41 protein-coding genes are annotated in these 55,383 nt (G+C 73.7%); 20 read left to right on the top strand and 21 right to left on the bottom strand.

Annotated features, from left to right (window positions below; all coding sequences use genetic code 11):
- On the bottom strand, positions 1-1,084 hold a 1,084-nt coding region (locus ACN6LD_RS29855; protein ID WP_445044822.1), incomplete at its 3' end, for a hypothetical protein.
- A 280-nt stretch (positions 1,085-1,364) separates the two neighbouring features.
- Between ACN6LD_RS29855 and ACN6LD_RS29850 the strand changes: the two genes are divergently transcribed.
- From ACN6LD_RS29850 to ACN6LD_RS29840, 3 genes are all read left to right on the top strand, one after another.
- Positions 1,365-1,937 carry a TetR/AcrR family transcriptional regulator gene (locus tag ACN6LD_RS29850; protein ID WP_057583881.1) on the top strand — a complete coding sequence of 191 codons (573 nt, stop codon included), beginning with the start codon at positions 1,365-1,367 and terminating at the stop codon, positions 1,935-1,937.
- A gap of 246 nt (positions 1,938-2,183) precedes the next feature.
- Positions 2,184-3,362 carry an acyl-CoA dehydrogenase family protein gene (locus tag ACN6LD_RS29845; RefSeq protein ID WP_319196841.1) on the top strand — a complete coding sequence of 393 codons (1,179 nt, stop codon included), beginning with the start codon at positions 2,184-2,186 and terminating at the stop codon, positions 3,360-3,362.
- Positions 3,363-3,364: 2 nt separating this feature from the next.
- A complete protein-coding gene (locus tag ACN6LD_RS29840; RefSeq protein ID WP_319196843.1) occupies positions 3,365-4,123 on the top strand; it encodes an SDR family NAD(P)-dependent oxidoreductase in 759 nt (252 codons plus the stop codon).
- A gap of 33 nt (positions 4,124-4,156) precedes the next feature.
- On the opposite strand, the gene ACN6LD_RS29835 is transcribed toward ACN6LD_RS29840, so the two are convergent.
- Entirely contained in the window at positions 4,157-4,942 is a 786-nt protein-coding gene (locus tag ACN6LD_RS29835) for a GntR family transcriptional regulator (RefSeq protein WP_319196839.1), read from the bottom strand.
- Positions 4,943-5,350: 408 nt separating this feature from the next.
- Between ACN6LD_RS29835 and ACN6LD_RS29830 the strand changes: the two genes are divergently transcribed.
- From ACN6LD_RS29830 to ACN6LD_RS29815, 4 genes are all read left to right on the top strand, one after another.
- Positions 5,351-6,370, top strand: a complete 1,020-nt coding sequence (locus ACN6LD_RS29830) for a sugar ABC transporter substrate-binding protein (protein WP_319196837.1) — start codon at positions 5,351-5,353, stop codon at positions 6,368-6,370.
- Positions 6,370-7,446, top strand: coding sequence for an ABC transporter permease (locus ACN6LD_RS29825; protein ID WP_319196835.1), 1,077 nt, complete (start codon positions 6,370-6,372; stop codon positions 7,444-7,446). The genes ACN6LD_RS29830 and ACN6LD_RS29825 overlap by 1 nt, the downstream gene beginning before the upstream one ends.
- 8 nt (positions 7,447-7,454) lie before the next feature.
- Entirely contained in the window at positions 7,455-8,372 is a 918-nt protein-coding gene (locus ACN6LD_RS29820; protein ID WP_319196833.1) for an ATP-binding cassette domain-containing protein, read from the top strand.
- A 150-nt stretch (positions 8,373-8,522) separates the two neighbouring features.
- Positions 8,523-9,773, top strand: coding sequence for a serine hydrolase domain-containing protein (locus tag ACN6LD_RS29815; protein WP_319196831.1), 1,251 nt, complete (start codon positions 8,523-8,525; stop codon positions 9,771-9,773).
- Between the two features lie 167 nt (positions 9,774-9,940).
- Here the strand turns inward: ACN6LD_RS29815 and ACN6LD_RS29810 are convergent, their stop codons facing one another.
- The 3 genes from ACN6LD_RS29810 to ACN6LD_RS29800 form a co-directional block, all read right to left on the bottom strand.
- Positions 9,941-10,945 (bottom strand): Gfo/Idh/MocA family protein, encoded by a 1,005-nt coding sequence (locus ACN6LD_RS29810; protein WP_319196829.1) that lies wholly within the window; start codon positions 10,943-10,945, stop codon positions 9,941-9,943.
- A 126-nt stretch (positions 10,946-11,071) separates the two neighbouring features.
- Positions 11,072-11,848, bottom strand: coding sequence for an SDR family oxidoreductase (locus ACN6LD_RS29805; protein WP_319195832.1), 777 nt, complete (start codon positions 11,846-11,848; stop codon positions 11,072-11,074).
- A 14-nt stretch (positions 11,849-11,862) separates the two neighbouring features.
- Positions 11,863-13,032 carry a phytanoyl-CoA dioxygenase family protein gene (locus ACN6LD_RS29800; protein ID WP_445044821.1) on the bottom strand — a complete coding sequence of 390 codons (1,170 nt, stop codon included), beginning with the start codon at positions 13,030-13,032 and terminating at the stop codon, positions 11,863-11,865.
- A 117-nt stretch (positions 13,033-13,149) separates the two neighbouring features.
- Here ACN6LD_RS29800 and ACN6LD_RS29795 point away from each other — a divergent pair, with 117 nt between their 5' ends.
- Positions 13,150-14,184 carry a LacI family DNA-binding transcriptional regulator gene (locus ACN6LD_RS29795; protein WP_445044820.1) on the top strand — a complete coding sequence of 345 codons (1,035 nt, stop codon included), beginning with the start codon at positions 13,150-13,152 and terminating at the stop codon, positions 14,182-14,184.
- An 80-nt stretch (positions 14,185-14,264) separates the two neighbouring features.
- Here ACN6LD_RS29795 and ACN6LD_RS29790 read toward each other — a convergent pair whose 3' ends face one another.
- The gene (locus ACN6LD_RS29790; RefSeq protein ID WP_057582433.1) at positions 14,265-14,933 is read right to left on the bottom strand and encodes a hypothetical protein; all 669 of its coding nucleotides are present in this window, start codon (positions 14,931-14,933) and stop codon (positions 14,265-14,267) included.
- Between the two features lie 150 nt (positions 14,934-15,083).
- Positions 15,084-16,241: a Gfo/Idh/MocA family protein gene (locus ACN6LD_RS29785; RefSeq protein ID WP_319195838.1), complete on the bottom strand. Its 1,158-nt coding sequence runs from the start codon at positions 16,239-16,241 to the stop codon at positions 15,084-15,086.
- Positions 16,242-16,405: 164 nt separating this feature from the next.
- Between ACN6LD_RS29785 and ACN6LD_RS29780 the strand changes: the two genes are divergently transcribed.
- Positions 16,406-17,449, top strand: coding sequence for a LacI family DNA-binding transcriptional regulator (locus ACN6LD_RS29780; RefSeq protein WP_445044819.1), 1,044 nt, complete (start codon positions 16,406-16,408; stop codon positions 17,447-17,449).
- Here the strand turns inward: ACN6LD_RS29780 and ACN6LD_RS29775 are convergent.
- Positions 17,439-17,783, bottom strand: coding sequence for a cupin domain-containing protein (locus ACN6LD_RS29775; RefSeq protein WP_445044818.1), 345 nt, complete (start codon positions 17,781-17,783; stop codon positions 17,439-17,441). The two genes, ACN6LD_RS29780 and ACN6LD_RS29775, sit on opposite strands and share 11 nt — an antisense overlap.
- A gap of 155 nt (positions 17,784-17,938) precedes the next feature.
- On the opposite strand from ACN6LD_RS29775, the gene ACN6LD_RS29770 reads away from it, so the two are divergent.
- Entirely contained in the window at positions 17,939-18,727 is a 789-nt protein-coding gene (locus ACN6LD_RS29770; RefSeq protein WP_319195843.1) for an alpha/beta fold hydrolase, read from the top strand.
- Positions 18,728-18,848: 121 nt separating this feature from the next.
- On the opposite strand, the gene ACN6LD_RS29765 is transcribed toward ACN6LD_RS29770, so the two are convergent.
- The 7 genes from ACN6LD_RS29765 to ACN6LD_RS29735 all read right to left on the bottom strand — a co-directional run bounded on the left by ACN6LD_RS29765 (position 18,849) and on the right by ACN6LD_RS29735 (position 35,186).
- Positions 18,849-19,793 (bottom strand): alpha/beta hydrolase, encoded by a 945-nt coding sequence (locus tag ACN6LD_RS29765; protein ID WP_319195844.1) that lies wholly within the window; start codon positions 19,791-19,793, stop codon positions 18,849-18,851.
- A gap of 133 nt (positions 19,794-19,926) precedes the next feature.
- On the bottom strand, positions 19,927-21,021 hold the full coding sequence (locus tag ACN6LD_RS29760; RefSeq protein ID WP_319195846.1) for a class I SAM-dependent methyltransferase: 1,095 nt from the start codon (positions 21,019-21,021) through the stop codon (positions 19,927-19,929).
- On the bottom strand, positions 21,018-22,232 hold the full coding sequence (locus tag ACN6LD_RS29755) for a glycosyltransferase (RefSeq protein ID WP_319195847.1): 1,215 nt from the start codon (positions 22,230-22,232) through the stop codon (positions 21,018-21,020). Before ACN6LD_RS29755 ends, ACN6LD_RS29760 begins: the two co-directional genes overlap by 4 nt.
- A complete protein-coding gene (locus tag ACN6LD_RS29750) occupies positions 22,229-23,044 on the bottom strand; it encodes an alpha/beta fold hydrolase (protein ID WP_445044817.1) in 816 nt (271 codons plus the stop codon). The genes ACN6LD_RS29755 and ACN6LD_RS29750 overlap by 4 nt, the downstream gene beginning before the upstream one ends.
- Before the next feature lie 3 nt (positions 23,045-23,047).
- Positions 23,048-23,377, bottom strand: coding sequence for an acyl carrier protein (locus ACN6LD_RS29745; RefSeq protein WP_445044816.1), 330 nt, complete (start codon positions 23,375-23,377; stop codon positions 23,048-23,050).
- On the bottom strand, positions 23,374-27,939 hold the full coding sequence (locus ACN6LD_RS29740) for a beta-ketoacyl synthase N-terminal-like domain-containing protein (RefSeq protein ID WP_445044823.1): 4,566 nt from the start codon (positions 27,937-27,939) through the stop codon (positions 23,374-23,376). Before ACN6LD_RS29740 ends, ACN6LD_RS29745 begins: the two co-directional genes overlap by 4 nt.
- A 143-nt stretch (positions 27,940-28,082) precedes the next feature.
- Positions 28,083-35,186, bottom strand: coding sequence for an SDR family oxidoreductase (locus ACN6LD_RS29735; protein ID WP_445044815.1), 7,104 nt, complete (start codon positions 35,184-35,186; stop codon positions 28,083-28,085).
- 417 nt (positions 35,187-35,603) lie between these two features.
- Between ACN6LD_RS29735 and ACN6LD_RS29730 the strand changes: the two genes are divergently transcribed.
- Together ACN6LD_RS29730 and ACN6LD_RS29725 are read left to right on the top strand one after the other, a co-directional pair.
- The gene (locus tag ACN6LD_RS29730; RefSeq protein WP_319194769.1) at positions 35,604-35,726 is read left to right on the top strand and encodes a hypothetical protein; all 123 of its coding nucleotides are present in this window, start codon (positions 35,604-35,606) and stop codon (positions 35,724-35,726) included.
- A 287-nt stretch (positions 35,727-36,013) separates the two neighbouring features.
- On the top strand, positions 36,014-37,210 hold the full coding sequence (locus ACN6LD_RS29725; protein ID WP_319194771.1) for a serine hydrolase domain-containing protein: 1,197 nt from the start codon (positions 36,014-36,016) through the stop codon (positions 37,208-37,210).
- 145 nt (positions 37,211-37,355) lie between these two features.
- Here ACN6LD_RS29725 and ACN6LD_RS29720 read toward each other — a convergent pair whose 3' ends face one another.
- Positions 37,356-38,006 (bottom strand): TetR/AcrR family transcriptional regulator, encoded by a 651-nt coding sequence (locus ACN6LD_RS29720; RefSeq protein WP_319194773.1) that lies wholly within the window; start codon positions 38,004-38,006, stop codon positions 37,356-37,358.
- A gap of 58 nt (positions 38,007-38,064) precedes the next feature.
- Here ACN6LD_RS29720 and ACN6LD_RS29715 point away from each other — a divergent pair, with 58 nt between their 5' ends.
- Both ACN6LD_RS29715 and ACN6LD_RS29710 read left to right on the top strand, forming a co-directional pair.
- The gene (locus ACN6LD_RS29715) at positions 38,065-38,751 is read left to right on the top strand and encodes a class II aldolase/adducin family protein (protein ID WP_445044814.1); all 687 of its coding nucleotides are present in this window, start codon (positions 38,065-38,067) and stop codon (positions 38,749-38,751) included.
- Positions 38,748-39,677 (top strand): carbohydrate kinase family protein, encoded by a 930-nt coding sequence (locus ACN6LD_RS29710; protein ID WP_445044813.1) that lies wholly within the window; start codon positions 38,748-38,750, stop codon positions 39,675-39,677. Before ACN6LD_RS29715 ends, ACN6LD_RS29710 begins: the two co-directional genes overlap by 4 nt.
- A 223-nt stretch (positions 39,678-39,900) precedes the next feature.
- Here the strand turns inward: ACN6LD_RS29710 and ACN6LD_RS29705 are convergent, their stop codons facing one another.
- A complete protein-coding gene (locus tag ACN6LD_RS29705) occupies positions 39,901-42,519 on the bottom strand; it encodes a CHAT domain-containing protein (RefSeq protein WP_445044812.1) in 2,619 nt (872 codons plus the stop codon).
- Positions 42,520-42,679: 160 nt separating this feature from the next.
- Here ACN6LD_RS29705 and ACN6LD_RS29700 point away from each other — a divergent pair, with 160 nt between their 5' ends.
- The 3 genes from ACN6LD_RS29700 to ACN6LD_RS29690 are packed head-to-tail and all read left to right on the top strand — an operon-like array spanning position 42,680 to position 45,277.
- Positions 42,680-44,101 carry a S8/S53 family peptidase gene (locus ACN6LD_RS29700; RefSeq protein ID WP_319197652.1) on the top strand — a complete coding sequence of 474 codons (1,422 nt, stop codon included), beginning with the start codon at positions 42,680-42,682 and terminating at the stop codon, positions 44,099-44,101.
- Positions 44,102-44,108: 7 nt separating this feature from the next.
- A complete protein-coding gene (locus ACN6LD_RS29695) occupies positions 44,109-44,747 on the top strand; it encodes an RNA polymerase sigma factor (protein WP_445044811.1) in 639 nt (212 codons plus the stop codon).
- Positions 44,748-44,752: 5 nt separating this feature from the next.
- Entirely contained in the window at positions 44,753-45,277 is a 525-nt protein-coding gene (locus ACN6LD_RS29690; protein WP_319197656.1) for a hypothetical protein, read from the top strand.
- A 112-nt stretch (positions 45,278-45,389) separates the two neighbouring features.
- Here the strand turns inward: ACN6LD_RS29690 and ACN6LD_RS29685 are convergent, their stop codons facing one another.
- Complete coding sequence (locus tag ACN6LD_RS29685; RefSeq protein WP_319193289.1) at positions 45,390-46,190, bottom strand: N-formylglutamate amidohydrolase; 801 nt, start codon at positions 46,188-46,190, stop codon at positions 45,390-45,392.
- Positions 46,191-46,276: 86 nt separating this feature from the next.
- On the opposite strand from ACN6LD_RS29685, the gene ACN6LD_RS29680 reads away from it, so the two are divergent.
- A complete protein-coding gene (locus ACN6LD_RS29680) occupies positions 46,277-46,618 on the top strand; it encodes a DUF5713 family protein (protein WP_319193291.1) in 342 nt (113 codons plus the stop codon).
- 94 nt (positions 46,619-46,712) lie between these two features.
- On the opposite strand, the gene ACN6LD_RS29675 is transcribed toward ACN6LD_RS29680, so the two are convergent.
- A complete protein-coding gene (locus tag ACN6LD_RS29675) occupies positions 46,713-48,932 on the bottom strand; it encodes an NADP-dependent isocitrate dehydrogenase (RefSeq protein ID WP_445044810.1) in 2,220 nt (739 codons plus the stop codon).
- 208 nt (positions 48,933-49,140) lie between these two features.
- Here ACN6LD_RS29675 and ACN6LD_RS29670 point away from each other — a divergent pair, with 208 nt between their 5' ends.
- The gene (locus ACN6LD_RS29670) at positions 49,141-50,688 is read left to right on the top strand and encodes a M1 family metallopeptidase (protein ID WP_445044809.1); all 1,548 of its coding nucleotides are present in this window, start codon (positions 49,141-49,143) and stop codon (positions 50,686-50,688) included.
- Between the two features lie 15 nt (positions 50,689-50,703).
- Here the strand turns inward: ACN6LD_RS29670 and ACN6LD_RS29665 are convergent, their stop codons facing one another.
- Both ACN6LD_RS29665 and ACN6LD_RS29660 read right to left on the bottom strand, forming a co-directional pair.
- Positions 50,704-51,801, bottom strand: coding sequence for a mechanosensitive ion channel family protein (locus tag ACN6LD_RS29665; protein ID WP_319193297.1), 1,098 nt, complete (start codon positions 51,799-51,801; stop codon positions 50,704-50,706).
- Between the two features lie 357 nt (positions 51,802-52,158).
- A complete protein-coding gene (locus ACN6LD_RS29660) occupies positions 52,159-53,124 on the bottom strand; it encodes a lysylphosphatidylglycerol synthase transmembrane domain-containing protein (RefSeq protein ID WP_319193298.1) in 966 nt (321 codons plus the stop codon).
- A 243-nt stretch (positions 53,125-53,367) separates the two neighbouring features.
- Between ACN6LD_RS29660 and ACN6LD_RS29655 the strand changes: the two genes are divergently transcribed.
- Positions 53,368-55,248 (top strand): ABC transporter ATP-binding protein, encoded by a 1,881-nt coding sequence (locus tag ACN6LD_RS29655; protein ID WP_319193321.1) that lies wholly within the window; start codon positions 53,368-53,370, stop codon positions 55,246-55,248.
- The last annotated feature ends 135 nt before the right edge of the window (positions 55,249-55,383 follow it).

Genomic DNA, 55,383 nt, shown 5'->3' with positions numbered 1-55,383 from the left:
CCGCCGGGGCGGGCGCCGCCGGCGGCGGGACGTGGGGTGCGCGGACGGCCGGCGGAGGGACAGGACGCGGCGGGCCGGCCGCCACGGTATGCGGGCCCGGACGCGAGGGCGGGGGCATCGGCGCCGGCCCCGTGGTCCGCACGGGGGCGGCGGGAGCGGGCTTCGGGTGCAGCTTCGCGGCGACCACGGCGAACGCTTCGGCGGGCGCACCGGGTGAGTTCCAGTCGTCGACCGGGAATCCGGTCAGTCCGTCCCGTGGAGCGCACAGCAGGCCGCCGTGCAGGACGCTCAGCCGGGCCGGGCCCGGCTTCCATCCGGCGGCGTCGAGGAGGAGACCGGCGAGTTCGGCGGCGCCGACGCCGTCGACGAGCACGGCGGCGACGAGCGCCGTCAGGGCCGGGTCGTCCGCCGGGGCGTCCTGGTCGATGCAGTTCCGCAAGGTGGTGGCGTAGGCGAGTTCACCGGCGTGCCGCTGGGCCACCGCCAGATCGAAGCAGGAGGAACTGTCGTTCAGGGCGTCGGCGGCGTCCGCGAACAGTTCGAGTGCCCTGTCCCGTTCGCCGAGCAGCCAGACCATCCGTCCCGCGATCTGCAGGCAGTCGGCGGCGTTGAAGCTGTCCGCGACCCTGCGGAGGCGGCCGACGCACTGGAGGATCTTGGCCGTGTCCCTGACCTTCAGCGCGTAGTTGTAGCTGTTCCGGATGCTCAGCAGGTCGCGGTCCAGCTGGTCGCGGGTCTCGCCGTCGAGGTCGTCGGTGTAGACGACGAAGTCAGGTTCGGCGATGTGCAGCGGGAGGCCGCGGACCCGTTCTTCCAGCGCCTCCAGGGCGAACAGGGCGGAGGGCGGGAGCACCGCCTCGACGGGGGGACGGGGCGGGGGCGGCGCCTGGGGCTCGGGCTGATGGACTACACCTGAGGATGAACCGTCCGGATTCCCGCCGGTCGAGGCGGGCCCGAGCGAGCGGCGTTCGACCAGCTCGATGGCTTCCGCCTCCAGGATGATCTCCGCGTCCGCGGTGCGGATGACGAGGCAGTCCTCGTCGATCTCGGCGAGCGTTCCTTCAAAGCATTCCCCCGCATGCATGCGCACCCGGACGCTACTCCCGGGCGACACGCGCGATTTGATCGGCCCAAGGCGCACATTCCGACTGTACCCCCGCCCTCGGCATTCGGGTGAGGGGTCGTCAGGCTCTTGCTGCACCGACCGTGAAGTGGCGATGCAGAGGCGGTATGCGACCGTTTCGATACCGCTTCTGTCTGTTTCCGGCGGCGCCGGGGCGACGCCGTGCTGTTCGGCGACCAGCGAGGAGACCCGGCGGCCGGACCCTGACCCGGGAGTAAGCAGGGAGGCTACGCTGGGGATCATGCCGTCCTCCCGCCGCACCGCCAGACAGGCCGACCTGCTGGAACGACTCGTCGCACTGGTGACGGCTGAAGGGTTCGCCCATCTCACGCTCGACGACCTCGCCGAGCGGCTGCGCTGCTCCAAGACGACGCTGTACCAGCTCGCCCGCAGCAAGCAGGGGCTGGTCGTCGAAGCGGTCAAGCACTACTTCCGCGGGGCGACCGAGGCCGTCGAGAAGCGGGTGGCGCTGACCGCCGACCCCTCGGACCGCGTACGGGCCTACCTGACCGCCGTGGCCGAGCAGCTGCGCCCGCTCTCCCGCCGCTTCCTCGACGACGTCGCCGACTTCCCGCCGGCCCGCGAGGTGTACGAGGCCAACACGCGGATGGCCGCCGAGCGGGTGCGCCGGCTGATCGCGGAGGGCGTCTCGGACGGCGCGTTCCGCGAGGTGCACACCGCGTTCGTCGGCGAGGTCGCCGCCGCCACCATGCGGCAGATCCAGCAGGGCGAGCTGCAGGCGCGCACCGGACTGACCGACGCGGAGGCCTACGAGCAGCTCGCCTCGCTGATCGTGCACGCCGTCTCCTCCTGACCCGCGCGTCAGGACCCGCCGCCCGGGCCTGCGCGCCAGGACCCGCCAGGACCTTCCGCCCGGACCCTCCCGCCCCGTCCCCGCCCCGTCCTGACCGTTCCCCGACGGGGCATCCGACATCACACGAGCGGGTCTTCGGCCTGGCTGTGGCCCGCCTCCATGCCGTACTGTGAATGATACGTTCGTACGCACGCCAGTATCATTCGCAGTACTCCGCACTTTCCGCACTCCTCCGTGGAGGTCACCATGCCTGCCACCCGCGCCCTGCCGACCGAGGAAGCCGTCGAGCTCATCCAGCTCACCCGCACCCTCGCCGCCAAGGAACTCGCACCCCGGGTCGCCGACGCGGAGGCGGACGGGGCGTTCCCCCGGGACGTCTTCCGCACCCTCGGCCGCAGCGGCCTGCTCGGGCTGCCCTTCGCCGAGGAGGACGGCGGGGCGGACCAGCCGTACGGCGTCTACCTCCAGGTCCTCGAGGAGGTCGCCGCGGTCTGGTCGAGCGTCGCCGTGGGCATCTCCGTGCACGCCCTGTCCTGTTTCCCGCTGTCCCGTTTCGGCACCGCGGAGCAGCGGCGCAGGTGGCTGCCGGACATGCTGGCCGGTGAGCTGCTCGGCGCGTACTGCCTGTCCGAGCCGCACGCCGGCTCCGACCCGGCGGCCATGCTCACCCGTGCGGTCCGCGACGGCGACACCTATGTGCTGAACGGCGCCAAGGCCTGGACCACACACGGCGGCTACGCCGACTTCTACACGGTCATGGCCCGCACCTCGGACGACCGCACGCACGGCATCTCCTGCTTCCTCGTCCCGGCCGACGCCCCCGGGCTCAGCGCCGACCCGCCGGAGCGCAAGATGGGTCTGACCGGCTCGGCGACCGCGACCATGCGGTTCGAGGACGTCCGGGTGCCCGTCGAACGCCGGATCGGGGAGGAGGGGCAGGGGCTGAAGATCGCGCTCGCCTCCCTGGACTGCGGCCGCCTGGGCATCGCCGCCGTCGCCACCGGTCTCGCCCAGGGCGCCCTCGACCACGCGGTGCGCTACGCCCGCGAACGGGAGACCTTCGGCAAGCCGATCATCGAGCACCAGGGCCTGGCGTTCGTGCTCGCCGACATGGGCGCGGCCATCGAGTCGGCGCGGGCCACCGCGCTGGCCGCCGCCCGGCTGAAGGACCTCGGCCTGCCCTTCACACGGGAGGCGTCCATCGCCAAACTCGTGGCCACGGACAACGCCATGAAGGTGACCACGGATGCCGTGCAGGTCCTCGGGGGGTACGGATACACCCGTGACTTCCCGGTGGAGCGCTTCATGCGCGAGGCCAAGGTCATGCAGATCTTCGAAGGAACCAACCAGATCCAGCGCATGATCATCTCCCGTGCGCTGGACCGCGACGAGGGCGGTGTGCTCACCGTCCTCGGCAAGGAGTGATGATGCAGCTCGAGAACACCGCCGCCCTCGTCACCGGCGGTGCGTCCGGCCTCGGCGCGGCCACCGCGCAGGCCCTCGCCGGGCGCGGCGCGCGGGTCTTCGCCCTCGACCTCAAGGACGGCGTCGACCAGGCGCCCGAGGTCGACGGCGTCACCTATGTGGCCGCCGACGTCACCGACCCCGAGCAGGTCAGGGCCGCCGTGGCGACCGCGGCCGGCTCCGGCGTGCCGCTGCGCACGGTCGTCAACTGCGCCGGCATCGGCCCGTCGGCGCGCATCCTCGGCAAGAAGGGCGTCCACGACCTCGGCCTGTACGCCAAGGTGATCCAGATCAACCTGATCGGCACGTTCAACGTGCTCGCGCTCGCCTCGGAGGCCATCGCCGAGACGGAGGCCGACGAGGACGGCCAGCGGGGCGTGATCGTCAACACCGCTTCGATCGCCGCGTACGACGGTCAGATCGGGCAGGCCGCGTACGCGTCCTCCAAGGGCGGGGTCGTCGGGCTGACCCTGCCGGCCGCCCGCGACCTGGCCCAGTACGGCATCCGGGTGTGCACCATCGCCCCGGGCATCGTGGAGACGCCGATGCTGGCGACGGTGTCGGAGGAGTTCCGCGCCTCGCTCGCGGCCGGCGTGCCGTTCCCGCGCCGGCTGGCCCGCCCCGAGGAGTACGCCCGGCTGGCGCTGACGATCGTCGACCACGACTACCTCAACGGCGAGACCATCAGGATGGACGGCGCCCTGCGCATGGCGCCCCGCTGAGCCCGCCGGGCCCTCGGTGTGCCGGGCGGGCCCTCACGGCCTGACCAGGAGCTGGAAGTCGAACGCGTACCGGGACGCACGGTAGATGTGCGTCCCGTACTCGACCGCCCGGCCGGTGTCGTCGTACGCGGTGCGCCGCATGGTCAGCAGGGCCGCCCCCTCCGCTTCGGCGAGGAGGGCGGCCTCCCCGGCGGTGGCGGAACGGGCGCCCACCGTCTGGCGGGCGCTGTGCAGGGTGACGCCCGCGGTGCGCAGCAGCCGGTACAGGCCCGTCGACTCCAGGCGCTCGGTGGCGAAGTCCGGCAGCGCCGGGGCCAGGTAGTTGCACAGGAACGCCACCGGCTGTCCGTGCGTGGCGCGCAGCCGCTCCAGCAGCGTGACCTCGCTGCCCTCCGCGACGGCCAGCGCGGCGGCGACGTCCGCGGTGGCCGGCACCCGCTCGTTGCGCACGACGCGTGTCGTGGGTCCCTGCCCGGCCGCCGCCAGGTCGTCGTACAGGCTGCTGAGCTCCAGCGGCCGTTTCACCTGGCTGTGCACCACCTGCGTGCCGACGCCGCGCCGGCGCACCAGCAGCCCCTTGTCGACGAGCGACTGGATGGCCTGGCGGACCGTGGGGCGGGACAGCCCGAGCCGGGTCGACAGGTCGATCTCGTTGCCCAGCAGATCGCCCGGGGCGAGCGCCCCCCGCTCGATCGCCTTCTCCAGCTGCTGGGCGAGCTGGTAGTAGAGCGGCACCGGGCTGGTGCGGTCCAGTGCGAAGGGCAACGCCTCGAGCGCCGAGCCCGGCGTGGCGCGGGTCCGGGCACCGGTCTTCGCCATCGGGGCACCCCTTCGGGTCGTCGGTGCGGCGCGTCCGTCGCCGGGGAACCTGTGCGCCTCCGTCAAGATCAGGTCCGGTTGCCGGGCTGATCGCGCCGTATGGGAGGCTCCTCACGGCGATCGGGACCTGGCTCTGCCCAGGTGTAGGTCCCGGGAGCGCACGCTGTCAAGACTTTGTTCTTACATTCGGACCTGCTCGTGAAATGATGTCATAACAAAGTATTGACAGCGGGCTCGCCAGGGAATTGAATCCGGTCCCAGCAGTGCACAGGCCGGGTCCGGGACACCTGAACAGTCGCGGACCCGGCCCCCTGGCCCCAATCTGAGTAGAAACGGGCCCCGGATTCCTCCGATCGCCTCCACCCGATTCCCGTCGTATTCTCCGTCGCACAGTGAGGTGCAGGAAAGATGGACAGCTCTTCTCCGTCCCGCTCACGCAGCATCGCTCCGGTCGTGGCCATGGCCGCGGCGGTGGCCCTGACCCTCGCAGGCTGCTCCAGCAGCTCCGGCGGGAAGAAGTCCGAGGAGAGCGCGGACGGCGCTTCCGCGGGCAAGGCGAGCACCCCGCAGATGACGGTGGCGCTGGTGACCCACCAGTCGCCCGGCGACACCTTCTGGGACATCGTCCGCAAGGGCGCCGAGGCCGCCGCCGCCAAGGACAACGTCAAGCTGATCTACTCGGCCGACCCCAACGCCGGCAACCAGGCCAACCTGATCCAGAACGCGATCGACCAGAAGGTCGACGGCATCGCGGTCACCCTGGCCAAGCCGGACGCGCTCAAGGACGTCATAGCCAAGGCGAAGACCGCGAAGATACCCGTGGTCGGCCTCAACTCCGGTGTCAGCGAGTGGAAGAACCTCGGCCTGATGGAGTTCTTCGGCCAGGACGAGACCGTGGCCGGCGAGGCCCTCGGCAACCGGCTCAACACCGAGGGCGCCAAGAAGGCCGTCTGTGTCATCCAGGAGCAGGGCAACATCGGCCTCACCCAGCGCTGCGACGGCGTGAAGAAGACCTTCAAGGGCACCACCGAGGTCCTCAACGTCAACGGCACCGACATGCCGTCCGTCAAGTCGACGATCACCGCCAAGCTGAGCCAGGACAAGGCCATCGACTACGTGGTCACCCTCGGCGCCCCGTTCGCGCTGACGTCCGTGCAGTCGGTGGCCGACGCCGGCAGCAAGGCCAAGATCGCCACGTTCGACCTCAACAAGGACCTGACCGGCGCCATCAGCAAGGGCACGATCCAGTTCGCCGTCGACCAGCAGCCCTACCTCCAGGGCTACCTGGCGATCGACTCGCTGTGGCTCTACAAGAACAACGGCAACTACATGGGCGGCGGTGAGCAGCCGGTGCTGACCGGCCCGGCCTTCGTCGACAAGTCCAACGTCGAGGCGGTCGCCGCGTACGCCGCCAAGGGCACCCGGTGATGAGCGGGACCCGTCATGCCGAGCCGGCGGTGACCACACCGCCGGCCTCCGGCCCGCAGCAGAGCGACGGCCGGACCGCCACGCGCCCGCTGGCGCTGCGGCTGCTGGCGCGCCCCGAGGTGGGGGTGTTCCTGGGCGCCGTCGCCGTGTACGTGTTCTTCCTGATCACGGCCCCGCCGGTGCGCGAGGGCAGCGCGATGGCGAACATCCTCTACCAGTCGTCGACCATCGGGATCATGGCGTTGCCGGTGGCGCTGCTGATGATCGGCGGCGAGTTCGACCTGTCGTCCGGCGTCGCGGTGATCACCTCGGCGCTCACCGCGAGCATGCTCAGCTACCAGCTCACCATGAACGTGTGGGTCGGTGTGGTGGTGGCGCTGATGGTGTCGCTGGGCATCGGCTTCCTCAACGGCTGGATGGTGGTGAAGACCGGTCTGCCGAGCTTCCTCATCACCCTCGGCACCTTCCTCATCCTGCAGGGCGTGAACCTGGCGGTGACCAAGCTGGTCACCACCAACGTGGCGACCGACGACATCAGTGACATGGACGGCTTCGGCCAGGCCAAGAAGGTCTTCGCGTCGTCGTTCCACATCGGCGACGTCCAGGTGAAGATCACCATCGTGTACTGGCTGGTGTTCGCGGCGCTGGCGACCTGGGTGCTGCTGCGCACCCGGTACGGCAACTGGATCTTCGCGGTGGGCGGCAACAAGGAGTCGGCGCGGGCGGTCGGCGTGCCGGTGACGTTCACGAAGATCTCGCTGTTCATGCTGGTCGGCTTCGGCGCCTGGTTCGTGGGGATGCATCAGCTGTTCACGTTCAACACCGTGCAGTCGGGTGAGGGCGTGGGCCAGGAGCTGATCTACATCTCCGCGGCCGTGATCGGCGGCTGTCTGCTGACCGGCGGCGCCGGCAGCGCGATCGGCCCGGTCTTCGGCGCGTTCATGTTCGGCATGGTGCAGCAGGGCATCGTCTACGCGGGCTGGAATCCCGACTGGTTCAAGGCCTTCCTCGGCGTGATGCTCCTCGGCGCCGTCCTGATCAATCTGTGGGTCAGCCGCACGGCGACCCGGAGGTGACCCACCCCATGACATCCACCGAGAAGAGCGGTACCCACGGGGCCGTCATCGCGGACACCGTCCCCGAGCCCGGGGACGGCCCGATCGTCGAACTGCGAGGCGCGGGCAAGTCCTACGGCAACATCCGTGCCCTGCACGGCGTGAGCCTCGCCGTCCACCCCGGGCGGGTGACCTGCGTGCTCGGCGACAACGGCGCCGGCAAGTCCACCCTCATCAAGATCGTCTCCGGGCTGCACCAGCACACCGAGGGCGAGTTCCTCGTCGACGGCCGGCCGGTGCGCTTCACCACGCCCCGCGAAGCCCTCGACAAGGGCATCGCCACCGTCTACCAGGACCTCGCCACCGTCCCGCTGATGCCGGTCTGGCGCAACTTCTTCCTCGGCTCCGAGATGACGAAGGGCCCCTGGCCCGTGCGCCGTCTCGACATCGAGGCGATGAAGAAGACCGCCGACCGCGAACTGCGCAACATGGGCATCGTCCTGGACGACATGGAACAGCCCATCGGCACGCTCTCCGGCGGTCAGCGCCAGTGCGTCGCCATCGCCCGCGCCGTCTACTTCGGCGCACGGGTGCTGATCCTGGACGAGCCCACCGCCGCCCTCGGCGTCAAGCAGTCCGGTGTGGTCCTGAAGTACATCGCCGCCGCCCGCGACCGCGGCCTCGGCGTCATCTTCATCACCCACAACCCGCACCACGCCTACATGGTCGGCGACCACTTCAGCGTCCTGCGCCTGGGCACCATGGAGCTCACCGCCTCCCGCGACCAGGTCAGCCTCGAAGAACTCACCAACCACATGGCCGGCGGCACCGAACTCGCCGCCCTCAAGCACGAGTTGGCCCAAGTGCGCGGCGTCGACGTCGACGAGCTGCCGGAGGCGAAGGACCTCACCGCACCCGTGGCGGCCTCGGACGAGGGCAAGTCCTGAGACGCCTGTAGCACCGGACGGGAGCGTCCGCCGCCGACAGGCGGCGACGCTCCCGCGCTCGTATGGTGGGGGAGATGGGCCGCATGCGGCCCGTGCCCCATGGTGCGGCTGTGGCCTGCGGCGCAACCCCCCACACGCGGGAGCGAGCCCATGACACACCCGTATCCACGTCTGCGCAGGGGCGCCGTCGTCGTCGCCGCGGTGGGAGCGCTGCTGGCGCCCGCCGTCGGCGTCACCGCCGCCGCGCCCGACCATGCGTCCGCCGTCTCCACGACCTCACCGCCCGCGCCCGACCCGTCCGGTGGCGACGACGTCGTCGAACTCACCCCCGCGGTACGGCAGCAGGTCGACGACGCCGTCCGGCGGGTCATGGAACAGGCGGACGTCCCGGGCGTGAGCGTCGGCATCTGGACGCCGGACAAAGGCCGTTACGTGAAGTCCTTCGGCGTCGCGGACAAGAGCACCGGCAGGCAGATGGACCCCGGCCTCTCCATGCGCATCGGCAGCGAGACCAAGACGTTCACGGTCACCGGCCTCCTCCAGCTCGTCGACCGGGGCAGAGTCGGCCTGGACGACACGATCGGCGAGTACGTCGACGGCGTGCCGAACGGGGACCGGATCACCCTGCGCCAGCTGGCCGGCATGCGCAGCGGACTGTTCAACTACTCGCAGGACGAAGCCTTCTTCAAGGCGTTCACCGCCGACCCGCGCAAGCCTTTCACACCGCAGCAGCTGCTCGACTACGCGTTCAAGCACCCCGTGCTGTTCCCGCCGGGCGAGAAGTTCTTCTACAGCAACACCAACCTGATCCTGCTCGGCCTGGTCGTCGAGAAGGCGAGCGGGCAGGCCCTGGACGACTACGTCCAGGAGCACATCCTGGACCCGGCCGGCCTCGACAACACCCTCTTCCCCACCGGGAACGAGTTCCCGACGCCGCACGCGCAGGGCTACACGAACCAGACCGCGTCCGGCGAGGTCGAGGACTCGGCGGACTGGAACCCCTCCTGGGCCTGGGCGGCCGGCGCGATGATCTCCCGCTTGGACGACCTGCGGGTCTGGGCGCGCACCGTGGCCACCGGCGTGCTGCCCGACGGCGAACGGATGGTCAGCGCGGCCACCCAGAAGCAGCGGCTGATCACCCCGCCCACCCCGATCCCCGGCGCGGGATACGGCCTCGGCATCTTCGACGTGCAGGGATGGATCGGCCACAACGGCTCCCTGCCGGGCTACGAGTCGCTGACCGTCTATCTGCCGTCGGCGCAGGCCACCCTGGTCGTCGTGCTGAACACCGACATCGACTACAAGAACCAGGAACCCAGCACCCTGTTCGGCGACGCGATCACGAGGATCGTCTCACCGGACCACGTCTTCAACCTCCCTGCGCAACCGGCGGCGCGGTGAGGACGTTCCACCGGAGCGGGTGAACCCCCGGGATCCGGTGGAGGAGCGGCCTGCGACCCCGACCGGGTCGCGATCCGCTACGGCCGGTGAACCCGCAGAGGGCGGCCGGGGCCGGGGGCGTGTCCGCCCCGGCCCCGGCCGCCCTCGCCCGGCTGCTCAGCCGGGTGTCAGGAACCCCGTACCTCCGCGATCGTCACCGGCCGGTGCTCGTGCAGGGACAGCGTGCAGGCCTCGGCGATCCAGCCCGCCTCCAGCGCGTCCTCGATCGTGCAGGGCGAGGGGCGGGTTCCGGCCACGACCTCGGTGAACGCGGTGAGTTCGGCGCGGTACGCGGCGGTGAAGCGGTCCATGAAGAAGTCGTGCGGGGCGCCGGACGGGAAGGTGACCCCGGGCTCCACGGAGCGCAGCGGCAGCTTGTCCTCCAGACCCACGGCGATCGAGTCGGTGAAGCCGTGGATCTCCATCCGCACGTCGTAACCACGGGCGTTGTGGCGGGAGTTGGACACCACCGCGATCGTGCCGTCGTCGAGGGTGAGGATCGCGCCGGTGGTGTCGGCGTCGCCCGCCGCCTTGATGTAGTCGGCCCCCCGGTTGCCGCCGACCGCGTACACCTCGCTCACCTCGCGGCCCGTGACCCAGCGGATGATGTCGAAGTCGTGCACGGAACAGTCCCGGAAGATGCCGCCGGAGCCGGCCACGTACGCGGCGGGCGGCGGCGCCGGGTCCAGCGTGGTCGAGCGGACCGTGTGCAGCGTGCCCAGCTCACCGGCCCGCACGGCGGCCCGCGCGGCCACGAATCCCGCGTCGAAGCGGCGGTTGTAGCCGATCTGGATCGGCACCGGGCTGCCCTGGACGGCCTTGAGCACCTCGACGCCCTCGGCCATCGTCCGGGCGACGGGCTTCTCGCAGAAGACCGGGACGCCCGCCTCGACGGCGGCCAGGATCAGGCCCGGGTGGGCGTCGGTCGCCGCGGCGATCACGACGCCGTCCACCCCGGCGGCCAGCACCGCCTCGGGGGAGTCCGCGACCTCGGCGCCGAACCGCTCGGCGGCGGTCTTGGCGGCCTCGGCGAACGGATCGGCCACGACGAGCGACTCGACGGCGTCGAGTCCGGAGAGGGTCTCGGCGTGGAAGGCGCCGATGCGGCCGAGGCCGAGGATTCCGATGCGCATGGGGGTGCAGCTCCTTGAGGGGTCTTGCGGGGAGGGGGAGGGGGAGGCGGAGAGGATGAAGGGAAGGACGGGGGACGGGAGCGGAGGGGAACGGAGAGGGCTGCCGGGACGGTGGCGGGGTGGACGCTAGTCGAGTCCGCCGAGGACGTTCTGGTCCCAGTCGATCACCGAACCGGTGACCACGCCCGACCGGTCCGACAGCAGGAGGACGACGAAGTCCGCGATCTCGTCGGGCCGGCCCAGCCTGCCCATCGGCAACCGTGCGGCCGCCTGCTCACGCCAGTCGTCGCCGGCGCCGTGGAAGGCCCGCTGCGTGGCGTCCTCGCCTTCGGTCGCCGTCCAGCCGATGTTGAGGCCGTTGATCCGGATCCGGTCGAAGCGGTGGGCGTGCGCGGCGTTGCGGGTGAGGCCCATGAGCCCGGCCTTGGCGGCGACGTACGGCGCGAGGAAGGACTGTCCGCCGTGGGCCGAGGAGGTGATGACGTTGACGATCGTGCCGGGTGCCTCCCGGGACAGCATGTCCGCGACCGCCGCCTGCATGGCGAAGAACGGCGCCCGCAGATTGATGGCGATGTGCTGGTCGAACAGCTCGGGGGAGGTGTCCAGCAGCGTGCCCCGGGCGGTCAGCCCCGCCGAGTTCACCAGGCAGTCGACCCGGCCGTAGGCCGCCACCGTCTCGGCCACCGACGCCCGTGCCTGTTCGGCGTCCGCCAGGTCGGCCTGGACGAACACGGCCTTGCCGCCCGCGGCGGCCAGTTCCGCGACCAGCGCCTCGCCCGGCTCCCGCCGCCGTCCGGTGACGGCCACGAGGGCGCCCTCACCGACCGCGGCCCGCGCCACGGCCGCGCCCACGCCCTGGCTGCCGCCGTTGACGAGGACGACCTTGTCGTCGAGAAGTCCCATGGAGGGGGTTCCTTTCAGCTGATGCGCCGCGCGGCGCCGGCCCGCAGCGCGTCCCGGAGCGTCTCGGGGGTCCACTCCTCGTACAGCGCCTGCCGTACGAGGTCCGCCTGCGTGGGCGGGGCCAGTCCGTCGACCGGCGGGTCGGCGTCGAGGTTCGTGGGGAAGGCACAGCCCTCGGCGCTCGCGGCGACGACGCGCTCCAGCCACTCGTCGCCGACACCTTGCGACCTGCGGCTGAGCAGCACGGGGAAGACCGCGTTCACCACCGCCTCCCGGTCCACCGTCTCCATGGCGCGCCCGAAGGCCGAGGACACCTGGAGCAGGTTGGCGGTGCGGCGCACCCCGGTCGTGCGGTTGGCGCCGGCGGCGTGGAAGACGGCCGGATTGAAGAACGCGGCGTCGCCCTTGGCCAGCGGCAGCTGTACGTGCCGCTCGGCGAAATAGGCCTGGAACTCCGGCCGCCGCCAGGCGAGATAGCCGGGCTCATAGGTCTGGGAGTACGGCAGATACAGCGTGGGACCGGACTCCACCGGCATGTCGCAGTGGGCGACCGCGCCCTGGAGCGTGAGCACGGGGGAGAGGCGGTGGACGTGCGCGGGGTAGGCGGCGGCCGCCCGGTCGGAGAGGAACCCGAGGTGGTAGTCGCGGTGCGGGCTCTGGGCCGCGCCGCCCGGGTTGACCACGTTGACCTGCGAGGTCACCTGGTATCCGGGGCCGAGCCAGGCGCGGGCGACCAGGGCGAGCACGTCGCTCGCGTAGTAGTCGGCGAATGCTTCCGGGTCGTGGCGGGCGGCCTTCTCCAGGGCGTTCCAGACGCGGTCGTTGGCGCCGGGCTTCGCGAAGTGGTCACCGGCGGTCGCCCCCGAGGCGTGCTGCGCGTCGATGAGCGCGTCGAAGACGGCCGTCAGCCGGTCGACGACCGTCGCGTCGGGGAAGGCGCCGCGCAGCACGACCACGCCAGGGCCTTCGGAGAACGCCCGCACCAGCTCGGCGCGCACCCCACGACCGCCGTCACCGGCCGCCCGCAGGCGGGCGCTGTCGTAGACGAGGACGTTCGCCTCGACGGCCGCGGCGTGCGGGAAGTCGGCGAGGTCGGTGGTGCGCTCGACGAGCGATCGGAACACGTCCAGGTCGCAGTCCTGCTCGGTCAGCCAGGCAGGACCCTGCGCGGAGGTGAAGGACATCGGCGTCCCTTCGATGACAACGGCGGCTCAGCCCTGCCATTCTTGTCATGACAAACCCGTCGAACAACCAGCAGGCAGCCGTCAAAAACCCCTCAAGCCGACGTCGAGGAGCCTTCCGTGGGTCACCCTTTCCCCCTCCGCGAGATCGCACGTCAGGCCGGTCTGAGCGAGGCGACCGTCGACCGGGTGCTCAACGGCAGGGGCGGGGTGCGGGAGTCCACCGCGCAGGAGGTGCGCCGGGCCGTCGCCGACCTCGACCGCCAGCGCACCCAGGTCAGGCTCGTCGGCCGTACCTTCATGATCGACATCGTGATGCAGGCGCCGGAACGGTTCACCACCGCCGTGCGCTCCGCCCTGGAGGCCGAGCTGCCGTCGCTGCACCCGGCGGTGCTGCGCTCGCGCTTCCACTTCCGGGAGACCGGACCGGCCGGGGAGCTGGTGGCGACCCTGGACCGGATAGCCAGGCGGGGCTCGCAGGGGGTGATCCTCAAGGCGCCGGACGTCCCCGAGGTCACCGCGGCCGTCGGCCGGCTGGTGGCCGCCGGCATCCCGGTCGTCACGCTGGTCACGGACCTGCCCGCCAGCGCCCGGCTCGCCTATGTCGGCATCGACGACCGCGCGGCCGGCGCGACCGCCGCCTATCTCGTGGGCCAGTGGCTGGGCGACCGGCCCGGCAACGTCCTCACCAGCCTGAGCAGCGGCTTCTTCCGCAACGAGGAGGAGCGTGAGATGGGCTTCCGCGGCGTGATGCGGGCCCGGCACCCCGAGCGGGCGCTCGTGGAGATCGTCGGCGGGCAGGGATTGGACGCCACCCAGTACGACCTGGTGCGCGCCGCACTGGAACGGGACCCGCAGATCCGCGCGGTCTACTCGATCGGCGGCGGCAACATCGCCGCCCTGCGCGCCTTCGCCGACCTCGGACGGACGTGCGCGGTGTTCGTCGCCCACGACCTCGACCAGGACAACACGCGGCTGCTGCGCGAGCACCGGCTGTCCGCCGTCCTCCACCACGATCTGCGCCACGACGTGCGCGAGGCCTGCCACACCGTGATGCGGGCGCACGGCGCGCTGCCGCCGGCCGGCCCTCTGCTGCCGTCGGCGATCCAGGTCGTCACCCCGTACAACATGCCGCCCCGGGCGGCGGCCGGCTGACGCGGGCCGCCGCCCGGGGGCGTGCGCTTCCTTCGGCCGCCCGGGTGTCCTGCCGGGTGCCGCGGACCCCTTCTCGGGCCTCAGGCCCGCAGTGCGGGGGCGGCGGGCGCCGGGGTGACGCGGGCCGCGCCGCGGTATGTCGAGATCCCCACGGCCAGCAGCCAGTAGCTGAGGAGGAAGCCCATCAGCGCGGTCGTGGCCCAGCCGTTCGCCGCGTAGAAGAACGCGGGGTCGTTGCCGAAGAACAGCGACGGCACGAACACGAGGTTGACGCCGGCCAGGACGTGGGCGGAGCGGCCGGTCCAGCGCGGCAGCAGCCCGGTGCGGACGACGGCCTGGCCGAACGCGGTCAGGAACAGCGCCAGCATGAGGCGGGAGATCGACCCGTACAGGATGTAGGTGCCGCTGACGTCGATCGTCGGGTCGATCGGGTGGTCGACGGCGATGACCGCGCCGGCCTCCAGCCCCATCGAGACCAGGGTGACCGTGGCGTACACGAGCCCGGTCGCGAAGGCGATCGAGCCGATCCACTCGTGGTCGGGGGAGACGCGCCGGACCAGTTCCCGCAACGCGGTCACGAAGACGACGAGACAGGCCAGCGCGACGATCCCGACCAGCAGCCGGGACAGGACGTTGACGTCCGGCGGCGGACCCGAGTAGAGGAAGTACAGCGGCACCTGGACGATGAGGGCGACGGCGGCGACGACGGCGGCGAGGCCGGTCAGGCGCCGGGCGGTGGCTTCGGACATGGGGTCCCCCGAGTTCTCGGCGTGGCGGATGCGGCGCCGGCCTCTCGGCTCCTGCGGGGCTCGTTCGGGCCGGCCCCTGAAGACTGCCGCTTCCGGCGGCCCCGGTCGCGGGGCCTGGGCGCCGGATCGGGGGTGGTCCTGGCGCCACCCCTACGGGTGCACGTCAACCCAGGAACGGCTCTCCGCGGAGCGCGACATCGCCTCCAGCACGGTCGCGCTGTGCACCGCGTCCGCGAGCGTCGCCCCGTGCGGTGCGCCCTCGGCGACCGAGCGCAGGAAGCGGTGGGCCTCCACGACCTTGAGGTCGTCGTAGCCCATCGCGTTCGCGGCGCCCGGCTGGAAGGCGCCGAACTCGCCGTCGCCCGGGCCCACGTACACGGTGCTGACCGGCTGGTCCTGGTACGCCCTGCCGCGGCTGACGCCCAGCTCGTTCATCCTCCGGAAGTCCCAGAACACCGCGCCCTCGGTGCCGTGCACCTCGAAGCCGTAGTCGTTCTGCGCGCCGACCGAGACCCGGCAGGCCTCCAGCACGCCCCGCGCGCCGGAGGCGAAGCGCAGCAGGCAGTTGACGTAGTCCTCGTTCTCGACCGGTCCGAGTTCGCCGCCGGCCGCGAGGCTGTGGCCCGCCGTCGCTCCCGTCGGGCGGGCCCGCTCCGGGACGAAGACCGCGGTGTCGGCCGCCAGCGACGTGATGTCGCCGAGCAGGAAGCGGGCCAGGTCCACGCCGTGCGAGGCCAGGTCGCCGAGCACCCCGCTGCCGCCGCGCTCCCGTTCGTACCGCCAGGTCAGCGCGCCGTCAGGGTGGGCCGCGTAGTCGCTGAGGAGACGGATGCGGACATGGGTGACGGCGCCCAGCTCACCGGCCGCGATCAGCGCACGGGCCGTCTCGACGGCGGGCGCGTTGCGGTAGTTGAAGCCGACGGCGCCCTGGACCCCGTTCCGGGCCACCGCGTCCGCCACGGCGACGGCGTCCTCGCGGGTGAGGCCCACCGGCTTCTCGATCCAGATGTGCTTGCCGGCCTCGGCCATCGCGACGCCGATCTCGCGGTGCAGGAAGTTCGGCGCGGTGATGCTGACGGCGTGGACGCGCGGGTCGGCGGCCACCTCACGCCAGTTGCGGGTGGTGGCGGTGAAGCCGAACTGCGCGGCGGCCTCCTCCGCCCGGCCGGGGACCTCCTCGGCGACGACCACCAGCTCCGGACGCAGGGCGAGCTGCGGGTAGTGGTGCCGGACGCGGGCGTACGCCTGGGTGTGCACCCGCCCCATCCAGCCGAACCCGACGACGGCGACACCGAGCGCGTCCACCATGACGGCCCCTCTCAGCCTTCAGCCGGCCCCTGATGGACCGGTCCATGTCTTGTCCAAGTCACCCTGAAGGCGGCCCTCCGGGGTGTCAAGGCTTGCGAGGCCCTCAGGCGGCGAGGACGCTGACCCCTTTGACAGCCGCCCGGCGACATGGAACGGTCCATGTCATGAGACCGCCGACCATCCGTGACGTCGCCGACCGCGCGGGCGTGTCCAAATCCCTGGTCTCCCTCGTGCTGCGCGGGACCGGGCAGGTGCGCGCGGAGAAGCGGGAGGCCGTCCTGCGCGCCGCCGGCGAACTGGGCTACCGGCCGAACACGGCCGCGCGCAGCCTCAGCGAGCAGCGCACCCTCCCCGGCCCCCCGGCACGTCCCGACGGGGGGACCCCCATGGTCGGCGTCCTCCTGCACGACCTGCGCAACCCCTGGTACGTGGACCTCCTCGACGGTCTCAACTCCCTGCTGCACGCGCACGGTCTGCACATGCTCCTCGCCGACGCCCGTCTCAACCGGCGCGTCGGCCAGGACCCGGCCGGCCCGTTCCTGGACCTCGGGGCGGACGGGCTGGTGATCGTCGGGACGCTGCCCGACCCGGCGGCGCTCGGCGCGGTGGCGGAGCGGATCCCGGTCGTCGTCGCGGGCGCCCGGGAACCCGTCCCGCCGGGGATCGACGTGGTCGCGGGCGACGACGAACAGGGCGCGCGCCTGGTCACCGAGCACCTGCTGGCGCTCGGCCACCGCCGCATCGCCCACATCGCCGGGTACGGCGCGGTCGGCGAGCTGCGGCGGCGCAGCTTCGAGGCGGTGATGCGGGAGCACGGCGTGGAGCGGCCCGCCGTCGAGGCCAGTGACATGACCGAGGAGGGCGGCCACCGGGCCGCCGTCCGGCTGCTGGGCCGCTCCGACCGGCCGACGGCCGTGTTCGCCGTGAACGACATGGCCGGTGTGGGCGCGCTGTCGGCCGCCGAGGAGCTGGGCCTCGGCGTTCCCGGGGACCTCTCCGTGGTCGGCTACGACAACACCAGCATCTCCCGGCTGCGGCACCTGTGGCTGACCACCGTAGACAACGCCGGGCACGAGGTCGGCCGCAGGGCCGCCCGCTGCCTCCTGGACCGGTTCGCGGGGGGCGGGGGAGCGGGGCGGGTGCAGCTCGCCGCTCCGCTGCTGGAGATCCGGGGGACTACGGCGCCGCCGGTCCCGCTCACCGGTTGATCGCGTAGACCTTGCGCAGCGTCTCGTGGACCGTCCAGGTCGTGCGGTCGCCCTCGCGCAGCACCGCCATGTCCCCGGGGCCCACCGTCAGCGTCGGCCCGCCCTCGACCTCGATCGTCGCCGAACCGCTGATCACGACGAACAGCTCGTCCGCCTCCGTGTCGGTGACCACGCCCGGGGTGATCTGCCAGATCCCCCGGATCTGCCGGCCGTCGTCGGACTCCCACACCACCGTGCCGGTGACCTCGGGGGAGCCGGAGACGATCTGCGCAGGGTCGAGCGGGTCGGGTTCGAGCGCGGCGTCGGGAACGTGGAGAGCGAAGCTGTGGGTCATGCGGCAATCTTGCCGAGGCGAGCCGTTCCCGCGGGCTGGACAACGTGTGTGGCGTGCGCCCCGGCGGTGCGGCAGATCGTCGGGGGCCGCGACGCGTTCCGGGCGGGTCCCGCGTCGCGGGTGCGGTCTCGCGGGGTCGGGGGCAGGCTCGGGGTATGGGCGAACGGTGGCAGATCCGCCGGGCGGGCGCGGCGAACGCCCCGCACCGGGTGCTGATGATTCCGGGCGGACTGTGCACGACGGAGTTCTACGCGGACGTGATGGCCGAGCCCGTGGTGGCGGGGCTCGGGACGGTCGCGGTGACCCAGCCCGGCTTCGGCCCCACCGAGGCGCCGTCGGACGTCTCCATGGAGCACTACGCCCGGCTGATGGCGGACTTCGCCGCCGACGCCGGCTGCGACACCGTCGTCGGCCACAGCCTGGGCGCGAACGTGGCGCTGGAGATGGCCGCGCTCGGGTTGTTCCACGGTCCGCTGGTACTGCTGTCCCCGACCTTCTCGCGCGGCGACGAGGCACGCTTCCTGACCGTCCTGAACACCCTGGGCCGGGTGCCCGTGCTGGGCGGCGCGGCCTGGACCGCCATGATCCGGCTGCTGCCCCGGGCGCTGAAACGCGAACTGCCGCCGCACCGCGCCGAGGCGCTGGCGGCGGCCATGGGCGGCAGCGATCCGGCGGCCTGCCGCCGGATCGTGCGCGCCTACTACGCGTACCTCGACCGGTGGCCGTCCCTGGTCCCGCGGCTGTGCGAGGCCGGGGTCCCCGCCTGGGTGGTGCGCGGGGACCGGGACGGGATCGGGCTGACGGACGGCGAACGGCGGGGCCTCGAGGCCTGCCCGCGGGTCCGCACGGTCGCGGTGGCGGACGCGGGACACCTCGCCCTCGTCGAGCAGCCGGCCGCCGTCGCCGCGGTGGTCGCGGAGGCGGCCACGGCGACGGTGCGCTGAGAGGCCGGCCCCAGGACCGGGACTTTCACGGTCTCCGTCTCCGTCTCCGTCGCGGTCTGGGTCTCCGTCGCCGACGACGCGCGGCGCGCGGCGGGCGCGGCCCCGCGTGTCCCCGGGTCGCTCAGGCGGCGGGCGACGTGGCCTGTCGTACGCGGCGGGCGATCAGCGCGTAGGAGGCGCGGGTCCTCTCCTCGTTCGCCTCGTCGCCGTCGTAGCCGTGGTCGACGCCCGGCACGTCGTGGTGTTCCACGAGCGCGCCGGCCGCCGCCAGGCGCTCCGCGTACCGCACGCCCTCGGCCCGCAGCAGGTCGTGAGCCGCCGTGATCACCAGGGCAGGGGCGATGCCCGCGAGGTCGGCGGTGTCGGACGGGTGGGCGGGCGAGACCAGCCGGTCGGCGCGCAGGGCCGGGTCCGGGACGTACGACGAGTCGAAGACGTCCGCCATCCAGGGCCGCAGCAGCGGCCGGGCGATCGCGGCCCGCTTGTCCCGGGCGCCGGTGACGAGGTCCAGCGGGGGGTAGTGCAGCACCTGGAGCGCGATCGAGGGGCCGCCGTCCTCCAGGGCCTGACGGGCGACGGCCGCCGCGAGGCCGCCGCCGGCGCTCTGCCCGCCCACCGTGAGTCGCGTGCCGTCCCACCCGTGTGCGGCGCCGTGTTCCGCCACCCAGCGCACGACCTCGTGGGCCTGCCGGGGCGGCCCGGGGAAGGGGAACTGCGGCGCCACCGCGTACTTCACGTTGACCACGAACACCCCCGCCTCGGCGGCGAGCAGACGGCACAGGGGGTCGTCGATCTCCGGCATCGACATGACGTACCCGCCGCCGTGGAAGTTGACGTGCACGGGCGGATCCGGAGTTCCCTCCGGGGGTGCGTACACGGTGACCGGCGCCGGTGCGACCGAGGTCGGCACAGTCAACTCCCGTGTGTCGCGGGGGTATTCCGGCAGGCGGGTGAGCCGGTCGGCCGTCGAGCCGGGTCCGCTCGCGCGGCGGCCCGCGAGCGCGGTGAGGCGCTGCATCGTGCGCGCGGCGAGGGCGGCCACCGACGGCCTGGCGAGGAGGGACATGCTGATCCGTTCGTCGTGCCGTGTCGCGCCGTCATCAGGAATCCTGTTGATGGACGGGGTGAAGCTAACATGTCGCGACCCGCCCGAACAGCCCTGTTCCCACCGGCTGCCGCCGGCCCGCCGGGCCGGACGGTCAGTCCCGGCGGGCCACCAGCCGGTAGGCGTTGGACACGCCGAGCCGGTGCGCCAGCGGCCGCACCGCGAACCGGTCCAGCAAGGTGGCGACGACCAGCGCCGGGATGCCGGCGACCAGCAGCGTCCCGCGCAGCGTGCGGCGCAGCGCGCCCGGCGGCCGGGGCAGCCAGGGCGCGTCGTCGCGCGGCGCGGCGTGGTCCAGCGCGAGCCAGACGCCGGCCAGCAGGTCGACCGGGTCGTGCGGCTCCGCGTGCTGCTCCGCCACCACCGTGAAGCCCAGGCTCGTGAGCCGCTCCCGGAGATTGGCCACCGGCACGAGGTTCAGGTGCTGCGGCTGGAGCCAGGGCAGCCACCAGCGGCCCAGCAGCCGCGCGTAGCGGCTCTCGGGGTCCGGCACCTCGATCAGCAGGTGCCCGCCGGGCCGGACCGTCTCCCGGGCGGCGCGCAGTTCACGGTCGGGATCGGTGCTGTGCTCCAGGTAGTGGAACATGCTCACCACGTCGTAACGGGCGGTGAGTTCGGACGCGAGGCGCGGGAAGTCGCCCCGGTAGCCGTGCTCCACCCGACCCTCCCGCTCGGCGAGTTCGACGCCGTCGGTGAAGTCGAGCCCGTCGAACACCGTGCCGGGCAGCACGTCCCGGGCGGCGGCGCAGAAGTGACCGTGCCCGGTGCCGACGTCCAGCCAGGTCTTCGGCGCGGGGTCGTGCGGGAGCATCGACTCGGCCCGTCCCCGGTACATCTTCGTCCGGCCGCCGAAGGTGTCGCCGAGCTTCTTCTCGCCCAGTCCGTCGTAGAAGTCCCGGTAGTAGAACTCCAGTCCCTGTGCGCTGAGCCGGGGGTTCTGGAAGGTGTGTCCGCAGCGCTCACAGCGGTCCAGCACGAACCGTCCGGGCTTGTGCTGGAGCAGGTCGGTGGTGCGCAGGCGGGTGGTCAGCTCCCGTGCGCCGCACCAGGGGCAGTCGGTGCGGCGGGGCTCGAAGAAGCGCTCCAGCCCGGCGGCGAGGTCCGCCTGGTAGGCGGGCCGCAGCCCGGCGATCCGCTCGGCGGGCTTGACGGGTTCGGCCGGCGTGCCGGACGTGGTCTGATCGGTCATCGCAACTCCCGTGCCAGTTCGTCGAGTCGGGCCGCCGCGGCGGATGCGCCGCCCGCGGCGCGGAACGCGGTGCGGATCCGGACGGCCGCCGCGCGGTGCCCGGGGTCGTCCAGCACGGAGTCGAGGGCCGCGCCGAACCGCTGCGCGGTGACCCGGCCGAAGCGCACCCGCACCCCGGCCCCCGCGTCCACGACCTGCCCGGCCACCACCGGCTGGTCGTCGCGGATGGGGGCCACGACGAGCGGGATCCCGTGCCACAGCGCCTCGCACACGGTGTTGTGCCCCGCATGGCAGACCACCGCGCCGACTCCTCTTTCCAGCAGGGCGAGTTGCGGCACGGACGGCACGATCAGCACGTCCTTGTCCGGCTCCCGCGCCGCCAGTGTGCCGCCGGGGTCGACGATCACTGCCTGCATACGGTCCGCACGCTCCCGCAGCGCGCTCCGGCACACGTCGAGGAACCGGCCGCCGACGTCGGCGTTCGCGGTGCCCAGCGTGACCAGCACGGTGGCGCGTCCGGCGTCGAGCCACTCCCAGGGGAAACCGGCGGCCGACGGCCGCGCCGAGACGGACGGGCCGACCCAGCAGACGCTTCCGCCGCTTCCGGCGCTCCCGCACCCGTCCGGACCGCTTCCGGGGACGCCGGGCGTCGCACCCGCCAACTCCGGTGTGCTGAAGGCGAGAACGAGATGCGGGGAGAAGCGGGGGTCGCCGGCTTGGGCGGGGTCGCCGACGGCCGCCCGCAGCGCCCTCAGCCGCCCGTCCAGCCACTGGCGGACCTTGGGCAGCCCGGCCAGCGGGTCGGTGAACTCGGCGGACGTGGTCGCCGAGGTCGCCCAGGGCAGGCCCAGCCGTTCGGCGACCAGCGCGCCGGCGAAGGCCTGCTGGTCGGCGACGACGACGTCGGGCCGGAACGTCCCGACGGCCGCCCGCACCCCCGGCGCCATCGCCTCGGCCAGCGGCAGCAGGTACCACTCCCACAGGAACTTCAGCGCCTCCGGCCCTCGCAGGTCGGCGGGCCGCTCACCCACGGGCGCCCCGTCGCAGGCGAAGACCGGACCCGCCGAGCCCCCTGCGAGCCTGCCGACCAGCTCCGGGTCGGGACAGACCCAGGCCACCCGGTGGCCGCGTGCGGCGAGCTCGGCGGCGACGCCGACCGTCGGGTTGACGTGCCCGACCAGCGGGGGGACGACGAACAGGAACCGGCTCATCCGGCGGCCTTCGCCGCGGTCCGTCCGGCCTCCTCGACGAGGGACAGGATGTGCCCGCCGACGGCGCCCGACGCCTCCACGAGCACCGAATGCTCATGTCCCGGGATCACCACGGTCCGGCAGTCCGGCAGCACCGACTCCAGCCACGGCGCGAGTGCGGCGAGGTCGGAGTCGCCGCCGTACACGGCGAGCACCGGGCAGCGCACCGCCGCGATGCGCTCCTCCGTCAGCACCCGGCTGGCCGGGATGTCCCGGCCGAGGGTGGTGTCGCGGGCGAGCCGGGCCGCGCCCTTGGCCAGGCGGGCCGTGTTGTGTCCGCGGTGGGCGCTGATCCAGGCGATCGCGTCGGGCTCGTTGTGGGCGAGCTGGGTCACGACCCGGTCGAGGATGCCGCCGAGCTTCACCGCCCAGGCGGCGGTGGCCGGTTCGGACTCGACGAGGGTCACGCTCGCCGCCCGCCCGGGGCGCCGGGCCGCGTAGCCGAACGCGATCGTGCCTCCGTAGGAGTTGCCGACCAGATGCACCGGACCGGTGACCCCCAGCCGGTCGAGCAGGGCCTCGAGGTCGTCCACGTTGTGGTCCAGCGTGTAGCCCTCGGCGGGGCGTGCGCTGCGGCCGTGGCCGCGCAGGTCGTACATGACGACGTCGAGGCCCGCGGCCGCGAAAGCGGGGGCCACGGTGAAGTAGTAACTGGCCAGGCTGTCGGTGAGCAGACCGTGCACCAGCACCACGGTGGCGGTGGCCGGCCGGCCCTCCCTCGGGCCGAGCCGCTGTACGTGCAACCGGACGGCTCCGGTGTCGACCATCGCCATGGCTCAGCCCGCCTCCGCCGCGGCCTTCAGACTCGTCACGACGTACTCGACGAGCCGTCCCACGGTGAGTTCGATGATCTCGTCGAACTCCATGCCGGCCAGGAACTCGGCGAAGTTGACCCGGTCGCCGTACCGCTCCTGGAGCAGCCCGGCGAGGGTGACCAGGTCGATGCTCTCCAGTTCCAGGTCGCGGTTGAAGGTGGTGTGCATGCCGATCTCGACGTCGTCGAGGCCGTACTCGTCCTCCAGGAGCCGCGCGAGCATCTCCGTGAGGTCGGCGAGGACGGACTCCTCCTCGGCCGTGACGGGGGAGTGGGGGGTGGGGGATGTCATGGGGCGTCGTGCTCCTTCTCGGTCGAGGGTCCCGTCGTCCATGCCACGGCGTACGCGCGTCGCGGCAGCCGGGGAGGGTTGGCGGCCGGTGCGCAGTGCACGGTGTAGGCGCGTTCCAGGCGGCCCGCGACGGTCAGCCGGTCACCGGCCGGAGTTGCCTCGAGCACCCTGAAGTCCCGTGGTCTGCCGCCGAATCCGGTGCCCTCCGCCTTCGCGACGGCCTCCTTGGCCGCCCAGAACCGGGTGAACCACAGGGCCTCGCGGTCGCCGCCGGCGCCGCACAGGGCGCCCAGCAGGGCCAGTTCGTCCGCGCCGAGGGCGGCGGCGAGGGTCTGCGGGGTGCGCTCGACGACCTCCTCGACGTCGATCCCCGGTCCGGGGCCGGGCCGGTGCGGGCGGACGATCGCCACGGCCGCCTCCGCGCAGTGCGCAAGTGAGACGTCCAGCGGCGGCAGGATGCGGCCGTGCTCGCCGGTGACGTACGGGAGGCCTGCCGCGTCGTTGCGCACCCGCAGTTCCGCCGGGAACACCGGGCCCTCGCCGTGGTCCCAGAGCCACTGCCGCACCGCGTCCTTGGCCGCGATCCGGCCCAGCAGCCACTGCCGCCGTCCGCGCGGCGCGTGTTCCGCGTACTGCGCACGCTCCGGGCCGCCCAGCGAGTTGCGCATGATCAGTTCGCGGGAGGCCAGGTCCGGCCATCGCTCGTGCAGCAGCTGCCAGCCGCCCGGGCGGGTCTCGGACAGGGTGTGGCGCTCGGGGAACCGCTCGACGGGCCGGGTGCCGGGGTCGTTGTCGAAGCGGCGGTCCTGCCAGCCGCGCAGCTCCGCCCAGACCGTGGTGCCGTCCACCGTCAGCTGGACGTCGGCCTCCAGGAACGCGTCGGTGAGCGAGGTGATCCGCACCAGGCACCCCACCCGTGTCCCGGGCGCCGGATGCGGCCCGTAGAAGCGCATCTCCCGCATCCCGACCGGGAACACCACGGTCCGCTCGGAACGGGTCGCCATGATCCAGTAGCCGAGGATCTGGCCCACGTTGTCCAGCAGCGCACCGGGCGCGGCCGGGGTGGTGATGACCCCGCGCACATGGCGGTCGCCGATCGCGGTGAGTTCGGTGACGCCGCGGAACGCCGGGCCGTGGAACATCCAGCGCTCGTCGTAGAGCTGGGCGGCGGTGTGGTCGGGGGTGCGCTCGGGTGCGGGGCGGGCGGCCCAGGCGCCGGGGGGAGGCGCGGGGTAGGTCCCGGCGAGTTCCACGGTGGCCCGGGCCCGCGGGCCGAAGGAGACGGCGAGACGGTCCGCGCCCGCGGGCGTGAGGGTGACCGGCACGTCGACGGCGGGGGCGGCGGTGAGCCATTCCTCGAAGCGCGCCCCGTGCACGGCGACCGGCACCGCCCGGCCGGCGTCCGCGGCGCGCGCGGCGTCCGCCGCCGCGTCCATGACGTGCTGCACGATCGTCGTTGCCGGGACGACCGGCCAGCGGTCGGCGAGGTCCGGCCAGCCGGGGCGCTGCGGGAAGAAGCAGTGGTCCAGGAGGTACGGCATGGACTCGGCGGAGACGCGGACCGTCGTGCGCCTCGGCGCGACCGGTCGGTGCGGCACGGGCTCCGCAGCGTGTGCGTTCATCAGGGCGGCGGCGGTGTCCGCCGTGTCGCGGAGCAGAGCGCTCAGTTCGGCGGCGATCGGGGAGCGTGCGACGAGGGCGTCCAGCGGCGACGGTCCGTCGGGGCCGGCCGAGGAGGCCGGAGCCGGGAGGGCGGGGTCCGTGCGGGCGGGGTCCGCGCCGGAGCCGCCGCGCGGCGAGGTCCGCACCTCGTTCCGGACCTCGTCCCGGAGTCCGGCCCGCAGTTCGTCCCTCAGCTCGGCGAGGCGCTGCGGGGCGAGCGAGACCAGGGCGCCGCCCAGGTCCAGCCGTGTCGGGGGCGGCCGGCGCGCGTCCGTCGTCCCCGCGGCTGACGAGGGCGGAGGCAGCAGGGGCGCCACCGAGGCACCGGCCGTCCACAGCGCGGTGGCGACCCGGCGCAGCTGGGCGAGGCCCGTGCGGTGGGGCGAGTTGGCGGCGATCACCAGGTGGTCGCGTCCGCCCAGGGTGTCGCCGACGAGAGAGCCGAGCTGGCCGGGGCCGACCTGCACGTACGCGGTGTGGCCGGCCGCGTGCAGGGCCTCGGCGAGCTGCCGGAAGCGGACGGGCTCCAGCAGATGCCGCACGAACAGGGACCGGATGCCGTCCTCGTCCGCCGGGAACGGCGCGGCCGTGGTCCCCGACCAGAGCGGGGTGTGCGGAGGGTGCAGCCGGAACCGGGCGGCCGCCGCCTCGATCGGGCCGATGTGGGGCTTCAGCATCGGCGTGTGGAAGCCCGACCGGAACGGCAGCACCTGGCTGAGCACCCCCCGGGCGCGGAACGCCCGCACGAAGTCCTCCACCGCCGCCTGCGGACCGCACACCATGGACTGGCCGGGCGCGTTGTCGTGGGACAGCACCAGACCCGCCCGTGCTCCGTCCTCCTCGCGCAGGGCGGTCCGCACCCGCTCCGCGGACGCGCCGATCGCGCCGAAGGCCAGCCCGGGGACCGCGACGGTGTCCGGGTCGAACTCCGCCATGAAGGCGTCGACCTCGTCCCCGGCGTACAGTCCGGCCGCCGCCATCGCCGTCCACTCGCCGACGCTGTGTCCGGCGACCGCGTCCGGCACGATCCCGCTGCGGCGCAGCGCGGCGTCGAGGAGGCGGCCGACGGCGACGACGCCGAAGCCGTGCCGGCCCACGTCGCCGGTCCGGTCGCCGTCGACGGCGGGGGCGGGCAGGGCGAAGTGCGCCGCCACGTCGTCGACCTGCGGGGTGAAGTCGCCCTCCAGGCCGGGGAACAGGAACGCGAGCCGACCCCGGCCGGCGCCCAGCAGCGGGGTCGGCCGGAACCAGACGTCGCTGCGGCCGTGCCAGGCACGCTCCTTGGCGACGGCGCGGCGGGCCAGCGCGAGCCGTCTGGCGGTCGGTTCGACGATGCCGAGGCGGGTCCCTCCGGCGTCCGGGTGCGGCCGGGAGGGGTCCAGGCCGGCGGCCCGCACGGTGTCGTCGGCCCCGTCCAGGAGGGCGGCGAGCCGGGCGGGGGAGCCGGCGGCGAGCAGCAGGACGCGCTCGGGTTCGGCGACGTCCAGGACCGCGCGGGGCGTCGCCGCGGCACGCGGCCCGCGGGCGGCGGGCGCCTCCTCCAGCACCACGTGCGCGTTGATCCCGCCGAAGCCGAAGGCGTTGACGGCGGCCCGCCGCACGGGCTGGTCGGTCGTGGTCTCCCAGTCGGCGGCCTTGTCCAGGGTGCGGAACCGGGTGCGGGCCAGCGCCGGGTGGGGGTCGTCGCAGTGCAGCGTCGGCAGCAGCGTGCGGTGGTGCACGGCGAGGGCGGCCTTGACCAGGCCGGCCACTCCGGCGGCGGGCATGGTGTGCCCGATCATCGACTTGACCGACCCGAGGACCGCCTCACCGTCCCCGGGACCGAACACCTCGGCGAGCGTCGCCAGTTCGGCGCCGTCGCCGGCCGGGGTGGCGGTGCCGTGCGCCTCCAGCAGCCCCACCGAGCCGGGAGCGGCCGGATCGAGCCCGGCGGCCCGCCACGCCTGCCGCACGGCCAGCGCCTGGCCCCCCGGATCGGGGTTGACCAGCCCGGCCGCCCGGCCGTCGCTGGCCACCCCGGTGCCCCGGATGACGGCGTAGACCCGGTCGCCGTCGCGCTCGGCGTCGGACAGCCGCTTGAGGACGACGACGCCCGTGCCCTCGCCGATCAGGATGCCGTCGGCCTCCCGGTGGAAGGGGCGGATGCGCTGGCTGGGGGAGAGGGCGCGCAGCTGCGAGAAGACGCTCCACAGCGTGATGTCGTGGCAGTGGTGCACCCCGCCGGCGAGCATCAGGTCGCACCGGCCGGAGGCGAGTTCGCCCACGGCCTGGTCCACGGCGACCAGCGACGAGGCGCAGGCCGCGTCCACGGTGTACGCCGGCCCGCGCAGATCGAGCCGGTTGGCGACCCGGGAGGCGGCCAGGTTGGGCACCAGGCCGATCGCGGACTCGGGACTGTCCGGGCCGAGCCGCTCGGTGAACGCGGCCCGCACCCGGTCGAGTTGCCGGTCCGTCAGGTCGGGCAGCAGCTCGCCCAGGGTGCGCACGAGCTGGCCGGCGGTGCGTACCCGCTGGTCGAGCCGGACCAGGCCGGGCGTGAGATAGCCGCCCCGGCCGAGGACGACGCCGACGCGCCCCCGCTCGGGGAGACGGTCCGCGCCGCCCGCGTCCTCCAGCGCGGCCGATGCCACGTGCAGGGCGATGAGCTGGTCGGGCTCGGTCCCGGCCACCGAGTTCGGCATGATCCCGAACCGGGTGACCTCCACCTCCGCGAGCCCGTCCACGAACCCGCCGCGCCGGGTGTACACCCGGTCCGCGACGGCCGGGTCGGCGGCCGTGCCGGGCCGGTAGAACGCGGCGTCCCAGCGTCCCTCCGGCGCGTCGCCGATCGCGTCGACCCCGTCCCGCAGGTTTCGCCAGTACGCGTCCAGCCCGGCGGCGCCCGGCAGCAGCACCGACATCCCGACGATGGCGACCGGCACCTGACGCGCCGGCGGCCGATCGTCCGTCACCTGGCGCTCCCGCACGTGGTGTTCGGGGATCCGTCGTTCCGTGACCGGAGCCGTGCCTGCGTCGGCCTGCCCGGACGACGTCACCGCGGCGGTCACCAGCCCGAGGCGGTGTAGACGACGGCGGTGGCCGACTCCTCGCCCCAGGCCAGCTCGCGCAGCAGCGCCGCGGTCCCCTCCTCGGGGTCGATGAGCCGGATGCCGCGCCGGGCGTACTCGCGGGCCAACTCGGCCCCGACCATGCCGGCGTGCCCGGCGGCGGGCGCCCAGGGACCCCAGTGCACGGTCACGGCACGGCGGCCGGTGCGGGCGGCGAAGGCCGCGCCGAGCGTCTCCAGCGCGTCGTTGGCGGCCGCGTAGTCCACCTGCCCCCGGTTGCCCAGCACGGCCGAGACCGAGCCGAACAGCACGGTGAACGCCGGTGTGGAGGGCAGCTCCTCCAGCGCGGTGAGCAGGGCGTGCGCGCCGGTCGCCTTCGTGCCGTAGACGCGCTGGAACGACTCGGCGCTCTTCTCGCCGATCAGCCGGTCCTCGATGACGCCGGCCGCGTGGACGACGCCGTCGAGCCTGCCGTGCTCGGCGTGGATCTCCTTCACCGCCTGACGCACGGCGTCCGGCTCCCGGAAGTCGACGGTGCGGTAGCGGGCCCGCCCGCCGAGCGCGTCGAGTTCGGCCAGCGTGGCCGTGATCTCCCGTTGGGCGAGCAGGAGTTCGGCCGCACGGTTGATCTCGGCCGGCTTCAGGCCGCCGCGCGCGGCGAGTGCGGCGCGCAGTGCGGCCGGGGTGCGCGCGGCCGCGGTGTCCGCGTCCTCGGGACCGTCCGGCGCGGGGGTGCGGCCGAGCAGCTCCAGCCGGCAGCGGGCGGCCCCCGCGAGCGCGGCGGCGAACTGCGCGGTGATGCCGCGCGCGCCGCCCGCCAGCAGCACCACCGAGTCCCTGTCCAGGCCGAGCGCGGCCGCCTCCGCGACGCCGTCCCCGGCCGGTCCGGCGCCCGTGCTGCCGAGCGCGCCGAGCGGCGCCTCCGCCAGCTCGAAGCCGTGCCGTCCGGCGGCCGTCCGCAGCACGACCGGCGTGCGGTCGGCGGCGACGGCCTCCTCGACCACCGCGTCCGCGACGGCGGCCGCCGACACGTCGGTCAGGTCGACGATCCGTGCGAGCGTGTCCGGGCACTCCCGCGCCAGGGTCCGGAACAGTCCGCGCAGGCCCGCCGTCCGGGGGTCGGGCGTGTCGACGTCGGCGCGCCGGACGGCCAGCAGCCACCGCGGCCCGCCCTCGAGGGCCGCCTTCAGCACGGGGAAGGCGTCCGGCAGCACCGGTGCGCCGTCGTCGGCGCTCGTGAGAGCCCCGAGGTACAGCACTCCGTCCACCGCCCCGTCGTCCCGCGACAGGACGTGGTCCCGGCCCCGGACGGTGACATGGGCGCCGTGCGCGACCAGCCGGGCGGCGACCTCCGGGGCGTCCCCGAGGACGGCCCAGCGGGTGCCCGAGAGCACCGCCGACGGGTCCGCGGGCGGCTGCGCCGTGGGGTCGAGGAGCACCGGACGCAGGATGTGCCGCCGCGGAGCCTCGGCCGGAACCTCTTCGGTGTCCGGCGCCGCGGATGCGGTGGGTGCGACGGGTGCACCGGGGGTCGTGGTGGTGGGCGTGGGCGGGGTGGAGGCGGGTGCGGTCCCGGTGGCCCGGCCGCCGCCCAGCCGGGCCGTGAGCCAGTCGGTCACCGCGGCGGCGGTGCGCGCCTTGGTGAGCTCCTCCAGCTCGGCGTCCTCCATCGCGGTCAGGTCCGCGCCGGCGCCGCCCAGCCGCCGGGCCAGCTCACCGGCGATCTCCGCCCGCTTGATGGAGTCGATACTGAGGTCCGCCTCCAGATCGAGGTCGGGCTCGATCATGTCGACGGGGTAGCCGGTGCGCTCGCTTATGATCTCCAGGACGACCTGCTGGACGTCCGGCGGCCCGTCGGCCGGCGTCACCGCCTGGACGGCCGCTCCCGGGCCCGCCGTTCCCGTGGCCGCAGCGCCCGTCTCCGCCGCCGGAGTCCGCGGCGCCGACTGCGGTCGCGGCGCGTCGAGTTCGGCGGGCGCGGACGCCGCCTGCGGCTGCGGGACCACCGCGGGCGCGGCGATCACGGCCCCTGGCGTGGCGCCGAAGTAGGTGAGCAGCACGTCCCGTTGGGCCGCGATCATCTCACGGCTGGTGCGCAGGAACTCGGAGATGAGCGCGTCCCGGTCGGACGGGACGCCGGTCGGGGGGTTCGTCGTCACAGTCGTCTCCTGGGTCTTCGCGACTCGTCGGGCGGGTGCGAGCGCACCGGGAAGGAGCGCGCCGGCGGCGGTGCGGACCAGCTGTCCGTCGACCGTCCAGCCGGGCAGCTTCGGCACGGGGGTCCGTACGGCGTCCACCGCGTCCCGGCCGCGCAGCAGCCACCCCGCGCGCACCGGCAGACCCGCGACGGCGAGCGCGGCCAGGGCGTCGAGCCAGCCGCCGAGCCCGCTGCCCGGCCGGGGCTCGCAGGCCACCGTGCGGTGCGGGCGGTCGCCGAGGATCTGCCCGACCAGCCGGGTGAGCACCGACCCCGGCCCCGCCTCGACGAAGACGCGCGCCCCGGCCGCGTACATCGCCTCGATCTGCTCGGCGAAGGCGACCGGCGCGCCGATCTGGGCGGCGAGCCCGGCCCGGACGGCGTCCGCGTCGGCGGGATAGGGGGCGGCCGTGCGGTTGGACCACACGGGGAACTCGGGAGCGTGCACCGGGCGGTCGGCGAGCGCTTCGGCGAACCGGTCTGCGGCGCCCGCCACCAGCGGACTGTGGAAGGCGCAGGCCACGGGGATGCGCTGGGCCCCCAGTCCGGCCTCGCGCAGCAGCCGGACGGCTTCGGCGACGGCGTCCGTCGGTCCCGCTATCACCGTCTGCCCGGGCGAGTTGCGGTTGGCGACGACGACGGAGTCCGGTGCGGCCCCCGCCTTCAGCGCCTCGGCCACCGCCTCGGCGTCCGCCGTGACGGCGGCCATGGTCCCGGGGTCGCCGTCGCCGCGGCCCTCCCCGCGCTCGCCGTCGGCGCGTCCCGCGGCTTCCAGGATGGCCGTGGCCCGCTCCGAGCTCAGCTCCAGCAGTGTCTCGGGGGTCAGGGCGCCGGCCGCGCACAGGGCGACCAGCTCGCCGTAGCTGTGCCCGGCGGCCATGTCGGGGCGCACCCCGGCCGCGGTGAGCACGGCGTGGGCGGCGAGGCCGGCGAGGCCGAGGGCCGGCTGGGCGGCCCGGGTGTCGGTGAGCGCGGCCTGCTGGCGGGCGCGTCCGGCGTCGTCGAAGGCGGCCGGCGGGTACAGGGCGTCGGCGTGGGCGCGCCCGAGCTCCAGGTACGGGCGCAGCTCGGGGAAGGCCACGAACAGGTCGGCGAGCATGCCGGTGCGCTGACTGCCCTGTCCCGGAAAGAGGAAGGCGACCTTGCCCTCCCCGGCGTCGTTCCGGCTGGTGCTGGTGCTGGTGCTGGTGCTGGTGCTGGTGCTGGTGCTGGTGCCGGCGCCGGGGGCGTCGGCCGGGAGTTCGTCGTGGTCCTCGTGGCGGACGGCCCGGTGGACGCCGCGCGCGGGCGCGGTCCCGGCCGGGTCGGCCGTCAGCCGCAGCAGTTTCTCCACCAGATCGTCGACGTCCGTCGCCACGACCGCGAACCACGTCGGATCCGTGCTCGCGTCCGCCCGCCGCGCCGCGCTCAGCGCGAGGTCGCGGAGCCGCCAGGGCCGTCCCCCGGTCTGCGCGGCGCCGAGGAGTTCGGTCACGGCACGGCGGGCCGCCGCCTCGTCCCGGCCGCGGAAGACGAACAGCTCGGCCGGCCAGGCGTCCAGTCCGCGCACCGGCGTCACGCCCTCGGCGTGAGCGGCCAGCACCACATGGAAGTTGGTGCCGCCGAAACCGAACGCGCTCACCCCGGCGAGACGTTCGCGAGGAGGAGCCGCCCACGGGCGGGCCTCGGCGTGGAAGGCGAAGGGGCTGGTGGCCGCGTCCCACGCCGCGTTGGGCGCCTCGACGTGCAGCGTGGGCGGTCTGACGCCCGTGTGCAGCGACAGCAGCGCCTTGATCAGGCCGGCGAGACCCGCGGCGCATTTGGTGTGCCCGATCTGCGACTTCACCGAGCCGAGCACACAGCCGCCCGGCTTCGCCCCGGCCTCGTCGAACACCTCGGTGAGGATGCTCAGTTCGGTGCGGTCGCCGACCACCGTGCCGGTGCCGTGCGCCTCGACGAGCCCGACGTCGGCCGGGGAGACGCCCGCGTTGCGGTAGGCGCGTTCCAGGGCCGAGCGCTGCCCCTCCGGCCGCGGCGCGGTGAGCCCGAGCGAACGCCCGTCGCTGGAGGCGCCGAGCCCCTTGATGACGCCGTAGATCCGGTCGCCGTCGCGTTCGGCGTCCGCGAGACGCTTGAGGACCACGCAGGCCACGCCCTCGCCGAGGGCGATGCCGTCCGCCGAGCCGTCGAAGGCGCGGGAGCGGCCGGTCGGGGACAGGGCGTGCACGGAGGAGAAGAGGACGTAGTCGTTGATGCCGTTGTGCAGGTCGGCGCCGCCGCACAGCACCACGTCGGACGTGCCGCCGACCAGCTCCTTGCAGGCGACGTCCACGGCGGCCAGCGAGGAGGCGCAGGCCGCGTCGACGGTGTAGTTGGCGCCACCGAGGTCCAGCCGGTTGGCGATCCTTCCGGAGATGACGTTGGCGAGCATGCCGGGGAAGGAGTCCTCGGTGAGCTGCGGCAGCTGACCGTCGAGGCCGGCCGGTACCTCACCGTAGTAGGAGGGCAGCACCGCCCGCAGGGTGGCCGCGTTCGACAGGTCGCTGCCCGCCTCCGCGCCGAACACCACGGAAGTGCGGGAACGGTCGAACCGCCGCCCCCCGTCGCCGTATCCGGCGTCATCGAGGGCGCGCCGGGCGGCTTCCAGAGACAGCAGCTGCACCGGTTCGACGCTGCCGAGGGAGGCCGGCGGGATGCCGTAGCGCAGCGGGTCGAAGGGGATGCGGGGCAGGAAGCCGCCCCACTTGGACGGGGTGGACGTGCCGTGGTGGACGGCCGGGTCCCAGCGGTCCGCCGGGACCTCGCCCACCGCGTCCACGCCTCCCACGACGTTCGCCCAGAAGGCGGCGAGGTCGGGCGCCTCGGGGAACATGCAGGCCATGCCGACGACGGCGACGTCGAGCGGGGCCGGAGCAGCCGACTCGGCGGGTTCGTCCGGCAGCCCGAACTCGGCCGCGCGCCGGGCGAGATGACCGAGCGCCCCCGTCGTCACCGATGTGTGCAGCGCGGCGAGGGTGGTCGGGGCCGAGCGCAGCACCGCCACCTCCCCGGCCATGAACATCCCCTCGGCGAGCTGGCGTTCCTCGTCCACGGGGGTGAGGCGGCCGTCGGCGTCCCGGGTCACCCCCTTGCTGGCGACGCGCAGCCGGCCGACGTTGAGCCGTTCCAGCTCCTCCCAGATCTGCCGCTCCGGCACGCCCTCGGCGCGCAGCCCGGCCGCCCGGTCCCGGTAGCCGGCCGCGAACGGGCTCGGCACGCACCGTGTGGCGTGACCCGGCGCCGACTCCAGGAGCGCGGTGCTCCCGGCCGCCATGACCTGCCGTTGGAAGAGCGGCCGGATCGCCCCGAGCGCCACCGCCTCCTCGGTGAACAGGTACGCGGTGCCCATCAGCACGCCGACGGCCGCTCCGCGCGCGGTCAGCGGGGCGGCGAGCGCGGCGACCATCGCAGCCGACCGCTCGTCGTGCACCCCGCCCGCGAGGAACACCTCGACGTCGCGGGCCTCACGATCGGTCAGAAAGTCTTCCAGTACCGCCAGTTGCGCCTCCCAGAGCGGAAAGCTGGCGCGCGGTCCGACGTGCCCGCCGCACTCCGCGCCCTCGAAGACGAACCGGCGTGCCCCTGCCTCCAGGAACTGCCGCAGCAGTCCCGGGGACGGCACGTGCAGGAAGGTGCGCACGCCGTCCCGCTCCAGCGCCTGCGCCTGGGAGGGACGTCCGCCCGCGATGATCGCGTGCGTCGGCCGCAGCTGCCGTACGGCCTCCAGCTGGGCGGCGCGCACCTCCTCCGGCGCGAAGCCGAGGACGCCCACGCCCCAGGGCCGGCCGGACGCCGCCCGGCGGGTCTCGGCGAGCATGGCCCGGGTCCGCTCGCCGTCCGCCAGCGCGAGCGCGAGGAACGGCAGGGCCCCGTCCGCCGCCACCGCCGCGGCGAACGCCGCCCCGTCGCTCACCCGGGTCATGGGACCCTGCGCGACCGGCAGCCGGGTGCCGAGCGCCCGGGCCATCGGCGACCCGTCCCCCAGTGCCCGCCCGGCGGCGTCGTCGCGCAGGGCGTCCAGTACCGATTCCCGGAGCGCGCGGACCGTTCGCCGGACGTCCACCCAGCGCTCGGCGAACCGGGCGGCGAGGAACCCGTCCTGGCCCACCGGGAGCAGCTGGGTGCGCGGGTCCTGGGCGCCCAGCATCGCGGCCACCGTCTCGGCGGTGGCGTCCGGCGCGAGCCGTGGCGCGTCCGGGCCGCGCCGCAGCAGGACGCGGTGACCGGCCAGGACGACGGTCTCCGAACCGTCCAGGGTGCGCAGCACGGCCGCGGCCGGCTCGGGCAGGGCCGACTCGGCGAGCAGCGCCAGCTGACTGTCCAGGACCACTCCGGCCGCCCCGCCGGCCACCGCGGCGGCCGCGGTACGCGGGCCGATGCCGCCGCACGCCCATACCGGCACGCTCACCTCGGGCGCGGCGAGGAGCTGCTGGAGCAGGACGTAGGTGCTCAGTTCGCCGATCCGGCCACCGCACTCGGCGCCGCGCGCGATCAGGCCGTGCGCCCCGACGCCCAGCGCGTCCCGCGCGCCCGCCAGGTCGGTGACCTCCACCAGCACCCGGTGACGCGCCGTCAAAGAGCTGACGTCCCATGGGCTTTGCGTGGCCTGTCGGACCGCGTCCGCGGTGAGTATCACGGTGTGCGGGCCGTCCGGGGCCAGATCGGCGGGGCCGAGCGCGCAGTGCGCGCCGACCCGGACGGCGAACGCGCCGGGGGAGGCCCGGCGCAGACGGGCGAGAGCCTCCCGGGATCTTCGGTCCCCCGGCCCCAGGTCGAGCACTCCCAGGCCGCCGGCCCGGCCGACCGCCAGGGCGAGCCCCGCGTCGGGCTCGCCGAACGGAGTGATGCCGATGATCATGTCCTCGGGACGCACAGCGGACGTCATGATTCTCCGAATCAAGGTGAGACTGCACGGTGGGGGGTTCGGGACAGCAAAGGCGGCTCACCGGATTCCAGCGGGCAGAGGTTCACCGCGGAACGCCGTTCTACAGCGCGTGCTCGAAACGCGTTGAAAGGTAGTGCGCTTATTACTCACTGGTCAACGTTCGAACGATCGGCCGGTATTCAGCCGCAACGATTCGGTCAGTCGCACGCACGGGGCGGGGTGCAGGAATGCGGATGAACTCCTTCTGCCGCCGGCCGCGACCGTGGGCCCTGGGTGTTGTCGAAGCGTCAACGACTCCTGGAAATAGGCCCCTTGGGACCGCAAGTCCGACATCGGGACGTCCGTTTCCGGCACCGTCCGCACGGCGGGCCGCGATCCGTGTGTCGGCCCCTGAGCGGCGGGGAAGGCTTCGTGGTCATGGTCACTTCCGCCCGCTCCGCGGCCGTGGATGTCCTGGAACAGCTCTTCGCGGACGCCGTTCGCGGGCGGCCGGCCGGCGTGGCCGAGCGGCCGGTCGACGGAGCCCGGGCGGCCGGGTGACGGCGGCCGGCCGGCCGACGGCGACGCCGGGTCGCCCGCGGCGCGAGCGCTCAGCGGTGAGACGGGTCTTGACGGGGACCGGGCGGCTGCCAAGACTGGTCTGACTACGCGGTCAAGTCGATCCTCGGGAGGTCGTCGACCGGCTTGGCTGCGTGGTCCCGGCGTGCGAGCCGGGCGGCCCGGTGACCGGCACCCGGGGGACGTCCCGTCCTCCGTCCGGGTCCGTGGCGCGGGTGTCCGGAGTGTTGGCCGCCGGACAGTTGTGACAATCGGCCCATAGTGCGGGTATGACGCGTACCCGTACGGCGCTGCTCTGCGCCGCCGCCCTCCTCGCCTCGACCCTGCAGACCGCGGTCGCGGCCGCCCTCCCCGAGCGCCACGACCGTGCCTGCGCCACCACCCGTGACCCGCAGGGCCAGGCGCGCAAGGTCCTCGACATCGTCCGCACGGCCAAGAAGGAACTCGACCTCGAGGCCGTCCTCGTCAAGGTCACGGTCGGCGGCCGTGAACTCGTCACGACCGCCGTCGGCGAGTCCATGACGGGCGTCCCGGCCACCCCCGCCATGCACTTCCGGACCGGCTCGGTCGGCATCGCCTTCATGGGCACGGTGCTGCTCCAGCTCGTCGAGGAGGGCCGGGCGGACCTCGACGACCCGGTCTCCCGGTGGCTGCCCCGCCTGCCGCACGGCGACAAGATCACCCTGCGCATGCTCGGCGACTCCACCTCGGGTCTGCACGACTACGTCACCGACCCGGCCTTCCTCAAGAAGCTCTACGCCGACCCCTGGCAGCACTGGACCCCCGAGGAGCTCGTCGGGTTCTCCCTGAGCCACCCCCTGTGGTACGCGCCGGGCACCAACTGGAGCTACTCGCACGCCAACTTCGTCCTCCTCGGCCGCGCCCTGGAGAAGATCTCCGGCACCCCGCTCGACCGCCTGCTGCGCCAACGCGTCTACCGGCCGCTCGGCCTGCGCAACACCCGCAGCAACGAGACCGCGGTCATCCCGCAGCCCGTGCTGCACGCCTACGACGACGAGCGCGGCACCTACGAGGAGTCCACCTACTGGAACCCGTCCTGGACCACCGCGCCCGGCGCCGTCCTGACCCAGGACATCTGCGACCTCGCCCGCTCCGGGCAGGCCGTCGGCTCCGGTGAGCTGCTCTCGCGGCAGTCCTTCCGCACCCAGCTGAACCCGGGCACGGTCGGCCTCGGCCACCCGACCGCCACCTGCCCCGCGACGGTCTGCCTGCCCATGACCGAGGACTTCCACTTCGGCCTCGGCGTCGTCGTGAAGAACGGGTGGGTGGTCCAGAACCCGTCCTTCTTCGGCTACGCGGCCGTGATGGCGTACGAACCGCACCAGCGGCTCTCCATCGCCGTGTCCACGACGGTGGGCCGCAACGCGCCCGGCGGGAACAACTCCCAGACGATCACCGAGCGGATCGCGGAACTGCTGGACCCGCAGCACCCCCTCGGAACCTGACCACCGCCGCTCGAGCGGGCCGAAAGCCCCGTCCTCCTTCGCCGGGACGGGGCCTCGGCCATGTCACGAGAGCGCGGCGTCCACCGGGTGCCCGCCCGGGAGCGCCGTGTCGACCTCGTAAACCGGGTGACGTCCCCCGGCGTCGTCACGCCCCGCCGTGTCGTGCGGTGATCTCCGTGAGGTAGGCGCGCAGCATCGTCTTCGCCTCGTCGAGCAGGAGCGCGTCCCCCTCCGGGGCGCGGCGGAACGCCTCCTGGGCGAGGGCGTCGGCGGCGAGGATCGCGGCGTGGCCCGCCCTGGCCAGGGCCTCGTCGTCGCCGGCCACGCCCAGGGCGCGCAGGACGCGGCGGATCCCGTCGGCCATCCGGCCCTTGTGCTCGCGGTCGGCGGCCCGGGTCCGCTCGGTCAGCCCGCTGCCGAACCACAGCGCGCGAAAGCCGTGCTCGGTCCGGTACACCTCGGCATACGTGTCGACCAGGACGCCCACCGGGTCGTCCCACCGCTCCTGCGCCGCCGCCCGGACCAGGTCGTCCATGACGCCCTCCAGACGGGCGAAGTACCCGGTCGCGAGAGCGTCGATGATCGCGTTCCGGTCGGGGAGGTACTGGTACAGCGAGCCGACCGACACCTTCGCCTCGGCCGCGACCCGGGTGGTGGTGAGCGCCTCGACGCCCTCGTCCACCAGGATGCGCTCGGCGGCCTCGAGCATCAGCGCCAGACGTGCCCTGCTGCGCGCCTGCCGGGGGGTACGGCGCAGGGGAACGCCGCCGTCGGGACCCGCGGTCGCCTGGACCAAGGAACTGCCTCCAAATCTGAACGTGACTTTGTTTCACGTTTACGCTACCTTCGCGCCCATGACCGCCTCAAGCGCGACGCCGGGCCGCGAGCGGACCGCCGTGGCGGATGCCTGCCGGCGTCTGGGGGCCGAAGGCCTCCTCATCGGCACGGCAGGGAACGTGAGCGTACGCGTCGAGGACCGTGTCGCGATCACCGCGACCGGCGCCGTACTCGCCGACCTCACCCCTGACCAGGTGACCGTGGTGGACCTGAACGGCGACATCGTGACCGGGGACCTGCGGCCGACCTCGGAACTGGAGCTGCACCTCGGCGTCTACCGTCGCTACGGAGCCGGCGCGGTCGTCCACACGCACGCCCCGATGGCCACCGCCGTCTCCTGTGTGCTCGACGAACTTCCCTGCATCCACTACCAGTTGCTCGCCCTCGGCGGCACGGTGCGGGTCGCGCCCTACGCCACGTTCGGCACGCCCGAACTCGCCGAGTCCGTGCTCACCGCGCTCGACGGCCGCAGCGCCGCCCTGATGGCCAACCACGGCGCGCTCACCCACGCCCCGACCCTGGGCAAGGCCGTCGAGAACGCGCTGCTCCTCGAATGGGCCTGCGGCGTCTACCAGCGCGCGGCCGCCATGGGCCGCCCGCGCGTCCTCGACGAACAGCAGCAGCTCGCGGTCGTCGAGGCCGCGATCGCCCGGAACTACGGCGCCACCCAACCCGTTCCACCCGCGCAGGAGGAAGCCCGATGAAGGTCGTCACGATGGGCGTGCACGTACTCGACGTACTGGTGCGGCCGGTGCAGGAGATACCCGAGGGCCAGGGCGCGACCCTGGTGGACGACATCCGGATGACGGCCGCCGGAACCGCCGGCGGCACCGCGCTCACCCTCGCCAAACTCGGCGCCGAGGTGCGCACCGCGGGCGCCGTCGGCTCCGACCCGACCGGGGACATGCTGATCCAGCTGCTGAACAGGGGCGGCGTCGACACCGGGTTCCTGGTCCGCCGCACCGACACCGCCACCTCCGCGAGCGTCCTGCCGATCCGGTCCAACGGCGACCGTCCCTCGCTGCACCTGCTCGGCGCGAACATCACGTACGGCCCCGACGACGTCCCCTGGGACGCCCTCGCCGAGGCGACCCATCTGCACCTCGGCGGCCCGGAGCTGATCGGCGTCGACTCGGCGGCGCGCATCCTGTCCTACGCCAGGGAACACGGCGTCGTGACCTCCGTGGACCTGCTCGCCCCCGGCGTCCTCGGCAGCTTCGAGCAGATCGAGGCGGCCCTGCCGTACGTCGACCATCTGCTGCCCAACGAGGACCAGGTCCTCGGCTTCACCGGCGAGAGCGACCTGCTCACGGGCGCCCGGAAGCTGCTCGCCGCGGGCGTGGGCGTCGTCGCCGTCACGCGCGGCGGGGACGGCGCTCTCGTGGTGACGGCGGACGGCGCGGAGCCGGTGCCCGCCTTCGCGATCGACGTCGTCGACACCACCGGATGCGGCGACGCGTTCTCCGCGGGCTACCTCCGGGGAGTCAGCCTGGGCCGTACGCCGGGCGACGCCGCCGTCCTCGGCAGCGCCGCCGCCGCACTCGTCGCCCAGGGACTCGGCAGCGACCACGGCGACTTCGACCTCGCCGCCGCCGACGCGTTCGCCGCGACGCAGAAACCCCGCCAGTGAGCTGACCGCCCGGGAGCGCCGACCACGTCGAGGAGGGACGCACCGAGCGGGGCCGGACGAACCGGGCGGGTCGCAACGGGGCGGCGCGGACCGAGGCGGTGCGGGCCGAGGCGGCGCGGACGGGGGAGGGGCGGACCTGGGCGAAGCCGCGACCTCCAGGAGCAACCGGCCTGACGCGGAGGCGTGTGCACGCGGCGGGCGTGTGCACGCGGCGCGGGCCGGATCACGCGGCGCCGAACGCCGTGAACGCCCAGCCCGTCGCCTGGTGCAGGGCGTCTCCCGGGAGCGCGGCCCGTGCATCCCGCAGGGCCTCGGCGAGGGAGCGCCCGTGTCGCAGGCCCTCGTGCAGGGCCAGCATCAGGGGAACGACCGCCGCGTCGTTGACCGGTGCGCTGCTCGCGACGACGCCCGCCGTGCCCAGCGGCAGCAATGCCGTGACCAGACCGAGGAGTTCGTCCGCGCCGACCGAGGCGAGCCGCGCGGTGTCGCAGCTGGAGAGGATGATCCGGTACGGACTGCGGGCCAGCCGTTCGAAGTCGTGGACGATCAGCGGGCCGTCCGCCATGCGCAGCGAGGAGAACATGGGGCTGTCGGCGCGGAACGTGCCGTGCGCGGCGATGTGCGCCAGCGCCGCCCCGTCCAACTCCGCGAGGACGCGCGGCACACGGGCGTCCTCGTGCTCCAGCACGACGGGCGCGCCGTACCGCCCGGCGACCTCCGGGACCTCCGCCCCGCAGGTGGCCAGCCCCGGCCCGCGCACGAGGACCTGCCGGCCGGCCGTGGGCGGTTCCGTCTCCCGGGCCCGCAGCCAGCCGCTCGCCGACGGCGACACGCTGACCACCCGCTCCCGCAGCGCGGGCAGCAGCGCCCACGGCACCCGGTGCAACCGGGCCGGCGGCACCACCACGAGCGGGCCCGTCCCCAGCCGCCCGGCCGCCTCGCCGAGCAGCAGCTCCTCCAGCCGCCGTCCCATCGCCTCCACCACCGGCAGCCGTCCCTCCGCGCCGGGATGGGCCAGCCGGCGCAGCCCGGCCTGAACGTGCTCGGCCTCGCGCTCCGCGTCGGCCAGCAGGCCGCCCGCGAACCGGCGCACCCGCCCGCCCCCGCACAGCAGGACCTGCACCCGCCCGTCCAGCACGGCCAGTTCGACCAGCCGTCCCTCGCCGAGCCGGTCCAGCAGCCGCCCGGCGTCGAACCGTTCGCCGCCGAGCCGGTCGCCGCCCCAGGGCGCGGCCCCGCGGATGTGGAGGGTCCGGGAGCGGATCTCCCGCTCCAGACGCCGCTGTTCGCGTTCCAGGGCCGGGACCGGCCGGCCGTCCCTGCGGGCGGCCTCCGCACGGGAGGCGATCACCCGGAACGCGGTGAGTCCGCTCAGCAGCGCCGGGTCGGCAGGCGGCCGGATCGGCGGCGTGGACAACGCCGTGGCCCGCCAGCGCTCGCTCCACGCCAGCAGCCGGCGCGGCCCGCCCCGCTCCAGGCTGACCTGCTGGGCCAGTGACGCCAGTTCCGCGCCCCGCGCGCTCGCGCGGGCCCGTAGTTCCGAGGCCCCCAGCGTCGTGCGGTGGTCGTCGAGGACGTCGAGGCCGCGCCGGCAGGCCTCCAGCACGCCCCGTCCGGAGCCGGTGGCCCGCGCCCACAACGCCTGGGCCGCCCAGCCCGTCACCCGGGCCAGCGGCGGGCCGCTGCGCCGGCTGCGCGCCGCGATCCGCAGACACCGCTCGGCGTCCGTGGTCCAGCCGAGGTCCAGCGCGATCCGGCCCGCCAGCAGCCAGGCCTCCGGCGCGGCGGGCGACTGGAAGGCCGCCAGCCGCTCGGCGAGCCGGGCGGCGTCCGCGACCAGGCGGCCCGACCTCCGTCCGGTGGCGGTCCGGGCCTCGATCAGCACCAGCCGCGCGTGCGCCTCCCACCAGGTGCGCCGCTGTCCCGCGAAGAGCCGCTCGGCGACGGCCGCGCGGGCGATCGCCGTCGCCGGATCGTCCGCCAGCCGGGCCGCCCGCGCGGCCGTCAGAAGCAGCTCCGCCTTGCGGGTGGACTGCCCGCCGATCCCGTCGAGCACGCCGATCGCGAAATCCGCCTCGGCCAGCGCCTCCGGGGCGAGGCCGGCCGCCATCAGGACCTCGCAGCGCCGGATGGCGAGCATGAACGTCGGCGTGCCGAGCTTGGCGTACCGCTCCTGGGCCTCGTCGAGGAGCCGCAGCGCGGCCGGCACGTCCCCGGAGTGGAACGCGGCCAGCCCCCGGCTCTCCACCGCGTCCGCCTTGTCGTGTTCCTGGCCGGTGGTGTCCCACAGCTCCTCGGCCGCCGCGAAGTCCGCCTCGGCCCGCTCCACCGCCCCGAGCGCCAGGTGCACGGTCGCGCGCAGGGTCCGGGCGCGCGCCGTCCAGATGACGTCGTCCGCCTGGCGCAGCACCGGTATCGCCCGGCGGACGTCCTCCAGCGCCTCCTGATGACGGCCGAGCACCCACAGGGAGTAGGCCCGCCGGTAGAGGACGCGCGCGCGGGTGTGGCCCGTGCCGCGGGCGACGCCCCGCTCGAACGCGGCCAGCCCCTGCCGGGTGCGGCCCGCGTGCACCAGCGCCACGCCGAGCGTGCCGAGGACGTCCGCCTCGCGCTCGGCCGAGTCCGAGCGGGCCGCGAGGTCCCGGGCGCGGCGCAGATGGTCGAGGGCGAGACGGACGTCCCCCCAGTCCCGCTGCCAGATGCCGATGACCTGGTGCGCCACCGAGGCGTGCAACGGCGTCGGATCGGTCTCGAGCACCTCCTCCGCCCGCGACAACGCGTCGCCCGGGGCGGCGAAGACCATCGGCAGCAGTTCGAGAACCGAGTCGTTTCCCGCTGTCACCCCAGGGATGGTAGTGCTCAGGGCCGCACACCACACCGGTTCGCGACGAAGGGCCGCGCGCCGCAACCGCACCACCCTCATCCGCCGTCGCACCACCTGTATCAGACGGCCGCCTCGCGGCTCACTCTGACGACCACCGGCTTGCAGGGGAGGACATGCCATGGCACCGCAGCGTTTCCACGAGCAGTTCGACCAGATCCAGCGTTCGCTGCCCGACGTCCCGTTGGCGATGGGCCCGGACGACGCCGCCGAGTTCATCTACGAGAAGGGCGTCGTCCTGGCCCGTGACGGCGAGGAGGCCCAGCTCGTCGAGGACGCCGTCCGCACCCACTTCACCGCGACCGAGGGCCTCGTCCCGGACCATGTGCGCCGTGCGGGTCCGCAGGCCAACCGGTCGGGCATCACCCGTATCCGGGTCGGCGACCCGGGCGAGGGCGGCCGTACCGCCGACCACGCCGTCGCGGGCGCGTTGCGCGCGCTGCGGGAGACGGAGGGGCGCGCGGGCCGCCGGCTGGTCAGCCGCAACCACGTGGTGTCGATCGCGGTGAACGCCTGCCCCGGCGACGAGCCGGTGCCCGCACCGCGCACCGGGCCGCCCAACCCCGGCGCCGCGGTGACGGCCCACGACCCGGCGCGCGCCGTCGGCGTCCTCGTCGTCGACACCGGCCTCACGCACGACTACCGCTCCTACCCGCTGCTGGCGCACACCCAGGGCGACCTCCAGGTCCGAGAGACCGACGAGGACGGCGTCCTCCAGCAGTACGTCGGCCACGGCACGTTCATCGCCGGCCTCGTCGCGGCCGTCGCGCCGAACACCGACGTCACCGTGCGCGGCACGCTCGACGACGCGGGCGCGATCCTGGAGTCGGAGTTCGGCGAGAGACTCTTCGACGCCGTCGAGGACGGCTGGCCCGACATCCTCAGCCTCTCCGCGGGCACCTCCAACGGCCGTGCCGACGGTCTGCTCGGCGTCGCCGCGTTCATGGACGAACTCCGCTCGCGGCACACCCTGTTGGTCGCGGCCGCCGGCAACAACGCCAGTGCGGCGCCGTTCTGGCCCGCCGCCTACGCCGCCCTGCCCGAACACGCCGACGCGGTCCTGTCGGTGGGCGCGCTGCGCGGCGACGGCGCGTTCGGCGCGTGCTTCAGCAACCACGGTCCCTGGGTGAAGGCCTATGCCCCGGGCGAGCGGCTGGTCAGCGCCTTCACCGGCTTCGGCGCACCCGTCCCGTACGTCTACCAGCACTCCACCTACGACGCCTGCCGTTACGGCTTCGACTACTCCTGCACCTGCCGATCCCCGCGCCACACCGGGGTGTTGAGCGAGGCGCAGCAGGCCGCGCCGGGCAAGCCGGACCAGGTGATGTTCGAGGGGCTCGCGTCCTGGAGCGGGACGTCCTTCGCGACCCCCGTGGCCGCGGGCCTCGTCGCCGCCCACATGAACGCGAACCGGCTGACCGACCCCCGGGCCGCGGCTCGCCAGCTACTGGCAGGCAACGCCGAGTTCGCGGAGGTGCGGGGCGTCCATGTGCCGGCCCTGCTGCCGCCCACCTGGCGGCCGGTCCCGGTCGGTCCCGCGTGAGGGCCGCATGAGGTCCGGGACGCACCCCGCCACGGCGTACGATGACAGGCCGTACACGAGGGGTGGGACGGTGGACCGTACTGAGGTCGGCGCGCTCGTCCAGTCCGCCGTCGACGGCGACGCTGCGGCCTGGAAGGGGCTGGTGGACGGGCTGAGCCCACTGGTGTGGTCGGTCGTGCGCGCCCACCGGCTCTCGGACGCCGACGGACACGAGGTGTACCAGACGGTCTGGTTCCGCTTCGCCCAGCACCTCGGGCGCATCCGCGAGCCGCACAAGGCGGGGTCATGGCTCGCGAGCACCGCCCGCAACGAGTGCCTGAAAGTGATCAAGGGTCTGCGCCGGATCACCCCGACCGACGATCCGCACCTGCTCGACCGGGCCAGCGAGGACCGCACGCCCGAGCAGTCGGTGCTGGACTCGGAGGAGGCGGCCGCACAGGGCGAGCGCGTGCGGTTCCTGTGGCAGGAGTTCGAGGCGCTCGGCGAGCGCTGCAGGCAACTGCTGCGGGTGCTGATCGCCTCGCCGCCGCCCAGCTACCAGGAGGTGTCGGCCGCCCTGGGCATCGCCGTGGGCAGCATCGGCCCGATGCGCCAGCGGTGTCTGCGCCGGCTGCGCGCCCGACTCGACGCACGGGGAGCTCTGTGAACGCTATGAGCGACATCGACGGCATGAACGGCATGGACCACGTGGACGACGGCGAGCCGGACGACTTCTTCGGTGACGTCCCCTTCGTCGACGAGGAACTCGACCACGACCGGATGGAAGAGGAACTCCGCGACGCCGCCGCCGTCCTGGACCCGGTGCCGGCCGAGCTGCGGCGGGCCGCCGTGGAGGCCTACGCGCTGCACGACCTGGACGCGCGGATCGCTGAGCTGACCTTCGACTCGCTGGTCGACGCCGTCCCGGTGCGGGGGGCGGCGGACGTGCCGCGGATGCTGACGTTCCACTCCGGTGGGCTCACGGTCGACGTCGAGGTGACCGAGGACGGGCTGCTGGGGCAGTTGCTGCCGCCGCAGCCCGCGTCGATCGAGGTCCTGCACGGTCCCCGGGCCGGCGCCGCGCTCACCGCCGACGACCTGGGCCGCTTCGCCTGCGCCGCACCGCCCGCCGGCCCGTTCGCACTGCGGCTGCGGACCGGCGGGGACGTGGTCGTCACGGAGTGGCTGCGCGCCTGAGGCCTTCGCCCCCCGGACGGGTCGGGCGGGGCAGGACGGGGGTCGGGCGGGGCGGGTCGGCAGGACGGGGGTCGGGCGGGGCGGCCGGCCGGTGACACGCGGTCGATGGCGCTCAGCCGGTGACGGCGTCCACGAGAGCCGCCAGCGCCGACGCGAGCCGGGTGAGTCCCGGGCCGGCTGCCGGGCCGCCCGGCTCGCTCATGTACGTGTCCCGGCGGATCTCCACCATCAGCGCGCTCACCCGGGGGTCCTTCCCGTAGTACTCGAGCGGTACGTACGTCCCCGCGAACGGGCTGTCGAGGCCCGTGTCGCCGATCTCCCCGAACGCCGCCCGCGCGGCCGCCGCCAGCTCCGGCGGGGTGTGGAAGCCGTCGGTGCCCAGGCACACCGCCGGCCGCGGCCCCTCGCCGTGCAGCTCGTAGGGGAGCGGCGCGGCGGGATACGAGTGCACGTCGATGACGACGACCCGTCCGACGGCGGCGAGCCGTTCGCCGACGGCGTCGGCCATCGCCCGGGCGTACGGCCGAAAGTAGCGGGCGAGCAGCGGCTCGGGGTCGGTGTCCTCGGGCCGCAGCGGCTCGAGGTGCGTGGTCCGGGTGTAGACGGCTCCCATGCCGACGGCCCGCATCTCCTCCCGCTCGTCGGGGAACCGCTCCGGGTCGACGACCAGGCGCGACAGCCCGTTCACGAACCGCCAGGGCGCCGCTCCCGCCCGCCGGGCCGCCTCCTCGGCGATCCGCGCGGTGTGCGCGTCGGTGATGTGGTCCAGCTCCCGCTCCAGCGCCCCGTCGCCCAGCACGATGCCCGCCCGCACCTCGGCCGGTATCTCCCGCGCCGAGTGCGGCACATGGAGGATCACCGGCGACCCGGCGGCGCCGGGAAGGCACGCGAAGGACGGTACGGCGGAGGTCATGAGGCTGCTCCAGGGCGTTGTCAGTGGTGTGGTGCACGATCAAGGACGCCATCACAACATGGCGGGGAACCGAGCGGGGGAGCGGCATGGCGGCGACGAACGAGCAAGTGGCAGAGCACGTGTTCCTGAAAGGGCTGTACCGGGACGGCTATTACCCGGATCACCTGGTGGACCGGGGCAGGGAGATCCTGCTGCGGCTGTGCGAGCGGGTCGAGGCCGAGCGGCCCGCCGGACTCGACGCGCTGTACGCCCTCACCCATGCCGCCACCGAGGAGTTCAACGCCCTGCAGGACGCCTTCTGGGAGGCCGGCAGCGAGATCGAGACCGTGGCCCGGGAGGAGATAGCCGGGGACTTCTGGTTCGTCGCCCGGGCCTACGGCTACGCGGACGCCGACGTGGAGGAGCTGATCGCCACCCGGGACTGGTGACACCGGGCCGGGCGGCAAACGCGCCGCGCCCCGGCCGGTCGGTGCCGGTCGGGGCGCGGTGGCGCCGTACGGGTGCGGCGCCGGGCCGCGTGCGTCAGCTCAGCGAGGCGAGGGCCTCGTTCCAGGTGGCCGACGGGCGCATGACCGCCGCCGCCTTGGCCGGGTCGGGCTGGTAGTAGCCGCCGATGTCGGCCGGCTCGCCCTGCGCGGCGATCAGCTCGCCGACGATCGTCTGCTCGGCCGCGGCCAGCGTCTCGGCGAGCGGCGCGAACACCTTCGCCAGGTCGGCGTCGTCGGTCTGCGCGGCCAGCTCCTGCGCCCAGTACAGGGACAGGAAGAAGTGGCTGCCGCGGTTGTCGATGCCGCCGACGCGACGGGTCGGGGACTTGTCCTCGTTGAGGAAGGTCGCCGTGGCGCGGTCGAGGGCGTCGGCGAGGACCTTGGCGCGGGTGTTGCCGGTGGCCGTCGCGAACTGCTCGAGGGAGGGCACGAGCGCGAAGAACTCGCCCAGGGAGTCCCAGCGCAGGTAGTTCTCCTTGACCAGCTGCTGGACGTGCTTGGGCGCGGAGCCGCCGGCACCCGTCTCGAACAGGCCGCCGCCCGCCATCAGCGGGACGACCGACAGCATCTTGGCGCTGGTGCCCAGCTCCAGGATGGGGAAGAGGTCGGTCAGGTAGTCGCGCAGCACGTTGCCGGTCACCGAGATGGTGTTCTCGCCGCGGCGGATGCGCTCCACCGACAGCTTCGTGGCGTCGACCGGGGCGAGGATGCGGATGTCCAGGCCCTCGGTGTCGTGGTCCGCCAGGTAGGCGTTGACCTTGGCGATGAGGTTGGCGTCGTGCGCGCGGGTCTCGTCCAGCCAGAACACGGCCGGGTCGCCGGTGGCGCGGGCGCGGGTGACGGCCAGCTTCACCCAGTCCCGGATCGGCGCGTCCTTGGTCTGGCAGGCGCGGAAGACGTCGCCCTCGGCGACCGGCTGCTCGATGAGGACGTTGCCGGCCCCGTCGACCAGACGGACCGTGCCGGCGGCCTTGATCTCGAAGGTCTTGTCGTGCGAGCCGTACTCCTCGGCCTTCTGCGCCATGAGGCCGACGTTCGGGACGGAGCCCATGGTCGACGGGTCGTACGCGCCGTGCGCACGGCAGTCGTCGAGCACGGCCTGGTAGACGCCGGAGTAGGAGGAGTCCGGCAGGACCGCGAGGGTGTCGGCCTCCTGGCCGTCGGGGCCCCACATGTGGCCGGAGGTGCGGATCATGGCCGGCATCGACGCGTCGACGATGACGTCGGACGGCACGTGCAGGTTGGTGATGCCCTTGTCGGAGTCGACCATCGCGAGGGCCGGGCCCTCGGCGAGCTCGGCCTCGAAGGAGGCCTTGACCGCGTCGCCCTCGGGCAGGGCCTCCAGGCCCTTGAGGATGCCGCCGAGGCCGTCGTTGGGGGTGAGGCCGGCCGCGGCCAGCGTCGCGCCGTACTGCGCGAAGGTCTTCGGGAAGAACGCGCGCACCACGTGGCCGAAGACGATCGGGTCGGAGACCTTCATCATCGTGGCCTTCAGGTGCACCGAGAAGAGCACGCCCTCGGCCTTGGCGCGGGCGATCTGCGCGGTGAGGAACTCGCGCAGCGCGGCCACGCGCATCACGGAGGCGTCGACGACCTCGCCCTCGAGGACCGGTACCGACTCGCGCAGGACCGTGGTGGAGCCGTCCTCGGCGACCAGCTCGATCCGCACCGAACCGGCCTCGGGGATCACCACGGACTTCTCGGTGGAGCGGAAGTCGTTCTCGCCCATGGTCGCGACGTTGGTCTTGGAGTCCGACGACCAGGCGCCCATGCGGTGCGGGTGGGTCTTGGCGTACTTCTTGACCGACGCGGGCGCGCGGCGGTCGGAGTTGCCCTCGCGCAGGACCGGGTTCACGGCGGAGCCCTTGACCTTGTCGTAGCGGGCCTGGATGTCCCGCTCCTCGTCGGTCTTCGGGTCGTCCGGGTAGGCCGGCAGCGCGTAGCCCTGGGCCTGCAGCTCAGCCACCGCGGCCTTGAGCTGCGGGATCGACGCCGAGATGTTGGGCAGCTTGATGATGTTGGCCTCGGGCGTCTTCGCCAGCTCGCCGAGCTCGGTCAGCGCGTCCGGGATCCGCTGGTCCTCGGTCAGGTACTCCGGGAACACGGCGATGATGCGTCCGGCCAGCGAGATGTCCCGCGTCTGGACCGCGACACCCGCCTGCGAGGCGTACGCCTGGACCACCGGCAGGAAGGAATACGTCGCCAGGGCCGGGGCCTCGTCAGTGTGCGTATAGATGATGGTCGAGTCAGTCACCGGGTGCTCCGCTCCACGTCTGCAACATTGCTCGACATCAAGATATCTCGTGCTCGGGTTCGGCTCGACAGGGGTCTCCTCACATCCGGGACGGCCCAGGTGTCCGCCGGATGCAACCGAAACGGCCGTTTCCGCGGTCAACCAGGTAGATCCTCGACCTGATCCGACGGCCGGACCGACCACCCGGCCGCCCGAGCGAAAGCGGACCATGAGATATCGCAGCAGAGTGACGGCCCCGGCGGCCGCCCTGATCGGCACGGCAGCAGTCCTGGCCGGGGGAACCACGGCTCACGCGGACGGGAAGCCCGACGACGCGCCCGCCCCCGCCCCCGAGACGCTCGCGGACCCCGTCTTCCCGAACCTGGGCAACGGCGGCTACCGCGTCGCCGCCTACCACCTCGACGTCGCCTACGACGCGACGACCACCCTCGTCGACGCCACGGCCACCCTGGACCTGCGCACCGCCCAGGACCTCACCCGGTTCTCCCTCGACTCCCTCGGCCTCGACATACGCACGGTCCGGGTCGACGGCCGCACCGCCGCCTTCGAGCAGGCGGACGAGAAGCTGCGGATCACGCCCGCCCGGCCGCTGCGCGCACGGCAGCGCGTCACGGTGTGCGTGACGTACACGGCCGACCCGCGGCGCACCCTCGCGCACACCGCCTGGGTCCCCACCCCGGACGGGTTCGCGATATGCCCCCAGCCGGACTCCGCGCACACCGTGTTCCCCTGCAACGACCACCCGTCGGACAAGGCGGACTTCACCTTCCGCATCACCGTGCCCGCCGCCCTGCGCGCCGTCGCGAACGGCTCGCTGGTGTGCACCGAGGACCTGGCCGGCGACCGGACCGCGTACACCTACCGCTCCCGCTCGCCGATCGCCACCGAGCTGGTGCAGATCACGGTCGGCGACTACGTCGTCAAGGAGCGCCAGGGGCCGCACGGGCTGCGCCTGCGCGATGTCGTGCCGGTCGCCCGCGCCGAGGCCCTGGAGCCGGCGCTCGCCCTCACCCCGGGCCTCGTCGAGTGGCTCGAGGCGCGGCTGGGCGCCTACCCCTTCGAGACGTACGGACTGCTGCCCTGCAACTCCGACGCCCCGAACGCCTTCGACTTCACCGGCCTCGAGACCCAGACCCTCACCCTCTACAAGCCGAACTTCCTGCTGCAGGCGGAGCCGAAGATCGGCTCGCACATGATGCACGAGCTGGTCCACTCCTACTTCGGCAACAGCGTCAGCCCCGCCACCTGGGCCGACCTGTGGATCAACGAGGGCCACGCCGACTTCTACGGGCTGCTCTACCGCTACGAGCGCGGCTGGGCGGACTCCCTGGGGCTGACCACGTTCGAGGCCCGGATGAAGGACACCTACGCGCGCGGCGACCAGTGGCGCAAGTCCTCCGGCCCGGTCGCCGCGCCGAACGCGGCCAACCTCTTCGACAGCCAGCGCTACCTGGGCGGCGTCCTCGTCCTGTACGCGCTGCGCCAGCTCATCGGCGAGGACGCCTTCCACGCGGTCGAGCGGGCCTTCCTCGCCCGGTACCGCGACTCCTCGGCGTCGACGGAGGACTACATCGCCGTCGCCTCCCACGTCGGCGGGCAGGACGTCTCCGGCTTCCTGCGCGACTGGCTGTACGGCACGACGACCCCGAGGATGCCCGGTCACCCCGACTGGACGGTCACCCCGGTGCCGCCGTCCCTCACCGCGCCGCGCCGGCGGGCGGACGCGCGGTGGCACGAGAACTCGGCCACGCTCTGACCCGAGTGAGCGCCGTCAGTCGTGCAGGGCGGGCATCTCGCCCTGCACGACCCCCTCGCCGGTCCGCTGCTGCGGGATGACGACGGCGCCCGACTGCAACGCCACCGTGCGGGCCGGCGCCGGAATCCGGATGCCCTCCTCGCGGTAACGGCGGTGCAGCCGCTTGATGAACTCGTGCTTGATCCGGTACTGGTCGCTGAACTCGCCGACGCCCAGGATCACGGTGAAGCCGATCCGCGAGTCGCCGAAGGTGTGGAAGCGGATCGCGGGCTCGTGTTCGGGCAGGGCGCCGTCCACTCCCGTCATGACCTCCGCGATGACCTCCGACGTCACCTGCTCCACGTGCTCCAGGTCGCTGTCGTAGGCCACGCCCACCTGCACCAGGACCGTCAACTGCTGCTCGGGACGCATGTAGTTGGTCATGTTCGTCTTGGCGAGCTGGCCGTTGGGGATGACGACCAGGTTGTTGGAGAGCGCGCGCACGGTCGTCTGACGCCAGTTGATGTCCTCGACGTAGCCCTCCTCGCCGCTGCTCAGCTTGATGTAGTCGCCGCGCTGGACGGTCTTGGAGGCGAGGATGTGGATGCCCGCGAAGAGGTTCGCGAGGGTGTCCTGCAGGGCGAGCGCGACCGCCAGACCACCGACACCGAGGGCGGTGAGCAGGGGCGCTATGGAGATGCCCAGCGTCTGCAGCATCACCAGGAAGCCGATCGCCAGGACCAGGATCCGGGTGATGTTCACGAAGATGGTGGCCGACCCGGCGACTCCCGAGCGCGACGACGTCACCGACTGCACCAGTCCGGCAACGACCCGCGCCGCCGACACCGTCACCACGAAGATCAGCAGCACCGTCAGGCACTGGTTGACGGTGTGCTGGACCGCCTTGGTCAGCGGCAGCACCGCGGCCGCGGCCGCCGCGCCGCCGGCGATCGCCGCCCACGGCACGACGGTGCGCAGCGCGTCCACGACGACGTCGTCGCCGCTCCACTTGGTGCGCTTGGCGTGCTTCGCCAGCCAGCGCAGCACGGTGCGCGACAGGAAGGCCGTCAACAGACCGGTGGCCAGGGCGATTCCGGCGAGGACGCCGTCGTCGAGGGTCAGTGCGCGGTTCACCGGTCACCTCCGGGAAGTCGATCCGCGGCCGACGCGGCAGCCGACGGCCGGATGTGAAGTCTCGTCACGATGTCACCTGTTCGGTTCCGGGATGTGCGATGGCGCCCCCGCCCGGTCGGGCGCCCGGGGCGCGACCGCTCATCCTGCCGTATCCGGCACGGCAGTTCGTACCGGCGGATCCGGTCGCGCCGGCGAGATCGCGCCGCTCCGGCGAGGCGTGCGGCCGGAGCCGGGAGGTGCCGAGGGGGAGCAGGACGGGCCCGCGGTCACGGACGGCCGAAAACGCCCCGGCGCGCGGACGCGCCGGCCCCGCGACGGTGTGCGCGGGGGTGCGGCAGGCCGACGTCGGCGACCGGATCAGACGATCTTCATGCGTACCAGCGCCGCGAGCGTCAGCGCGCCCGGCACCAGCGGCAGCCACACGGTGATGATGCGGTAGCCGAGGACCACGGCGGTGGCGACCGCCACCGGCCCGCCGGCCGCCACCAGCGCCACCACCAGCGCCGCCTCCACCGAGCCGATCCCGCCCGGCGTCGGCACCAGCGCGACGGCCACCGTGGCCGCCACGTACGCGACCGCCATGTGCGCCGCGGGCACCGGCAGGTGCAGCGCCTGTCCCACGGCGGCGAAGCCGGCCGCCTGCAGCAGCGGGAACGCCAGCGAGCCGCCCCACAGCGCGAGCGCCCGGGCGGGCCGGGAGTGCACCGAACGCGCCTCGCCGAGCGCGGTCCGCAGGAACGAGCACACCGCCGACCGCAGCCGTCGCACGCAGGCGAGCGCGCCCGCCGCGACCAGCGACACCGTCGCGAGGGCGGCGAGCAGCGGGCCGAACGACCCGCCGGGCAGCAGGGGGCCGAGCCGCAGCGCTTCGGGGAAGGCGAGCAGCAGCGCGGTCAGCAGGCCCACCCGGGCCACGCCCTCCGCCAGCAGATACAGCGCGAGGGCCGCCGAGGAGCGGGCCAGCGGAACCCCGCACACCGACATGAACCGCAGGTTGACCGCGCTCGCGCCCAGCCCCGTCGGCAGCAGGTGGTTGGCCGCGCCCGCCGCGAACTGCGTGGCCAGCAGCCGCCGTCCGGGCAGCCGCTGCACGACCGCGCCCTGCCGGGTGACGGCCGCCGCCACCCAGGTCAGACAGGTCGCGCCGACCGCGGCCAGCAGCCAGGGCCACTCGGCGCCGCGCAACTGCGCCACCCCGTCGGCGAGTACGGACCGGTGCCGCACCGCGACGACGGTGACCAGCAGGAGCGGAAGCAGACACAGGAGCTGACGCACCGGCAGCCGCCGGGCCGCTCCGCCGGGGGCGAGAGGAACCGCTGTCACACCTGCCGAGGGTTCCCGGGCGGGGCCAACCGCCGGTTTCACCAGCGTGGACGGAACATTGCTCACGGTCATCGGGGCCTTCGTGTTCGGGGGCGTCGTGCGTGGGGCGCCCGGGCCGGGGGCCTTCGGACAAGCGGCCTTCGTGTCGTCGCCCCCGACGGTGCCGGAGACGTTCCTACGGGTGGACGTCGGAAAGGACTTGACCTCAATAATGCTTGAGGTTCTACGGTCGGTCCCATGAGCATGGACGCGATCGCCATGACGCAGCTGTACAGCGTCATGAACAGCCAACAGGAACGCCGCCCCTTCGACCGTGCGACACTGCGCCGCATCGGCGTGTTCGCCCGACCGCACCGCCGCCGCATCGCGCTGTTCGTCGTACTGGGGGTGCTGACCGCGCTGCTGGCCGTCGCCACCCCCGTCCTCGCAGGGAAGGTCGTCGACGCGATCGTGTCGCACGGCGACCCGGGCACCGTCGTGCGGCTGGCGCTGCTCATCGCGGGCATCGCGGTGCTGGAGGCGGCGCTCGGCGTCCTGGGCAGGAGGCTGTCGGCGACGCTCGGGGAGGGGCTCATCCTCGATCTGCGCACGGCTGTGTTCGATCATGTGCAGCGGATGCCGGTCGCGTTCTTCACACGTACCCGTACGGGAGCGCTCGTCTCCCGACTCAACAACGACGTCATCGGAGCGCAGCGCGCGTTCAGCAACACGCTCTCCGGAGTGGTCTCCAACCTGGTCACCCTGGTGCTCACCCTGGCTGTCATGCTCACGCTCTCCTGGCAGGTCACGCTGCTCGCGCTGGTCCTGCTGCCGGTGTTCGTGATCCCGGCGCGGCGGATGGGCAGGCGGATGGCCGGCATGCAGCGGGAGGCGGCCGCGCTCAACGCGTCGATGGGCACCCGGATGACCGAGCGGTTCTCCGCCCCCGGCGCCACGCTGGTCAAGCTGTTCGGCCGCCCCGAGGAGGAGTCGGCCGAGTTCGCGGCCCGCGCGGCCCGGGTGCGCGACATCGGCGTCCGCACCGCCACCGCCCAGTCGGTGTTCATGACCGCCCTGACCCTCGTCTCCGCGCTGGCCCTCGCCCTGGTCTACGGCCTCGGCGGTCACCTCGCGCTGAAGGGCTCCCTGGAACCGGGAGCCGTCGTCGCCCTCGCCCTGCTGCTGACCCGCCTCTACGCCCCGCTCACCTCGCTCGCCGGGGCCCGGGTCGAGGCGATGAGCGCCCTGGTCAGCTTCGAGCGGGTCTTCGAGGTGCTCGACCTGAAGCCGCTGATCGAGGAGAAGCCCGACGCCCGCGAGGTGCCCGAGGGCCCGGTCTCCGTCGAGTTCGACGACGTCCGCTTCGGCTACCCGTCCGCCGACAAGGTCTCCCTCGCCTCTCTGGAGGAGGTCGCCGTCCTGGACTCCCGCGGCGGCGCCGAGGTCCTGCACGGCGTCTCCTTCCGCGCCGACCCCGGACAGACCATCGCCCTCGTCGGCTCCTCCGGCGCCGGCAAGTCGACGATCGCCCAACTCCTGCCGCGCCTCTACGACGTCGACGAGGGCGCCGTCCGCATCGGCGGCGTGGACGTGCGCGACCTGAGCGCGAGCACCCTGCGGGCGACCCTCGGCATGGTCACCCAGGACGGCCACCTGTTCCACGACACCGTCCGGGCCAACCTCCTGCTCGCCCGCCCGTCGGCCACCGAGGACGACCTGTGGGACGCGCTGCGCCGCTCCCGCCTCGACGATCTCGTGCGCTCCCTGCCCGACGGCCTCGACACCGTCGTCGGCGAACGCGGCTACCGGCTCTCCGGCGGCGAACGCCAGCGCATGACCATCGCCCGGCTGCTGCTGGCCGGACAGCGCGTCGTCATCCTCGACGAGGCCACAGCCCACCTCGACAACACCTCCGAGGCGGCCGTCCAGGAGGCCCTCGCGGAGGCGCTGGCCGACCGTACCGCCGTCGTCATCGCGCACCGGCTGTCCACCGTCCGCGCCGCCGACCTGATCCTCGTCGTCGAGTCCGGCCGGGTCGTGGAGCGCGGCGACCACGAGCAGCTGCTGGCGGCCGGCGGGCGGTACGCGGAGCTGTACCGGACCCAGTTCGACGAGCCCGCCGCGACCGAGGCGGTCGTCCTGTGACACGCCGGTGAGGCGACGGCGAGCGACAGCCGCCTCTGGGCTCGTCCCCGGGCCGGTCCTCGGGCTCGTCCCCGGGCCCGCCCCGGGCTCGTCCCGGCCGCGCGCGGGCGGCGGGCCCGGCCGGGGCGGGGGTCC

Source organism: Streptomyces sp. SAS_272 (assembly GCF_052543235.1).
Note: the sequence above shows the minus strand (reverse complement) of the source record. Positions and strands in the feature narration are given on the sequence as shown.

What these genes read in the sequence shown, in the direction of transcription:
- ACN6LD_RS29805 (WP_319195832.1), bottom strand. Translation starts at nt 11,848, where the DNA reads ATGGGACTTCTCGACGACAAGGTCGTCCTCGTCAACGGCGGCAGCCAG.
- ACN6LD_RS29775 (WP_445044818.1), bottom strand. Translation starts at nt 17,783, where the DNA reads ATGACCCACAGCTTCGCTCTCCACGTTCCCGACGCCGCGCTCGAACCC.
- ACN6LD_RS29655 (WP_319193321.1), top strand. Translation starts at nt 53,368, where the DNA reads ATGGACGCGATCGCCATGACGCAGCTGTACAGCGTCATGAACAGCCAA.
- ACN6LD_RS29825 (WP_319196835.1), top strand. Translation starts at nt 6,370, where the DNA reads ATGAGCGGGACCCGTCATGCCGAGCCGGCGGTGACCACACCGCCGGCC.
- ACN6LD_RS29745 (WP_445044816.1), bottom strand. Translation starts at nt 23,377, where the DNA reads ATGACATCCCCCACCCCCCACTCCCCCGTCACGGCCGAGGAGGAGTCC.
- ACN6LD_RS29710 (WP_445044813.1), top strand. Translation starts at nt 38,748, where the DNA reads ATGAAGGTCGTCACGATGGGCGTGCACGTACTCGACGTACTGGTGCGG.
- ACN6LD_RS29695 (WP_445044811.1), top strand. Translation starts at nt 44,109, where the DNA reads ATGAGGTCCGGGACGCACCCCGCCACGGCGTACGATGACAGGCCGTAC.
- ACN6LD_RS29725 (WP_319194771.1), top strand. Translation starts at nt 36,014, where the DNA reads ATGACGCGTACCCGTACGGCGCTGCTCTGCGCCGCCGCCCTCCTCGCC.
- ACN6LD_RS29765 (WP_319195844.1), bottom strand. Translation starts at nt 19,793, where the DNA reads ATGTCCCTCCTCGCCAGGCCGTCGGTGGCCGCCCTCGCCGCGCGCACG.
- ACN6LD_RS29830 (WP_319196837.1), top strand. Translation starts at nt 5,351, where the DNA reads ATGGACAGCTCTTCTCCGTCCCGCTCACGCAGCATCGCTCCGGTCGTG.
- ACN6LD_RS29810 (WP_319196829.1), bottom strand. Translation starts at nt 10,945, where the DNA reads ATGCGCATCGGAATCCTCGGCCTCGGCCGCATCGGCGCCTTCCACGCC.
- ACN6LD_RS29760 (WP_319195846.1), bottom strand. Translation starts at nt 21,021, where the DNA reads ATGACCGATCAGACCACGTCCGGCACGCCGGCCGAACCCGTCAAGCCC.
- ACN6LD_RS29820 (WP_319196833.1), top strand. Translation starts at nt 7,455, where the DNA reads ATGACATCCACCGAGAAGAGCGGTACCCACGGGGCCGTCATCGCGGAC.
- ACN6LD_RS29770 (WP_319195843.1), top strand. Translation starts at nt 17,939, where the DNA reads ATGGGCGAACGGTGGCAGATCCGCCGGGCGGGCGCGGCGAACGCCCCG.
- ACN6LD_RS29785 (WP_319195838.1), bottom strand. Translation starts at nt 16,241, where the DNA reads ATGGTGGACGCGCTCGGTGTCGCCGTCGTCGGGTTCGGCTGGATGGGG.
- ACN6LD_RS29690 (WP_319197656.1), top strand. Translation starts at nt 44,753, where the DNA reads ATGAGCGACATCGACGGCATGAACGGCATGGACCACGTGGACGACGGC.
- ACN6LD_RS29815 (WP_319196831.1), top strand. Translation starts at nt 8,523, where the DNA reads ATGACACACCCGTATCCACGTCTGCGCAGGGGCGCCGTCGTCGTCGCC.
- ACN6LD_RS29845 (WP_319196841.1), top strand. Translation starts at nt 2,184, where the DNA reads ATGCCTGCCACCCGCGCCCTGCCGACCGAGGAAGCCGTCGAGCTCATC.
- ACN6LD_RS29740 (WP_445044823.1), bottom strand. Translation starts at nt 27,939, where the DNA reads ATGTCGGTGCTGCTGCCGGGCGCCGCCGGGCTGGACGCGTACTGGCGA.
- ACN6LD_RS29730 (WP_319194769.1), top strand. Translation starts at nt 35,604, where the DNA reads ATGGTCACTTCCGCCCGCTCCGCGGCCGTGGATGTCCTGGAACAGCTC.
- ACN6LD_RS29670 (WP_445044809.1), top strand. Translation starts at nt 49,141, where the DNA reads ATGAGATATCGCAGCAGAGTGACGGCCCCGGCGGCCGCCCTGATCGGC.
- ACN6LD_RS29800 (WP_445044821.1), bottom strand. Translation starts at nt 13,032, where the DNA reads ATGTCCTTCACCTCCGCGCAGGGTCCTGCCTGGCTGACCGAGCAGGAC.
- ACN6LD_RS29700 (WP_319197652.1), top strand. Translation starts at nt 42,680, where the DNA reads ATGGCACCGCAGCGTTTCCACGAGCAGTTCGACCAGATCCAGCGTTCG.
- ACN6LD_RS29790 (WP_057582433.1), bottom strand. Translation starts at nt 14,933, where the DNA reads ATGTCCGAAGCCACCGCCCGGCGCCTGACCGGCCTCGCCGCCGTCGTC.
- ACN6LD_RS29680 (WP_319193291.1), top strand. Translation starts at nt 46,277, where the DNA reads ATGGCGGCGACGAACGAGCAAGTGGCAGAGCACGTGTTCCTGAAAGGG.
- ACN6LD_RS29755 (WP_319195847.1), bottom strand. Translation starts at nt 22,232, where the DNA reads ATGAGCCGGTTCCTGTTCGTCGTCCCCCCGCTGGTCGGGCACGTCAAC.
- ACN6LD_RS29715 (WP_445044814.1), top strand. Translation starts at nt 38,065, where the DNA reads ATGACCGCCTCAAGCGCGACGCCGGGCCGCGAGCGGACCGCCGTGGCG.
- ACN6LD_RS29780 (WP_445044819.1), top strand. Translation starts at nt 16,406, where the DNA reads ATGAGACCGCCGACCATCCGTGACGTCGCCGACCGCGCGGGCGTGTCC.
- ACN6LD_RS29685 (WP_319193289.1), bottom strand. Translation starts at nt 46,190, where the DNA reads ATGACCTCCGCCGTACCGTCCTTCGCGTGCCTTCCCGGCGCCGCCGGG.
- ACN6LD_RS29750 (WP_445044817.1), bottom strand. Translation starts at nt 23,044, where the DNA reads ATGGCGATGGTCGACACCGGAGCCGTCCGGTTGCACGTACAGCGGCTC.
- ACN6LD_RS29850 (WP_057583881.1), top strand. Translation starts at nt 1,365, where the DNA reads ATGCCGTCCTCCCGCCGCACCGCCAGACAGGCCGACCTGCTGGAACGA.
- ACN6LD_RS29735 (WP_445044815.1), bottom strand. Translation starts at nt 35,186, where the DNA reads ATGACGTCCGCTGTGCGTCCCGAGGACATGATCATCGGCATCACTCCG.
- ACN6LD_RS29840 (WP_319196843.1), top strand. Translation starts at nt 3,365, where the DNA reads ATGCAGCTCGAGAACACCGCCGCCCTCGTCACCGGCGGTGCGTCCGGC.
- ACN6LD_RS29835 (WP_319196839.1), bottom strand. Translation starts at nt 4,942, where the DNA reads ATGGCGAAGACCGGTGCCCGGACCCGCGCCACGCCGGGCTCGGCGCTC.